The 57,671-nt window shown below is 30.7% G+C and carries 54 protein-coding genes and 1 CRISPR repeat array (2 of these 55 only partly in view); of the genes, 11 read left to right on the forward strand and 43 right to left on the reverse strand.

The genetic code is table 11. From position 1 onward, the window contains the following. The 13 genes from Q3V94_RS05580 to Q3V94_RS13670 all read right to left on the reverse strand — a co-directional run. On the reverse strand, nt 1-666 hold the 5' portion of the coding sequence (locus Q3V94_RS05580; RefSeq protein ID WP_303525844.1) for a type II secretion system F family protein. It extends 435 nt beyond the left edge of the window; 666 of the gene's 1,101 nt are visible here — the first part of the coding sequence; its start codon is at nt 664-666; its stop codon lies off the left edge, out of view. A gap of 13 nt (nt 667-679) precedes the next feature. Then, nucleotides 680-1,738, reverse strand: a complete 1,059-nt coding sequence (locus tag Q3V94_RS05585; RefSeq protein ID WP_303525847.1) for a type IV pilus twitching motility protein PilT — start codon at nt 1,736-1,738, stop codon at nt 680-682. A gap of 13 nt (nt 1,739-1,751) precedes the next feature. Continuing rightward, complete coding sequence (locus Q3V94_RS05590; protein WP_303525849.1) at nt 1,752-3,143, reverse strand: GspE/PulE family protein; 1,392 nt, start codon at nt 3,141-3,143, stop codon at nt 1,752-1,754. 44 nt (nt 3,144-3,187) lie between these two features. Beyond that, nucleotides 3,188-4,003: a shikimate dehydrogenase gene (gene aroE / locus Q3V94_RS05595; protein ID WP_303525851.1), complete on the reverse strand. Its 816-nt coding sequence runs from the start codon at nt 4,001-4,003 to the stop codon at nt 3,188-3,190. Continuing rightward, nucleotides 3,996-4,514 (reverse strand): YqeG family HAD IIIA-type phosphatase, encoded by a 519-nt coding sequence (locus Q3V94_RS05600; RefSeq protein ID WP_303525852.1) that lies wholly within the window; start codon nt 4,512-4,514, stop codon nt 3,996-3,998. The genes aroE and Q3V94_RS05600 overlap by 8 nt, the downstream gene beginning before the upstream one ends. A 114-nt stretch (nt 4,515-4,628) precedes the next feature. Continuing rightward, nucleotides 4,629-5,315: an RNA polymerase sporulation sigma factor SigK gene (gene sigK / locus Q3V94_RS05605; protein ID WP_303525853.1), complete on the reverse strand. Its 687-nt coding sequence runs from the start codon at nt 5,313-5,315 to the stop codon at nt 4,629-4,631. Between the two features lie 57 nt (nt 5,316-5,372). Beyond that, entirely contained in the window at nt 5,373-5,996 is a 624-nt protein-coding gene (udk, locus tag Q3V94_RS05610; protein ID WP_303525854.1) for a uridine kinase, read from the reverse strand. Further along, nucleotides 5,989-7,221, reverse strand: coding sequence for a U32 family peptidase (locus tag Q3V94_RS05615; protein WP_303525855.1), 1,233 nt, complete (start codon nt 7,219-7,221; stop codon nt 5,989-5,991). Before Q3V94_RS05615 ends, udk begins: the two co-directional genes overlap by 8 nt. Beyond that, nucleotides 7,221-7,871, reverse strand: coding sequence for an O-methyltransferase (locus Q3V94_RS05620; protein ID WP_303525856.1), 651 nt, complete (start codon nt 7,869-7,871; stop codon nt 7,221-7,223). Before Q3V94_RS05620 ends, Q3V94_RS05615 begins: the two co-directional genes overlap by 1 nt. Before the next feature lie 203 nt (nt 7,872-8,074). Further along, a complete protein-coding gene (locus tag Q3V94_RS05625) occupies nt 8,075-9,328 on the reverse strand; it encodes a transposase (protein WP_303525858.1) in 1,254 nt (417 codons plus the stop codon). A 419-nt stretch (nt 9,329-9,747) separates the two neighbouring features. Continuing rightward, nucleotides 9,748-10,356 carry a transposase gene (locus tag Q3V94_RS05630; RefSeq protein WP_303525859.1) on the reverse strand — a complete coding sequence of 203 codons (609 nt, stop codon included), beginning with the start codon at nt 10,354-10,356 and terminating at the stop codon, nt 9,748-9,750. A 38-nt stretch (nt 10,357-10,394) separates the two neighbouring features. Beyond that, the gene (locus tag Q3V94_RS05635) at nt 10,395-11,330 is read right to left on the reverse strand and encodes an ISL3 family transposase (protein ID WP_303525861.1); all 936 of its coding nucleotides are present in this window, start codon (nt 11,328-11,330) and stop codon (nt 10,395-10,397) included. Nucleotides 11,331-11,394: 64 nt separating this feature from the next. Beyond that, nucleotides 11,395-11,727 carry a transposase gene (locus Q3V94_RS13670; protein WP_368506508.1) on the reverse strand — a complete coding sequence of 111 codons (333 nt, stop codon included), beginning with the start codon at nt 11,725-11,727 and terminating at the stop codon, nt 11,395-11,397. 48 nt (nt 11,728-11,775) lie between these two features. Here Q3V94_RS13670 and istA point away from each other — a divergent pair, with 48 nt between their 5' ends. The 3 genes from istA (at nt 11,776) to Q3V94_RS05655 (ending at nt 15,354) form a co-directional block, all read left to right on the forward strand. After that, complete coding sequence (istA, locus tag Q3V94_RS05645; protein WP_303525862.1) at nt 11,776-13,341, forward strand: IS21 family transposase; 1,566 nt, start codon at nt 11,776-11,778, stop codon at nt 13,339-13,341. Continuing rightward, on the forward strand, nt 13,329-14,078 hold the full coding sequence (gene istB / locus Q3V94_RS05650; RefSeq protein ID WP_303525863.1) for an IS21-like element helper ATPase IstB: 750 nt from the start codon (nt 13,329-13,331) through the stop codon (nt 14,076-14,078). The genes istA and istB overlap by 13 nt, the downstream gene beginning before the upstream one ends. A gap of 121 nt (nt 14,079-14,199) precedes the next feature. Then, nucleotides 14,200-15,354: a hypothetical protein gene (locus Q3V94_RS05655; protein ID WP_008910005.1), complete on the forward strand. Its 1,155-nt coding sequence runs from the start codon at nt 14,200-14,202 to the stop codon at nt 15,352-15,354. A gap of 13 nt (nt 15,355-15,367) precedes the next feature. On the opposite strand, the gene Q3V94_RS05660 is transcribed toward Q3V94_RS05655, so the two are convergent. From Q3V94_RS05660 to Q3V94_RS05765, 22 genes are all read right to left on the reverse strand, one after another. Continuing rightward, complete coding sequence (locus Q3V94_RS05660) at nt 15,368-16,393, reverse strand: WYL domain-containing protein (RefSeq protein WP_008910004.1); 1,026 nt, start codon at nt 16,391-16,393, stop codon at nt 15,368-15,370. Next, complete coding sequence (locus Q3V94_RS05665) at nt 16,386-17,576, reverse strand: YafY family protein (RefSeq protein WP_008910003.1); 1,191 nt, start codon at nt 17,574-17,576, stop codon at nt 16,386-16,388. Before Q3V94_RS05665 ends, Q3V94_RS05660 begins: the two co-directional genes overlap by 8 nt. A 35-nt stretch (nt 17,577-17,611) precedes the next feature. Continuing rightward, on the reverse strand, nt 17,612-18,748 hold the full coding sequence (csm5, locus tag Q3V94_RS05670; RefSeq protein ID WP_008910002.1) for a type III-A CRISPR-associated RAMP protein Csm5: 1,137 nt from the start codon (nt 18,746-18,748) through the stop codon (nt 17,612-17,614). 1 nt (nt 18,749) lies between these two features. After that, a complete protein-coding gene (csm4, locus tag Q3V94_RS05675) occupies nt 18,750-19,676 on the reverse strand; it encodes a type III-A CRISPR-associated RAMP protein Csm4 (protein ID WP_008910001.1) in 927 nt (308 codons plus the stop codon). Nucleotides 19,677-19,692: 16 nt separating this feature from the next. Continuing rightward, complete coding sequence (csm3, locus tag Q3V94_RS05680; protein ID WP_303525864.1) at nt 19,693-20,505, reverse strand: type III-A CRISPR-associated RAMP protein Csm3; 813 nt, start codon at nt 20,503-20,505, stop codon at nt 19,693-19,695. 17 nt (nt 20,506-20,522) lie between these two features. Next, on the reverse strand, nt 20,523-20,897 hold the full coding sequence (gene csm2, locus Q3V94_RS05685) for a type III-A CRISPR-associated protein Csm2 (RefSeq protein WP_008909999.1): 375 nt from the start codon (nt 20,895-20,897) through the stop codon (nt 20,523-20,525). Between the two features lie 11 nt (nt 20,898-20,908). After that, nucleotides 20,909-23,173 (reverse strand): type III-A CRISPR-associated protein Cas10/Csm1, encoded by a 2,265-nt coding sequence (cas10, locus tag Q3V94_RS05690; RefSeq protein ID WP_303525866.1) that lies wholly within the window; start codon nt 23,171-23,173, stop codon nt 20,909-20,911. Beyond that, nucleotides 23,166-24,092: a CRISPR system precrRNA processing endoribonuclease RAMP protein Cas6 gene (cas6, locus tag Q3V94_RS05695; protein ID WP_303525868.1), complete on the reverse strand. Its 927-nt coding sequence runs from the start codon at nt 24,090-24,092 to the stop codon at nt 23,166-23,168. The genes cas10 and cas6 (Q3V94_RS05695) overlap by 8 nt, the downstream gene beginning before the upstream one ends. A 5-nt stretch (nt 24,093-24,097) precedes the next feature. Beyond that, a complete protein-coding gene (gene csx20 / locus Q3V94_RS05700) occupies nt 24,098-24,481 on the reverse strand; it encodes a CRISPR-associated protein Csx20 (protein WP_303525963.1) in 384 nt (127 codons plus the stop codon). 48 nt (nt 24,482-24,529) lie between these two features. Then, the gene (gene cas2 / locus Q3V94_RS05705; RefSeq protein WP_040306816.1) at nt 24,530-24,793 is read right to left on the reverse strand and encodes a CRISPR-associated endonuclease Cas2; all 264 of its coding nucleotides are present in this window, start codon (nt 24,791-24,793) and stop codon (nt 24,530-24,532) included. 1 nt (nt 24,794) lies between these two features. Beyond that, nucleotides 24,795-25,787: a type I-B CRISPR-associated endonuclease Cas1b gene (gene cas1b / locus Q3V94_RS05710; protein ID WP_008909994.1), complete on the reverse strand. Its 993-nt coding sequence runs from the start codon at nt 25,785-25,787 to the stop codon at nt 24,795-24,797. A 9-nt stretch (nt 25,788-25,796) separates the two neighbouring features. Continuing rightward, nucleotides 25,797-26,288: a CRISPR-associated protein Cas4 gene (gene cas4, locus Q3V94_RS05715; RefSeq protein WP_008909993.1), complete on the reverse strand. Its 492-nt coding sequence runs from the start codon at nt 26,286-26,288 to the stop codon at nt 25,797-25,799. 107 nt (nt 26,289-26,395) lie between these two features. Next, a CRISPR array of direct repeats spans nt 26,396-27,559; the repeat unit is 30 nt; unit sequence GTTTCAATCCCTCATAGGTAGGCTAAGAAC. 152 nt (nt 27,560-27,711) lie between these two features. Further along, entirely contained in the window at nt 27,712-30,021 is a 2,310-nt protein-coding gene (cas3, locus tag Q3V94_RS05720; RefSeq protein ID WP_303525872.1) for a CRISPR-associated helicase Cas3', read from the reverse strand. Nucleotides 30,022-30,056: 35 nt separating this feature from the next. Further along, nucleotides 30,057-30,773 (reverse strand): type I-B CRISPR-associated protein Cas5b, encoded by a 717-nt coding sequence (cas5b, locus tag Q3V94_RS05725; RefSeq protein WP_303525874.1) that lies wholly within the window; start codon nt 30,771-30,773, stop codon nt 30,057-30,059. 4 nt (nt 30,774-30,777) lie between these two features. Next, a complete protein-coding gene (gene cas7b, locus Q3V94_RS05730; protein WP_303525876.1) occupies nt 30,778-31,653 on the reverse strand; it encodes a type I-B CRISPR-associated protein Cas7/Csh2 in 876 nt (291 codons plus the stop codon). Then, nucleotides 31,643-33,556 carry a TIGR02556 family CRISPR-associated protein gene (locus tag Q3V94_RS05735; RefSeq protein WP_303525878.1) on the reverse strand — a complete coding sequence of 638 codons (1,914 nt, stop codon included), beginning with the start codon at nt 33,554-33,556 and terminating at the stop codon, nt 31,643-31,645. The genes cas7b and Q3V94_RS05735 overlap by 11 nt, the downstream gene beginning before the upstream one ends. 12 nt (nt 33,557-33,568) lie before the next feature. Beyond that, nucleotides 33,569-34,300, reverse strand: coding sequence for a CRISPR-associated endoribonuclease Cas6 (gene cas6 / locus Q3V94_RS05740; RefSeq protein WP_008908203.1), 732 nt, complete (start codon nt 34,298-34,300; stop codon nt 33,569-33,571). A 182-nt stretch (nt 34,301-34,482) separates the two neighbouring features. Further along, nucleotides 34,483-35,427 (reverse strand): TDT family transporter, encoded by a 945-nt coding sequence (locus Q3V94_RS05745; RefSeq protein ID WP_008908204.1) that lies wholly within the window; start codon nt 35,425-35,427, stop codon nt 34,483-34,485. Beyond that, the gene (locus Q3V94_RS05750) at nt 35,415-35,906 is read right to left on the reverse strand and encodes a C-GCAxxG-C-C family protein (RefSeq protein WP_008908205.1); all 492 of its coding nucleotides are present in this window, start codon (nt 35,904-35,906) and stop codon (nt 35,415-35,417) included. The genes Q3V94_RS05745 and Q3V94_RS05750 overlap by 13 nt, the downstream gene beginning before the upstream one ends. Before the next feature lie 17 nt (nt 35,907-35,923). Beyond that, complete coding sequence (locus Q3V94_RS05755; protein ID WP_008908206.1) at nt 35,924-36,676, reverse strand: acyl-CoA dehydratase activase; 753 nt, start codon at nt 36,674-36,676, stop codon at nt 35,924-35,926. A 13-nt stretch (nt 36,677-36,689) separates the two neighbouring features. After that, entirely contained in the window at nt 36,690-36,905 is a 216-nt protein-coding gene (locus tag Q3V94_RS05760; protein WP_008908207.1) for a DUF3343 domain-containing protein, read from the reverse strand. 9 nt (nt 36,906-36,914) lie between these two features. Then, entirely contained in the window at nt 36,915-38,174 is a 1,260-nt protein-coding gene (locus Q3V94_RS05765) for a double-cubane-cluster-containing anaerobic reductase (protein ID WP_008908208.1), read from the reverse strand. A gap of 227 nt (nt 38,175-38,401) precedes the next feature. Between Q3V94_RS05765 and Q3V94_RS05770 the strand changes: the two genes are divergently transcribed. Then, nucleotides 38,402-39,310: a prenyltransferase gene (locus tag Q3V94_RS05770; protein WP_303525885.1), complete on the forward strand. Its 909-nt coding sequence runs from the start codon at nt 38,402-38,404 to the stop codon at nt 39,308-39,310. A gap of 55 nt (nt 39,311-39,365) precedes the next feature. Here Q3V94_RS05770 and Q3V94_RS05775 read toward each other — a convergent pair whose 3' ends face one another. Continuing rightward, a complete protein-coding gene (locus tag Q3V94_RS05775; RefSeq protein ID WP_303525888.1) occupies nt 39,366-40,517 on the reverse strand; it encodes an iron-containing alcohol dehydrogenase in 1,152 nt (383 codons plus the stop codon). Between the two features lie 111 nt (nt 40,518-40,628). Between Q3V94_RS05775 and Q3V94_RS05780 the strand changes: the two genes are divergently transcribed. The 6 genes from Q3V94_RS05780 (at nt 40,629) to Q3V94_RS05805 (ending at nt 45,731) form a co-directional block, all read left to right on the forward strand. Further along, nucleotides 40,629-41,450, forward strand: coding sequence for a helix-turn-helix transcriptional regulator (locus tag Q3V94_RS05780; RefSeq protein ID WP_008908211.1), 822 nt, complete (start codon nt 40,629-40,631; stop codon nt 41,448-41,450). A 545-nt stretch (nt 41,451-41,995) separates the two neighbouring features. Then, nucleotides 41,996-42,445: a hypothetical protein gene (locus Q3V94_RS05785; protein ID WP_303525891.1), complete on the forward strand. Its 450-nt coding sequence runs from the start codon at nt 41,996-41,998 to the stop codon at nt 42,443-42,445. Nucleotides 42,446-42,494: 49 nt separating this feature from the next. Beyond that, nucleotides 42,495-43,247 carry a hypothetical protein gene (locus tag Q3V94_RS05790; RefSeq protein WP_303525894.1) on the forward strand — a complete coding sequence of 251 codons (753 nt, stop codon included), beginning with the start codon at nt 42,495-42,497 and terminating at the stop codon, nt 43,245-43,247. 84 nt (nt 43,248-43,331) lie between these two features. Further along, nucleotides 43,332-44,267 carry an ABC transporter ATP-binding protein gene (locus Q3V94_RS05795; RefSeq protein WP_303525897.1) on the forward strand — a complete coding sequence of 312 codons (936 nt, stop codon included), beginning with the start codon at nt 43,332-43,334 and terminating at the stop codon, nt 44,265-44,267. Further along, nucleotides 44,264-44,980, forward strand: coding sequence for a hypothetical protein (locus Q3V94_RS05800; protein ID WP_303525900.1), 717 nt, complete (start codon nt 44,264-44,266; stop codon nt 44,978-44,980). Before Q3V94_RS05795 ends, Q3V94_RS05800 begins: the two co-directional genes overlap by 4 nt. Further along, a complete protein-coding gene (locus Q3V94_RS05805) occupies nt 44,973-45,731 on the forward strand; it encodes an ABC transporter permease (RefSeq protein ID WP_303525903.1) in 759 nt (252 codons plus the stop codon). Before Q3V94_RS05800 ends, Q3V94_RS05805 begins: the two co-directional genes overlap by 8 nt. A 471-nt stretch (nt 45,732-46,202) precedes the next feature. On the opposite strand, the gene Q3V94_RS05810 is transcribed toward Q3V94_RS05805, so the two are convergent. The 5 genes from Q3V94_RS05810 to Q3V94_RS05830 form a co-directional block, all read right to left on the reverse strand. Next, nucleotides 46,203-47,774 (reverse strand): response regulator, encoded by a 1,572-nt coding sequence (locus Q3V94_RS05810; RefSeq protein WP_303525906.1) that lies wholly within the window; start codon nt 47,772-47,774, stop codon nt 46,203-46,205. Continuing rightward, nucleotides 47,749-49,671 (reverse strand): sensor histidine kinase, encoded by a 1,923-nt coding sequence (locus tag Q3V94_RS05815; protein ID WP_303525909.1) that lies wholly within the window; start codon nt 49,669-49,671, stop codon nt 47,749-47,751. Before Q3V94_RS05815 ends, Q3V94_RS05810 begins: the two co-directional genes overlap by 26 nt. Nucleotides 49,672-49,793: 122 nt before the next feature. After that, entirely contained in the window at nt 49,794-51,443 is a 1,650-nt protein-coding gene (locus tag Q3V94_RS05820) for an extracellular solute-binding protein (protein WP_008909025.1), read from the reverse strand. Nucleotides 51,444-51,503: 60 nt separating this feature from the next. Further along, nucleotides 51,504-52,400 (reverse strand): carbohydrate ABC transporter permease, encoded by an 897-nt coding sequence (locus Q3V94_RS05825; RefSeq protein ID WP_008909024.1) that lies wholly within the window; start codon nt 52,398-52,400, stop codon nt 51,504-51,506. A 10-nt stretch (nt 52,401-52,410) separates the two neighbouring features. Continuing rightward, on the reverse strand, nt 52,411-53,247 hold the full coding sequence (locus Q3V94_RS05830; protein WP_303525914.1) for a sugar ABC transporter permease: 837 nt from the start codon (nt 53,245-53,247) through the stop codon (nt 52,411-52,413). Nucleotides 53,248-53,596: 349 nt separating this feature from the next. Here Q3V94_RS05830 and Q3V94_RS05835 point away from each other — a divergent pair, with 349 nt between their 5' ends. Beyond that, on the forward strand, nt 53,597-56,341 hold the full coding sequence (locus Q3V94_RS05835) for a carbohydrate binding domain-containing protein (protein WP_303525917.1): 2,745 nt from the start codon (nt 53,597-53,599) through the stop codon (nt 56,339-56,341). Between the two features lie 52 nt (nt 56,342-56,393). Here the strand turns inward: Q3V94_RS05835 and Q3V94_RS05840 are convergent, their stop codons facing one another. Both Q3V94_RS05840 and Q3V94_RS05845 read right to left on the reverse strand, forming a co-directional pair. Beyond that, complete coding sequence (locus Q3V94_RS05840) at nt 56,394-57,641, reverse strand: Nramp family divalent metal transporter (protein WP_008908712.1); 1,248 nt, start codon at nt 57,639-57,641, stop codon at nt 56,394-56,396. Nucleotides 57,642-57,650: 9 nt separating this feature from the next. Beyond that, a protein-coding gene (locus Q3V94_RS05845) for a magnesium transporter (protein WP_303525920.1) crosses the window boundary here: on the reverse strand, nt 57,651-57,671 show its end. Its footprint extends 1,242 nt past the window's final position; the window shows 21 of its 1,263 coding nt (coding positions 1,243-1,263); its start codon lies beyond the right edge, outside the window — the gene reads right to left on this strand; the stop codon is at nt 57,651-57,653.

Raw genomic sequence — 57,671 nt, forward strand, 5'->3', positions numbered from 1 at the left:
ATATAAAGGGACACTTAACATAATCCTGTGATAAAACATTTTTATCCTTTTGTTCCTTACAATGGACAAAACAAAAAATGCCAAAATCATAAAAATAAAACCTAAAATAAAATAATAAAAAATTTTGTTAAAATAAATTGCATATTTTGTTATTTGGGGCAACTCTTTAATATTAAGTTCCCGGAATAAAACAAAAAATTTAGGAATTACTTGTTTGGAAATAATTAAAAAGGCAACAAATGATGTCGATAGTAAAAATATAGGATAATAAATGGCTTCCTTAAGTTTTGCTTCAAAATTGTATTCTTCTTCATAATAGCTAGAAAGTTCTAAAAAAATTTCCTCAAGTTTTCCTGTATTTTCACCAATTTTTATTAATTCAATTACAAAGTCAGGGAAGCATCCAGTAAGTTTCATTGACTCGCTCAAACTATTTCCAATAGCTATATATTGAAAAATATTATTAAGAATATTATTGTATTTTCTATTCCTCAAAAAACCTTTTAATATATTGATACCTTTAACTAAATTAATTCCTGAAGATATAACAAAATAAAAGCATCTAAATAAATTTGACAAATCACGTTTTGAAAAGCAAAAAGTTTTTATATTAACAGAACCCCCCTTAGGGATTTTATTTTTTAATTCAATCCTAAGGGGTAGCATAAAAAACACCTCTTTATAGTCTCATTAATCTTTCCATAATATCCCTATCTACAGCATGGGTTAAAGCGTCTTCTTGTGATATCAATCCTTTTTTGTAAAGTTCAACCAAAGATGAATCCATAGTCTTCATTCCATATTTTCCACCGGTTTGAACTACAGAATCTATTTGATGCGTTTTCCCTTCTCTAATTAGATTTCTCACTGCAGGAGTTGCGACCATTATTTCCATAGCACAAACTCTTCCAGAAGCATCAGCTCTTGTTATAAGCTGTTGAGAAATAACACCCTCTAATACAGCTGCAAGTTGCACCTTTATTTGCTGTTGTTGATGGGGTGGAAAAACATCAACTATTCTATCTATAGTTTTTGAAGCTCCAATGGTATGGAGTGTTGATAATACCAAATGTCCAGTTTCTGCAGCGGTAATTGCTATTGATATAGTTTCAAGATCCCTCATCTCGCCAACCAAAATAACATCAGGGTCTTCCCTTAGGGCAGCCCTTAGTGCACTTGCATAGGATTTTGTATCATAGCCAATTTCCCTTTGATTAACAATGCTTTTTTTATGTTTATGTAAATATTCTATAGGATCTTCCAATGTAATGATATGGCAATTACGGGTATTGTTAATTTCGTTTATCATTGCTGCTAATGTTGTAGATTTTCCACTTCCTGTTGGTCCTGTGACCAATATCAATCCTCTTGTTTTTGTGCAAAGTTCTTTTAAGACTGGAGGCATTCCTAATTTTTCAAGGGTTGGAATCTGAAGAGCAACTATTCTAATCGCCAGTGCATCGCTCCCTCTTTGTTTAAAAACGTTTATTCTAAATCTTCCAACACCTTGAATAGAGTAGGATAAATCTATTTCACCATTTTTTATATAATATTCATACTGATTTTCATTTAAAATGTGTTTAACAAATTGTTCCGTATCCTTAGGAGTTAACTTTTCTTCACCTATATGTTGTAGAACACCATTAATTCTAAAGGTTGGTGGAATACCAACAGTTATATGAATATCTGATGCTTCAAGTTCAACAGCCTTTTTTAGCAATTCATCTACACTAAGCAATGTCCATTCCCCCTTAATCATATAAATAAGCTATTTTTAAATATTCATCAAAGGTTGTAATCCCTTGGACAACAAGCGTTTTGCAATACTCTATTAAATTTTTATAATCTGAGCATGTTTCTTTTATTTTTGTCTCATTAAAATTGTTTGCAATAACCTCCCTTTGTTTTTCTTTAATCTGCAAAAGTTCAAAAATACCAATTCGGCCCTTATAACCAGTAAAATTACATTCTCTACATCCTTTAGCCTTATAAATATTTTGGTCCCACCCCAAAGTCTTCATTTCAAAATTTGAAGGCTTATATTCTTCTTTACAATTAGGGCAAATTTTTTTTACAAGTCGTTGTGAAATTATAAGATTAATTGCTGAAGCTAATAAATATGGCTCTATTTTCATTTCTAGTAATCTAGTTATAGTTGTAAAAACATCATTCGTGTGAAACGTAGAAAGAACTAAATGTCCTGTAACTGCTGCTCTAACTGCAATCTCTGCAGTTTCCTTATCTCTTATCTCACCTATCATTATAACATCCGGATCCTGCCTTAAAATAGCCCTAAGTCCCGTTGCAAAATTGAGCCCTGCCTTTGGATTAACATTTATTTGATTAATACCATCAACAGAATATTCAACTGGATCTTCAATCGTCATAACATTAAGGCTTTCCTTATTTAATAACTTTAAAATAGAATATAAGGTCGAGGATTTACCGCTACCTGTTGGACCCGTAACTAAAATAATACCATTACCTTTGCTTAATGCACCAAGTAAAATTTTTTTATGTTCTTCTGCCATACCTATTTGATTTAAATCTAATATTTTAGATTCCCTATATAAAATCCTTATCACAATTTTTTCAGAATAACAAGTAGGGATTGTTGAAACCCTTAAATCATAATTTATTTCATTTAATTTAACAGAAAATTTTCCATCCAATGGAATCCTCTTTTCTGCAATATCCATGTTTGCAAGGAACTTAATCCTGTTAGTAATTAAATTATAAGCTTCATAGGATATTCTTAAAATCTCGTTAAGTTCTCCATCAATCCTTATTCTTACTCGTGCATATTTTTCAAAGGGCTCAATATGAACATCGCTAGCATTCTTAAAAACTGCATACTCTATTATCCAATCAAGTAAATTAGAGGCGGATGTTAAGTCATAATATCGGTTTTTGGATAAAAAATTGGTAGTAGATTTTATTTTTAGTTTTAATATCTCCTTTTGAGAAAAATTTTCTAAATCTTTAATCACTATTTCACTTGAATTTTCATTCACACCTAAAACCATTCTATTTTCATTTACATATAATGGAATAATATTGTTATTTTTTAATATAAAATGTTCTCTTTGAAGAATATCATCTAAATAAAACAAATCTAAACTTATTCCATCAAGAACTTCCATTTTATCACCTGTAAAAATTTTCTTATTATAATTTTTACAAGTTTTTACATTTTTAAAACATCTTTATTAAGAATTTCTATTATTTTATCTGCTAATTTAATATCTAAATTTGTTCCATTCCAAACTTCCTGAGCCTTTATCGCCTGGTAAACCAGCATTGCCATTCCATTATAGGAAGGAATATTAAATTGTTTTGCCCATTTCATTAGGATTGTTTCCTTTGGATTATAAATTAAATCATAAACAATACTAAAATTAGCAATGATGTCTCTTTCTATAGGTAAAATATCCAAATCCGGATTCATACCTAATGGAGTGCAATTGATTAAAATATCCCCTTTTCCTTTCTTTGATAGCTCATAATAATCAATAAGTTCCACATCCAGATCCTTTTTATTTTTTTTGTTCCTTGTTACAGCAATTATTTTCTTTGAATTTAAATCCTTTAGGGCTTGAATAACAGCCCTTGATGCTCCACCTGTTCCTAAAACATAAACTATCTTATTTTTAACATCGATGTTATATTTTGACAATGAACTAATAAAGCCAAAATAATCTGTATTATAACCTATAGAATATCCTTCCATAAACTTTATCGTATTAATTGAGCCTATATTTTTAGCTTCCAACGATAATTCATCAACCAATTCCATAGTTTTTATTTTATATGGAATAGTTACATTGATACCCTTTATTTTTAATATTTTAAATCCTTCAAAGGCTAAATTTAATTTATCCTCTTCAACTTCAAATAAACAATATAATCCATTGATATTTAATTCTTTTAAAATAATGTTATGTATTATTGGCGAAAAGCTATAACCAAGCTTTTTACCTAATAACCCATAAATTTCATTCATCTTTCATTATCTCCTTTGAATAGTTTAGGCTATTCCTTATTTTCCCTTCAACCTTTCTTATTATTTTTGTCGTAATAAATTCTTTTTTTTCTGTAGGATCTACTAAAATAGTTATAATCCCGCACCTTTTGGCACCTAAAACATCAGTATAAATCTGATCTCCTATACAACAGGTCTCATTAGGTTTTGAATTTAATATCTTTAATGCCCCTTCAAACATTTTTTTCATAGGTTTAATTCCAAAAGCTGAATAATATTCTATATCAATATCTCCTTTAAACCTTGTTATTCTCCTTTTAGAGCTATTAGATAAAAGGCATACTTTAAAACCTTCATTCACAAGATAATTTAAAAGTTCCTTTGCTCTTTCATCTGGATTCTTTGCTCCCCAATACATTAATGTATTATCTATATCAACAATTAACGATTTTATTCCTATTTTTTTTAGTTTAGAAAAATCAATTGAATAAATACTTGGAACATAAAAATCCGGTCTTATATCCCTTAACATACAGCACCCCATAATATAGTATTCACATATATTATACATGTAGTGAATATTAATATAAAGTTTTTTTTAGAAAATTTTACATAAAAAGAGCATTCCAGATTTTCTGAAATGCCCTTAAACCTTCATAGCCTTTGCAAGTTTTTTAAGAGCCCTTTTTTCTATTCTTGAAACATACGACCTTGATATCCCAAGCATTTTAGCAATTTCCCTTTGTGTTAAAGGCTCTCCTGATATTCCATATCTCAATTCGATTATTATTTTTTCTTTTTCATCTAAAATTTTATTTATAAGGGTCTTTAGTTTTTTTGTTGAAATCTTATTGTCTACTTCATCTACTATTTTTTCACTATCTGTTCCTAATATATCAATAAGGCATATCTCATTGCCTTCCTTGTCAACTCCGATTGGATCTTGAAGGTAGACTTCAGATTTTGATTTTTTAGTGCTCCTTACATGCATTAAAATCTCGTTTTCTATACACCTTGCTGCATAGGTTGCAAATCTGCTTCCCTTTGCCTTATCAAAAGTCTCAATCGCTTTTATAAGACCAACTGTTCCTATGGATATCAAATCATCAGAATCCTTTGGATTAGGGTTAAACTTTTTAATGACGTGGGCAACTAATCTTAAATTGCGAGTTATAAGTTCGTTTTTTGCCTTCTGATCACCCTTTTTATAAGCTAAAAATAATTCCCTTTCCTCCTCCTCTGTAAGGGGCTGTGGAAAAGACTTGCCATTCGTTAGATATCCAATAAAATTTTCTGTAGTTTCAATAATTAGAAGAATAATTTGCAGCAACAAAGTTTCACCCCCCAGGTGGCTATGTATTATAATATGCCAACTGGAGGGTATTTGTTACTAATTTTTCGCTAAAATTTGTTTTATTTTTGCTATTAATATATCTATTGCTACCTTATTATATCCACCCTCTGGTATTATAATATCCGCATATCGTTTTGTTGGCTCAACGAATTGCATATGCATTGGGCGAACAACATTCATATATTGATCTATTACCGAATCTATTGTTCTTCCTCTTTCCTTAATATCCCTTTGAATTCTTCTAATGATTCTCACATCGGCATCGGTATCCACAAATATTTTAATATCTAATAAATTTCTAATTTCTGGTTCTGCCAATATAAGTATCCCTTCCAATATAATTATATCCTTTGGTTCAACCCTTATAGTTTCTTTCTTGCGATTATGGACCTCAAAATCATACATTGGCTTTTCTATTGCTTCCCCATTAAGAAGCATTTTAAGGTGTTTTACTAAAAGTTCTGTATCAAAGGCATCGGGATGGTCATAGTTGGTCTTCTTTCTCTCTTCTAATGTTAGGTGACTTTGATCCTTGTAGTAAGAATCTTGTTCAATTACTGCTATACTTTCTCCTGGCAGACTATAAAATATTTCATTTGCAACAGTGCTTTTTCCTGAACCAGTTCCACCTGCAATTCCAATTAATATAGGTCTACTCATCTTTATCCCCTTTCTCTTTAACCAACATATCATATGGTTTTAATTTTTTATCCGTTTTTATTTTATATATCATCTGTGGATGGGGAGTAGAATCTATTTCTTCTCCATCAACATTCCACATATGCTCCAATGTTAAGGTAAAATTGTCACCCTTTGGAGTTAAAATTTCAACCATATCACCCTTGAATATTTTATTTCTTTGTTCTATTGTAGCTACTTTGCTATTTTCATCGTAATCAACAACAATTCCAACAACATCATGGGTTCTTATATATGAAGATGTTGAATAAATTTGCCTTTGGGGTTTGCCAAAATAAAAACCAGTAGAAAATTCCCTATGGCTTGCCTTTGAAACCTCTTCAAGCCACTTAGGATTAAATTTATAATTATCCTTATCCTCAAGATAAGCATCAATTGCTTGTCTATAAGCTTTAACAACCGTTGCTACATAATAGGAACTTTTCATTCTACCTTCTATTTTAAAGCTTGTTATTCCACTTTCAACTAGTTCAGGGATGTGTTCTATCATGCACAAATCATTAGAATTTAATATATATGTCCCACGTTCATCTTCAAATACTGGGAAATACTGCCCGGGTCTTTTTTCTTCAACTAAATAATATTTATACCTACAGGGGTGAGCGCAAGCTCCTCTGTTGGCATCTCTGTAGGTCATATAATTTGATAAAAGGCATCTTCCTGAATAGGATATACACATCGCCCCATGAACAAATGCTTCTAGTTCTAAGTCCTTTGGAGCCATTTTTCTTATTTCCTTTATTTCCTTTAAAGATAACTCCCTTGCAAGAACTATCCTTTTTGCTCCTAGCTTATACCAAAACTCACAGGTTTTATAGTTTGTATTGTTTGCCTGAGTGCTTATATGAACCTCCATATCAGGTGCAACTTCCTTTACTATTGAAAAAACACCTGGATCTGAAACTATTATAGCATCTACGCCTATATCATTTAAAGTCTTTATATATGTAGGCATACCCTTTAAATCATCATTATGAGCAAAAATATTAACTGTAACATAAACCTTTGCACCATGTTCATGGGCAAATTTTAGTCCTTCCTTCATATCCTCAATATCAAAATTATCCGCCATAGCCCTAAGGCTATAGGCTTCACCGCCTATATAAACCGCATCTGCTCCATATAAAACCGCAACCTTGAGCTTTTCAAGATTTCCAGCTGGTGCTAAAAGTTCTATCTTCAACATTACACCTCCTTAATCTTAAGGCTTATTGCAAGCCCATCTCCTATAGGAAGAACTACGGTTTCTAAATTAGGATGATTCGATATTGCATCAAGATATCTTCTAAGTCTTTTAACTATTGTAATTTTTCTTCTTTTTACAAGTTCATTTGTTGCTATCATTCCCCTAAATAAAACATTGTCAGATATTAGCATCCCGCCATCTTTTAAAAGCCTTAGACAATCAGGTAAAAAATGAATATAATGTCCCTTTGCAGCATCTAAGAAAATAAGGTCGAACTCGCCTTCAAGCTTTGGCAAAACCTCACCTGCTTCACCAAAAATTATTTTTATTCTATTATTAAGGTTTGCTTTGTTTATATTTTCCATTGCTTTATTTAGCATAGTTTCGTCTCTTTCTATGGAAGTGATTTTGCAATCTTCAGATGCCTTTGCCATTAGAATGGCAGAATAACCTATTGCAGTTCCAACCTCTAAAATATTCTTAACATCATTTCCTTTTATTAATATCTTCAAGAGCTGTCCAACTTCCTTATGGATTATTGGAACACTATTTTTTGCTGCATAATCTTCTAATTCAAGTAGTATTTCATCCTTTTGTTGTATTAACCCTCTAATATAATCTTCGACATAGTCATGAACTATACTACTCATTTTTCCCTCCATGCAATATAAATACTTATATATCAGAGATTTCGCAGTAAAATTCCAGTAGAATTTTTATTTTTACTGAAATTATATTTTATTACATCTTATTGAAGAAATGGTATTCCGCCATCCCTGTAGATTGTAAAAATAGTTATAACTCCCCCTACCCCAAGAAATTTAAATAATTAATTTCCAATTTTATTGTTGCATTAAGTTTTTTCAAATACTGGATTATTCCAGGTATCTTCTATTGTAAATCTCTCATCTCTTATATCCTCAATAATATTTATTTGAAGCATTCTTTTCTTTCTAAAACCTCTAATACATCTAAATAAATATAACTGCATAAGATTAAATGCTATAATTATAAACATTAGCACTGTTTCTACGCCCGTAGGACTATGAAGAAAGCAATGGCCTAAATGCCATTCTGTTTTAAGTTGATGAAAAGCATTGTTTTCAATATCCCATCTCTTGTGCATTATTTCCCATAAAGTTTGTGATGAAGTAAATTTGTCTGTTGTTATAATCCAAGCTTCTTTAATTTCTATTTTATCTCCAGTATGCATTTCTTCGACAAACCTTATAAATCTAACTTTAACAGTTTCATCAGCCATTTCAAAATTATCTTCATCCCAAGCTTTAATTTTGGTATATTTTTTATTCCCTTGTTTTACAATCCATTCTTTATTAGCCTCACGGCACTTAAATAATGCTAATGCGTCCTTTACAATATGAAGTCTTTCATCCTTAACCCTTACTACGGCATTCATTCCTATAGATAGAACTTCTTTTATCCATGTAGATTTACAAAATAAGGCGTCAGCTACTATTATATCTGCAAAATGATGATATTTCTTGTATAAATTGTTAATTAGTCTTTTTGCTCCTGTAATTTCACCTTCATCTTTATCTGAGCTATCACTTTTAGGCTCAAGCATTTCTGCACCTAATATAATATGTGGATCAGAACCTACTGTTGAACAAATTACAGCTCTATGAAAATAATGTGTAATACCATCCCTATGTTTTCGTGAAGGGCATTTTTCACAACATTTTTTAGTACTTTCAAACAACTCTACACCATCTATAGCAACTACTTTTAATCCATCTATAGTTCCATTTCGAAATACTTTATTTTTAATGGCAGTTTTTATTATATCTCTATGAATATTTTTTAAACCTTCCAAATCAAAATCACTCAAACAACGCCTAACGGCGTCAATTCGAGGCACTTTAGTGTTTTTAGGTAGTATCTTTTTAAATTTACCTTTTTTAAGCCAATGTTCTAATTTATTAAAACTCCTTATTTGAAGCATAAATGCAAATAAAACTATAAAAGTAATCGTCGAGATTTCAAATGGAGATTTAAATCTTTTTTTATTTAAGGTATTGATTTTTTCTCCAAGATGATATACTTTAGAAAAGTAAGTGAGCATTTGTTTTAAATAACTTTTGTTCATTTCATCAGCATCCTTTTTATGTTTGTTTGTGGCAAAACTATTATAAAAAGGATGCTTTCTTTATGCAAATTTTTTCTCTATATTTTCCAGTAAAAATCGGAAAATACCTAATTTCTGCTTACTATTTCTTAACCCTTATAAATCAACGGGTTTACCGCCCTAAAAATTTTCAAGTGCGAAATCTCTGCTTATATATATTTTAACACAACTTAATTGCAAATATTTTGTTGAAATTTGTTGATATTAACTTTTTAAATTATAGCACTTAATTTTATTTAACTCAAGCAACAAAAGGGTAATAAAATAACTCTTATAATAAATATTAAGACATTGTAATCGGCAAGTACTTTTGGGTTCTCCCGTAAATTTGGTGAAAAAATAAAGAAAAATACTTTTTATTTGCCTGTTAATTTTAACCATTAAATTTGATACAACACTTTCTTCCTAAGTAACTCAAATCCTGCACGCCCAAACATTTGTCTTTTTATAGTTTTAAGTCTATTCACATCTCCTTCTAATAAAGCATTGCTAAAATCAGTTTTTAGAATATTTAAGGTTGCTTCATAATCATTATAAATTCCTTTAACAAATACACTGAGTTCCTTAAATTCTGATTCTTCAGCTTCTTTCAACCAATTTATGAATTTATCTACTTCCCTTTTTTCTATTATTATTTTAAAGTTTTGTATTAGATTATAGAGCCTGCTTAAATCACTTTTATTTTTTAATACAGTTTCAAGTTTGGCCTTATCACTATATTTTAAATGTTCAACGTCTTTCCACAAAAGTTCTATTAACTTTTCTAAAGTTATCTTTTGTTCCCTTTCTTTTTTCTGCCCTTCTGAATCTATCTCAATTTTCAATTTGCTTACATGGTATCTGACAGTTCTTTCGCTTCCTGTATATCCTTTTTCTCTTATTAATTTATAAATTTCTGAAGCAAATACTCCATCTTGATATTTTTCTTTAATAAAATCTAAATATTCATCAATAATACTTGATTTTTTAATTGTCTTTAAATCAGGCATTTCTTCAATTTGAAGATATTTAGTAACTGTTTTATAATCTAAACCTGTCTTCTTGAAATTTCAGATTTACTTAAGTGTAATGATTTAAGATATTTAACTTCCTGAATCTTTTCATGCTTTTTAAATAACCTCTCTTGTTGTTTTTGTTGAATCTTGGTTAGCTTTTTATTTTCTTGTTTTTCTGTGTTGCATATAAATGCTTCGTTTATTTTAATTCGTATCCCCGATGAATATTTTCTAATAAGTATATTTTTTAATACATTGAAGGCATTATTAAGTAAATGCCATTTATCTACTATTTGTTTGGCTTCAGGTATGACATTACTTATTGCTTTATAATATGTTAAAGATCTATCTCGCGTAATGATTTTAACATTGTTATGCTCTTTAAGCCACCCTTCAATTGTTTGAAGGTTTCTGTCCTTAAGAATATCTATAGGTTTCCTTGTTTTTAAATCACATATTAATGTTCCATAATTTGTGCCTTTTTTAAAAGCCCAATCATCAATTCCTATTTCTGTGTAATCTGAATTTATTTTTATTTCAGTATTTTTAATAATTCTTATTGCGGTATCAGCACTAAGTGGAGTAAATAATTGGCTAATAATTTTAGATGCTAACTCTGCACTTAATACAAAAACTATTTTTTCAATTTGTTTATTAAGTCTTTGGGTTCTTCTTTGATATCTTTGAACAAAGTCAGTATGTCTTTCTGTAAAAATCTTTAAATCGCATTCTGAATTAGTGCAAAAGAATTTTCTTGAAATAATATATAGTGTTGTTTTAAATGCTGATATTGGTAAATCTGCTACTTTTCTAATATATGTGCTATGAATTTTAAAACTTGGAGTATTACATTTGGGGCATAAGCATTGTTTTGAATTTGAAATAATTGTGATTTCAATCATATTATCATGAATTTTTGTTTCTTTTACAGAGTAATTTGGTTGGAATATTGTTGTTAATATTTTCAAAATAACACCTTTCTAATTTAAAATAATTTATCTTTATTATACCATTTAGAAAGGCAAATTCCTTTCACCAAATTTGCGGGAGAACCCATTTTATTTTACCACTTACAGACATGTAAGTGGTAAAATAATTTGCATTTTTTAATTGATTATTTGATGAAATAATGTGCTGTTTAACAATAAAGATAGAGGGATAATTTTTTTCTAAAGACCTTGATTGCCATTCTTTAAATTCAGTGATTACTCTATCTGTTATTATGCTTACCATTTCAGCTGAGACTTCAATACCATATAAATCTTTTATTTGTTCATGTATATCTCTGTAAGTGGTAAAATAAAATGGAGAGATTTCGGAAGTTAAAAATCCCGAAAATTTACCAGTAATATATACAGCAACTATCTTCTCCTGTTAAAATTTAATTAGTTTAAGATAACAGGGGGAGATATTGTGGGAATCATAAATGGTAAAAAGAAGGGATGGAGATTGTTTTCTGAAATCAAAAACCTAAAGGGAAATGGCTTGAAAAAGTCTCAAATTGCAAGATATCTGGGGGTGGATTACAAAACGGTTAGTAAATACTTCAACATGACACCTGATGAATTTGCAGATTTAAACAGAAAGAGAAAAAAGAAAAAGCTTGATATCTACAAGGATCATATACTTGAATGGCTTAGCACTTATCCTGATTTATCATCGGCTCAGATAACTGACTGGATTAAAGAAAGATATGGCAATGTTCCGTGTTCTGAAAGATCAGTAAGGGCATATATAAGTTCCTTGAGAAGTGAATACAAAATACCAAAGCAGGGACACAAAAGACAATATGAAGCAGTAGAAGAATTAGAAATGGGATTCCAATCACAGGTGGATTTTGGTCAGATTTGGGTTGATACTATAGATGGCTCAAGAATAAAGTTGTATTGTTTTGCCATGGTTCTATCACATTCAAGAATGAAGTTTGCCTACTGGCAGGCCAAGCCCTTTACCACCACAGATTTTGTTGAAGCACACGATAAAGCATTTGAATTCTTTGGTGGAAGAACTAAAGAGATTGTTTATGATCAAGATAGGCTTCTTGCAGTTGATGAAAACTTTGGTGATGTAATATATACTGAAGAATTTCAAAAATATATGGACTTTATGAAATTTAAAATTAGATTATGTAGACCATATGACCCAGAAAGTAAGGGAAAAATAGAAGCGGTAGTAAAATATGTTAAGAATAATTTTGCAAAACATAGAGTTTTTGAAGATATAGATTCATTTAATAAATCCTGCTTAGAATGGCTCGATAGAACAGGTAATGCAAACGTTCATGGGACAATAAAAAGAATACCGAAAGAAGTGTTTGCACTCGAAAAACAACACTTAATTCCGGTATCCCCAAAACAAAATTCACCTAAGAACATTTTAACCTATGTCGTTAGAAAAGACAATACCCTATTGTATAAGCAAAATAGGTATCAATTACCCAAAGGAACTTATGAACCTGGTAAAAAGGTTAATGTTGTTATCGAAGGTGAATTTATCAAAGTTTTGGATATTGAAAAAAATAATTTAATAGTTAAGCATAGGATATCCAATGAAAGGGGGAAGTTGATAAAACTTTCGCATCCTGAAAGAGATAGAAATACTGAACTTGATAAGCTTTATGATGATGTTTTTAGATTGCTTGGCTTTTCAGAAGAAGCTAAAATCCTGTTAGATGAAATCAGAAAAGAAAAAGCAAGATATTTTAGGGATCAATTAAGTCTTTTAAAAAAAGCAGTAGAAGGCATTGATGCTGATGTAATTAATAAAGCTTTAATGTATTGCTTGGAAAGAAGGATGTATTCAGCTACGCTTTTTAAAGAAGCGGTTGAATATTTCAATCTTAAAGAAAAAGAAAAAATAGGCACAGAAAAACAGAAAACAAATCCTATCCCTGAAAAATACAAGAATGTAAAACCTGACATAAGAAGCATTGAAGAATATTGTAAGATAATTGGAGGGATAGGGCAATGGATAAGATAAAGATAATCAAAGATTATGCGAGGAATCTTAAGCTTGGGTATATACGGGATAACGTCCAGAAGATTATTGATGATGCAGATAATAAAGATTTATCATACCATGATTTGATAATAGAGCTATTAAAGGGTGAGATAGAGCAAAGAAATAGAAAGGCACAGGAAAGAAGGCTAAAACAGGCTGGATTTCCTGTGATAAAAACAATAGAAAGCTTTGACACAGAGTTTCAAAGATCAATAACTAAAAAGCAGATAAACAGGCTTTTAGAGATGGACTGGATAGATAATATATATAACCTAATATTTTTAGGGCCACCTGGAGTAGGTAAAACGCATCTTGCAATAGCACTTGGATACAAAGCTGTTGAAATGGGATACAAGGTAAGTTTCACAACGATGGACAGGCTAATGTATCATTTAAAAACACAGGATATATCAAGGAAAAGCAAAAGTAAAATAAATAGGATATACTCTTCAGACCTTGTCATAATTGATGAAATTGGATATTTACCGATTTCACATGAAGAAGCAAATATGTTTTTTCAATTAATATCAAATCTACATGAACAAACGTCAATAATTATCACATCTAATAAAGGGTTTGAAGAGTGGAGTGAGCTTTTGCAGGATGTAGCATTAACCACAGCTATATTGGACAGGCTAACCTACCGATGTGAGATTTTTAATATGACAGGCAAAAGCTACAGGTTGGAAAACAGGAAGTCGCTATTTAATGATTAGATGGAAAAATTTCGGGATAAAAAATTTCCGAAATTTCTCCAAAAGTACTTGCCGATTACAATATATTTACTTGTTATGGTAATATATTATTTAAAATTACATTAATAAAAAGGTGATTAGCATGAAAATAAAATATAAAAATATAATTATGACAGGTGGAATCTCATTATTTAATAAAAATAACATAATACACGAGTTGTATCCAGAATTAACAAAAAAACATATACTTGAAAAGATAAATATAAATAATATTATAAAGGGAATTGAAAATAACCCTAACAAAGTAAGTGCTGAATTTTCAATCTTGTATGCACTTCAAAAGCAAAACGAATTACAAGATAAGCCAAATATAACAATATTACATACTGACACTATAAGCGGTAAAAAAGCAGCTGAAATCAACAAGAAAATTTTTGAAAAGCTTTATGATGCAAATGTTAAACTAATAAAAATCGATTATGTAGATGTAAATGATAAAATTAAACTAAATAGAGCATTAGGTAACTTTATGCAAGAAATATCATCCGAATTATTAAAATACAACACAATAGACACTTTTTTTGCTCCTATAGGAGGATATAAGCTCATTACATATCTTGGATATGCTGCTGGATCTTTTTTTGGTTATTCTACAGGATACATATATGAAGATGCTATCGTCCTAATGAAAATACCTCCTATTCCAATAAAAATAGACATCGAAGCACTGCTTACTCATTTAGAATTAATAAAAAAAATTAATAATAATTTACAGGTTGACATAAATGAACTAAATAACAAAGAAAAAGATTTTATTGAAAACAACTCGTTTTTCTTTGAAAAAGTAGATATAAATAACACCACATATGTAGCATTAAATGCTTTTGGCATATTTCTTCTTGAAGATTATTTACAAACAAAAAAATTTGTAACTAAAGAAGTGCAAAATCTTATCTCTCAAAATCCTGAAGCAAAACATTTTATTTATTCTCAAATATTAGAAATGGTAAAAAAAATAAATTCATATAGTAAAGGCAAAGACAATAGCTCCGCTTTAATTGGTGTGTTATTTCACAATAATAATTATGGATTTAATTACCCTAATTTATATAAGGGTTCGTCGAATGGCAAATATTGTTTCAGAGCTCTTTGGGACAATGATATTGATGGAATAAAAATATTTAAAATATGGCTTGACCATAATAAATATCAGTTGGAGTGCAATCAAATAAAAAACAATCCCTGCTTACGTGAAAAGTATAAGTCTAGTTTTTTATTTGAACTTAATGATTATTAAGAAAAGAGGGGGATTAATTTTCCCCTTCTTCATAAATTCTTCTCCAGCAATATAAACTATCAATGATTTGTTTTCTTAGCCATCCTGGTTCAAGTAAAACTACTGATGGCCCCATCTCCCTTAACCAACGTTTAAACACAGCAATATCTGAAACCTTTGCCTTAATTTCTATATAATCATCAAAGCTTTTTTGTTCTATTATGTTTTTTCTTAATAAAAACCTTATTGCCCTCTCCTTTGCGTTTTTTTCGTTATAAACCCTAAGTTTAACATAAGTTATTCTTTTGCCGATTCCAAAGCTTGTATAAATTTCATCCATTGTTTGTTTTTTTATACATTTTTCATTATATATTTTTACGATGTTGTCTAAATCGATTATAAAGCATCTTCCCTTTCTTACAGCCTCAAGATACCACCTTCCAGCATCATCTTCGTATAAAATCCTCTGCGGAATTATGCTCATTTTTTTACCAGATTTTAATTCTAAAATTATTCTATTTTTATTATCCATAGCTTTATAAAGTTCTACAATTATTCCTTTATCAAAGGCATTTAAGCTTATATACTGTTTTATAATCCTTCTTTCTGACAGTTTATTTAGTTTATCATAATATTCTTTTTGAGATGCAAAAATCTTTTCTTTTATGCTATTTAATCTTTCTGAATTAGATAAACTTAAAATTTCAAAAAGCAAAAACCTTTCCTTTTCGCTTAATTGCCCTATTGGTTCATAGGATGCTACGTCGTTAAATATTAGGACCTCAACGTCATCCTTTAAAAATTCCATATAATATTCTGTATCTGGAAATACATCATCATCTTCTAAAAATGAATCGGCAAAATAAATATTGTTGCCATCCTCATCATAAAGCTCTATATTCCAAAAGTTTAAAAGGTTTCCTCCGTTTTTTAAATCCATTGCAAAGAACCTTTTCAAATTATTCTTTTCAATTCCTGTTATTTCGCTTAATTCTTTAATTGTCTTTGAGCCATCCTCAAGGGCATTAATTATCTTTATAAGATAATACGCCTCATCCATCTATATCACCATACCTTTTTATCATAAGATCTAAATCTTTGATTACATCTTCCCTAAGCCTTCTTGGTTCTATTATATAGGCGCTTTTTCCAAATCCCCTTATCCATCTTTTTATTTCTAAAACCCCTCTTACCTTATCCTTTAAAATATAGCTATCTTCTGTCTCAATTATTTCTGCGCTTTTATGCACTGCTTTGTATTTTATAAGTTTTTTATATATAAATTGTTCTTTATCAAATCTGATTATTATATCCTCTAGCTCCTCTGGAGATACTCCAAAGCTTTCTTCAAACAAGTCTTTATTAAATCCGCTTAAACTGCCTTCTACAATCTCTACTTGAATTATTTTATCTAATCTATATAGGCTAGTCCTATTATTTTGCACAACCAAATACCACATATCCTTATAGTCTAAATATATTAATCCAGAAGGATTTACTGTTAAATCGATAATATCCCCTCTATTGCTTTTATATTTTATCTTCAATGCCTTTTCTTCCAAAATCGCCTCTTCTATTATTTTTAAAATCATCTCATCGAATATGATAACTCTTCGATTGTTTACAGAATATATCCTTTTACCGTTAAAATAAATCCCCTGTTTCTTTGCCTGAAGTTTTATTTTATTATAAATTCCCTCTACCGTCTTGGGTTTAGAGGATATAAATCTTGCAACATCTAAAAATATTAAAAGGTCCAATATTTCATCATCATTAAGATTATCTGTTATATTATTTAAAGGTTTTATTAAATTAGAACTTTTATCATAATAAATCAAACCTTCTTCAGCCAAAAAGTTTATTATGTTATGATAAGTAGTATTACCCCAAATTATACCCTTTTCCCTTGATACGATATCATACAAAAGCCTTCTGTTTATTCCGTTTTCATACTTTTTAACTTCATGCAATACGGCAAGCTTTTGCATGTTTTGATAAAGCAAAAGCTTATTAAAGGAATCATAAACTTCCGGAACTTTTTCTACACAGATTTTACCCTTCCTCACTATAATTTCAAATCCATTTTGATTGTATTCCGATATAAAATCCTGTATTCTTCTTTTTTTAAATCCAAACATTTTAGTCAAATCATCAATCGTATATTCTCCAGAATGATTGATTAAAAAATATAATATTTTTTGTCTGTAAAAGGCAAGCTCCTGGCTACTTGATTTAAAAGCCATATAATCACCCCAAAAATTATGTCGCCCTATGGCGACTATGATTCGATTAGCCTAATCTTTACCCAACCAAGGGGTTTGTAAATTTTACCATTTTTGATTATAATTTTTCTTGTTTTAGGAAATAAGTCGTTATATATCCTTCCCCTATATATTTGCTGTAGTTTTATTATAAAACGAGAATCTATATTTCTAACTACTGTTTTTGGTAAATACCCAGTTGAAAAACCGATTTGTATTATAAATTCATTCGGTCTAAGTTGCTGTTGCATACTTTTTAATTTTCTATAGAAACTTACTAGCTCATCTACATGATAATTTGAATAAAATTCAATTTCTTTATCAATATATAAGTCAATATCATTTCGTATCTTATTAACTATACCTTCAACAGTATCAATGGATTCTATTTCTCTCTTCGCTATGTTTATGTTTTTAAAAGTTTCAAAAAATCCTTGTGATAACTGTCCCTTTAAAATAGTGCCTTCCTTAAAAGCTTCCACATAAATAGATGTTGCCCCCTCAATATTGTCCACGTTTCCACTCCTTGTATACCACTTTACCCTGTTATTACATATATTCATAACCTTAACATCATAAAGCTCTAAATCTGAATAATCCTTTGTTTCAGTATCCGATATTCTTAATAATCTAAATGGAGAATTATTGGGACTGCCAAAAATTCTTTCTTCTGCTTTATTATCTGCTTGTTTTTCTGGGTTTCTAATTTCATTACTTCTTCTAGCAGTTTCATCAAGAGAGATCTTATAATCATTCTCCCTATTTAACACCCTTGTTAAACTTGAGCGTATAGCACCTTTAATAGTAGAACCTGGAATGTATGGTTTCCCTGAAGTTTTTGTTATTTCCTTTATTGAATTAGGTTTAAAACTCGTTCCATTTAATGATAATTCATATTTTACATAATTCAAGTAATTATTTATGCCAATTTCTTTTAATTTATTTTCTAAACGAAAATCCCTACTATTATAATCAAAGGTAAAAAACGCATCAATATATCTTCTGCTATTCTTAATTAGTTTCATGATATTCATTACATAGACTTTGTCATTTCGTCTATCATATATTAATTCAAAGCCATTTATATTGTTTCCCGATGTCACAACCGTAGGACTTATTATTTCCATCTCATACCTAAATTTTTTGATTTTCATTTTAACCCTCCAATCCCAGAGGAATAACAAAGGCTTTACCGTATTTTATAACCTTATGGGCATTAAACCCTTCTGGCGTATCGTCAATTATATTACCTAAAAACTTACTTTTTAGAATGCTTCCTTCTTTGATAACTTTGTAAAGCATATGTCTTTTTGATGTTATATAAGGTGAATATATATATCCTGTTCTTTCAGTTATTTGATAGGATATTAAGTCATTTAGATTATCTTTATTATTTGGAATACATAATGATAATAATAAATAATTCTTTCCTTCTTTATTATTAATATTTATCTTTTCAAAGGATGCCTCAAATTGTCCGCAGCCATATGTTCTTTCACCGCCAATTCCTTCATCTCCAAGAAGCTTTACTGCTGCAAATATTTCTTCTTTAAATTCTTCATTTACATCTAAATAAAACCAAAGTCCACATCCTTCATTAAATCTACAACAGCTGTTGTAATAAATATTGGTTCCATTGGTAATCCTATCAATTACAACCCTTGGTCTTTCTTCTATTTTATATATATCCTTATCTATATCCTTTGAGAGCAATAGTTCTCCTTTGATGAATACGTTGTTGCTTTTTCCAAATAAAACTTTTTCAGATATAAATTTTATTTTCTTTTCCTTTTTAAAATCCTTTACATAGTCTAATAAGCTTATGCTCATTGGCCTTGGTAAAAGGTATTCATCATCGATATAGTAAAATGAGGATGAAACCAAAAACGGTTCTTCACCATTTATAAATTTACTTACTAAATCATTTGTTTTCGCTATGCCAAATAAATTATGATAACAATTTATTATCCCAGAAAATATGGTATCAGAATGAATAGTAGTCTCAGTAAGATTAAATACACCTTCCCTATATCCTATATGAATAGGTGAAGTAAAATTTAATTTTACCCTATATCTCTCCATAATCATCATCCTAATCCTATAAGTTTATTTTGTCTAAAGAATCCGCATTAGCAACCAATTTTTCTTCTTTGCTTTGGCCTTTATAATATTCAATATCTCTGAAGGATATCTTTATATTCTTAATTGCAACCTGACCATAACCACGGCTTCCTTGTCCTCCTAAATAGTCATCCTGTAAAAGTTTTAAAGCAGTTATCAATTCTTTAACATATTTATTTCCATCTTCATCATATACATTAACAACCATAGAAGCATTAAATCTTGCTCCTGCTGGGACTCTTTCTGTTTGCCTTGGGTTTGCAGCTGAAGTTATTCTATCCAAGTTGTTTTCAAACTTAACTTCTGTAAATTCAAGGTCCATATTTTCCTTCATTTCGTCAGTTATGCTCTTTTCATCAAGCAAAGCATCTCTTACGATGAGTCTAGTTGGCATTACAACTTCTGAAAAATCTACTTTTCTAGAATTTCCTTCATCATTAACAATTACATCATGTTCGCCATGATTTCTGCCAAATAAATTACAAACCGGACAATCTTCTTCCCCACACATATGCATAACTATTGAATCTCTTCTTTGTTCTTTTTTAACGGAATAAACTAAATTATTTATATTAATTTTATCATGATAAAATTCCATTAAACTTCTTAATTTGCCTTTTAAGCTGCTACCTGGAATATATGGTCTTCCAAAAGCGTCCTTTATAACCGGATTATCAACACCACCAATATCTAAAGTATTTCCAGCTGTCCCAATATGTAATCCTGTTTTAAGTTCTATATCAAAATTAACAATATACTTACCTTTAAAAGTAACTTCCTTAAAACTCATAATATCCCTCCTTAAAATTACTTGCCGCCAAAGGCTCTAAAATATGCAATAGTTGCTTCAAAAAAGTCTTTAAATCGTTTAAGTTCAGCTTCCCCACCGCTTAAAGTCTTATCTATCAAATTATAAAAGCTCTCTTTAAAGTAACTAAATTCTCTAAATCTTCCAGATGTATATCCTATTTGCGCCTTTAAAAGTCTAAGTTTGTATTGGTAGTTCTTCTGAGCATCATATTCTATCTTCTTTATTTCAGAAAACAACTTTCTTATCTGAGACATGGAAACTTTTTTGTCAACAAGTTCTCTACCAATTTCCTCTGCTTTTCTAAAAAGCATTTCTCCACCTGCATCTCTTGGATTTAAAATGCTTTGCGCATCGTTAACATTTATAGGCATTTTCGTCCCTCCTAACTTCTTGTTTGTAAATCAGCCCAAATTGTTGCCGATTCAAGATTTTTATAAAGCCTATTTTGTTTATTTAAAATAAGATTTAAAAGTCTCTTTAAATCATCCTTTGATTTTCCATATCTTTCTTCAAGCCTTGCCATATAATACACAAGCCTCCACGCTTTAAATATCTCTTCTTTTTCTTCCGCTTTTCTGCTTTGATATGAAATTGAATGGAAAATGTTTAATATATTCCTTGTAACTTTGTTTACTAAAACTTTTACGATTAAATCTTTTATTTCCTTATGACTATTAAATTCTTCCCATCCAATGGCTTCTCCAAATAGAAAAATAGCATCCTTTGCTTTACCATTTCTTTCATATTCCTTTGCTTTGTCTAAGCTTTCTCCAGTCGCTATACCTACCCTGTATATAGGGAATTTTTTATCAGGGGTTATTTCTATTGCCATTGAAACAGCAATATTTTCATTGCCACCCGAATATTCTTTTAATTTTTCTTTAATCAAATATGCTACATCAGGTAATTCACTCCAAGGACCAACTAAGAAAAAGTCATCCCCACCGGAATAAACAACACTACACTTTTTATATTCTTTTTCTATAAATTCTTCCAAAAATTTTCCAAAAAAGATTTCAAGTTCACTAGATAAGGTTGCAACCCTTGAAATAGACTTATTTTCTCCTAAACCATCGTGGAATATCTTGCCTAGATTATCCACATCCCCCCTCAATATTCCCCATTTTTTAACTCCTTCAGATTCATCTGCAACATTTTCGAGCGTTGCTACGCCATTTTTATTTTTATATACATAATTTGCTGTTTTAATATAAAACATTGAATTTTTAAAATCCGCTCTATCTTTATTTATTGCATAGCTTTTCTTGCTACCTTGATTTTCGAACTGCATATCTATGCCAAAGCATTTGAAAATATCAAAAACATTATTTATGTTTCCTATTTTAGCTTCTATATTTTCCATACGAATATATGAATATTTAGAGAGCTTATCGCCTAATTCATTGAAAGAATTACAAAAACTACACTCATCATTTTTAATTCCTCGTCTACAATACGGACATATATCATCTAAAAGCTTTGTTGGCTTGAAAAATTCGTCATTTAAAATGCTATTAAATTTTCTGTTTTTTTCCTTATATAACCTTTTGCCAACACCATCGAAAACTTCTGAGAAATTTGCTGTAGCTAGCTTAGAAACGCTGAATTTTTCTGCAGCAAGTAGAACTGATACTTCTAGATTGTGAGCTTTATAAAAGACTTCATCTATGTATTTTTGATATTGCTTAATTCTATCCATAGACTTTGCAGGAAGTAATATATAGAAATGTCCGCCGCCTGAATATAGTATATTGCTTAAACTAAGTCCTTCGTTTTTAATAATATATCTAGCAATGATATCTAAAATATATGCAACATAGAAGGATCTTCCTCTTAAGGACTTTAAAGCACCCTCCATATCAATATTAAATATAAAATCTTGTATTCCTGAAATATCACCTTTAAGTAGGCAGAAGACCTCATCGTTTATGATTTGTTTATTTCTTAGTCTAGTGAGCAATGAATCTATTGCCCTTGAATCTCCGTTTATTATTTCATCTTCATACTGCCTATAAATACAACTTGCAATAGCTGCTGTTGTGCTAAGATGAGAAAACAAACTAATATCTGGTCTTGAATAATAATATGCAGATGGAATGTTTTGTGTAAATTCTTTTAATATATAATAAATCCTTTCATGATCTTTTTCATCCTTTATTATTTCTTTAAACTCCTTCCATAACTTTTCATATTCCTTTTCAACACTTTTTTGTTCATCATCAATTAATTCATGATAATCAGATGCTTTTTTTAATTGTTTATACTTTGATTTTGTTGGTTTCCCAATATTTACAAGAGTTAATACGGATATCAAATTTTTTACATTTTCATCTTTATCATCTATTCCTTCCCTTTCACCCGCCGACAGCATATCTGCTATTCTAACTATTTTTTCAATTATATTTGAAGGATTATGGTGATTTCTAACTGTTTGAACAATTTTACTGTTTAAATTTAAATTTTCACAAAAATAAGCTCCCCATTCCTGGTGCCTTGGTCCATAGGCATTTTCTGCTTTAAAAATGCTTTCATAGGCCTTATAAATTATTTTCTTGTCCTCTTCAAGCTCAGTTCTTTGATAAAATTTACCAATGTCATGTAAAAGGGCTGAAAGATATAAGTCTTCAAAATTAAAATTACTATTCAATAATATCACTCCCCTCCTCAATCACATATTTACCAAGGCCAAAGGATGTGTTCTTACCTATATGGGTAAGCTCTCCAGCAATAACAAGCTCTTTAAAGTTATTGATATCACTTGAAAAGCTTATTCTACCCTTTATGCCTCCAAGCTTCATAGCACTTTTTTGTCTTGAAGAATACCTTTTAAACTCCGTCCAATAGATATTTTTTTCAACAATTTCACCTAAATCATCTGTTTCAAAATTGTTTATCATCCTTCCTTCTAAGGCATTTAAAATACTTATGCGCCGTTGAAGGGAGATTATAAAATCCTTAAATTCTATATCATCAACAAGCTTGTTGTTTTTCATAAATCTAAAAGGAGTAATAAATTGGACAATTTTAATATTATTTATCTGTTTTTGTCTTTCTAAAATATAATCACTTAGTTTTAATATCATTAGGTTTTCCTTAAAAAACACACCATCTTTAAATATTAGCTTATCCTCTTTGTTATATATACCATCTAATCTATATTTAGCTCTATTTTTTCCAAAACCTTTTTCCCCTAATTTATCAAAGGCAAATATAAACTGGGGAATATAATTTAAAGTTTTTGCGAAAATAAGAAGGTCAAATTGGATTATATCCCCTTTTTTATATTCATTTTTATAATCCATGCACTCTATAACAAAACCCGGTGAACTTGTATTAGCATTTTTTGTAAAGGGAAGTTCTACTTCTAACTTGGGATTCATTATATTTTGAACAACGCAATTTTCTCCCATTAAGCATTCTTTACATTGCCCTTTGTTTATACAAAAATAAGAAATTAATACTGCTCCCATACCACCCCTTAGGGCCGAATTTTTCTGGGTTGGAAGATAGGAGTCCTCTAAAAGTTCTATTTTGAATCTAAGCCTTGTCCATCTTACATCAAACAAAAATATCACTCCACTTTATATAATCTAAAATTTACATGTTTAAAATAATGAATATTTTTTATGCTTCCGTCCTCTCCTTTATAATTCTCATATTTTCTAACAGTTGTTGCATAAACAGGGATAAAGCCCTTTTTAAAGGCCCAATTAACCATGTAAACTGTTGCTCCAAAGTCGCCTTGAATTAAAACAAAGTCCCCTTTTCTTAAATTATCTTCTATAAATTTTTTAAAATCATCAAAATAAATCTCGGTAAATTCACCTTCCGGTGGAACATTTGACCACTTTTGCTGCAATTTTTCAGGAAGTTTTATAAATTCCTCTATATTAAACCTTTCATTCGCCTCTTTAATTTGCTCTTGTGTTAAATCATGAGAAAAAAGCAAAACCATCCTCTTCAAACTAAACCCTCCAAGATTATTTTACAATATTTTTCATTTCTAAACAATAATATCCAAATAATTTTTATTTATTCCCATAACTTGTCTATTTGAATACTTTGTATTTTGAAAAGTATAGATTATTATCGAATCTTCATTAGGTTTAATCATCCTATTGAGCTCCATTTTTAACTTTTTTAAGTTCCCTTCGGTAATCTCACCTTCGAAAACCGAATTTTGCACCCAGGTTAGGTATTGTCTACATTTTTTTAATATTTTATTTACCCTCTTTTCACCTACATCATAAACAAGTATCACAAACAAATTACCACCTCACAACAAAGGGTTGGTATTCCTCATCCTCCGTTATATGCTTTTGGATTTTATAAAGTTCAAGACGGACTAATCTTTTATAGCTGACAGATGCATTTAATTTTTGATGTTTGAAAACCGTTTCAAGCTTTTCGTTATATTCTTCTATGAATTTTTTCTTTCCGTTTTGATTTAGTATTATTCCATTTAATTGATTTTCAAAATCCTTTGAGGATAAAACATTTTTGTTTATAAGGGAAAATATAACCCTATCAACTATAGAAGGCTTAAAAATTTCTGCAACGTCTAGGTTTAATGTGAATTTTCGGGTATTGGTGGAGTGAAGATAACCTATTCTTGGATCAAGCTGAGTTTGGTATATTTCACCTAATACAGAGGTGTATAATAAAGAGTTGCCAAAGCTAATAAGAGCATTTAATTTGTTTAATGGAGGCCTTTTACTTCGCTTTTCAAAGACAAATTCATCCTTTTTTATTATTTTATCAAAACATTTATAATAAACATCCCTAATATTCCCTTCATTAGCCATTAGTGATTCTATATCTTTAGCCTTATTAATACCCTCCTTGTTTTGCCTTATATCCTCAATCTCCAATTCAACATCACAGCCTCTATTTTTATAATACCTAAGCACCACCAAAATATTTTCAACGGCACCTTCAACAAATTTTTTTGCAAGTTTCAATCTTTTTTCCTGGTCTAAATAATGTTCAGCTTGTTTTAAAGTAACAAATCCAGAGTTTAAATGTTCCCTAGGATAAAACGTCCCAACGTAATAGCCGTAAAAATTAAAAAAGTGAATTAATATCTCCTTTTCCGAAGCAAACTCTAAAAATCTTTTGTTTATGTCAACTTCTCCAAAAATCCATATATTGTTTATATTTTCAACAGGAAGATATTTTTTGCCTTCATTTCCTTCAAAATAAAGGGTATTATCCTTTCTTTTTAGCTCTCCATTGTTAAAAATATAAATATCCTTTTTCATGGCTCCTCCTTAGGAAAAACAATATTCTTTATAAGCACAATTCTTGCAAAAATTAGTCTTAACTATTTTAGGCGGATGCGGTTTGATTACAATATCCTCTATTTCCTTTAAAATTTTTGCAAGTTCCCTTTCCGCATCATCGCAAAGTTCAACTTCTATACTTTTTCTCTCTTCGGGGAAATTTAGTATGCCTTTTGCTTTGATATTAGCTTCCTTTAAAATCTTTAAGTAAAACATGAGCTGCCACTTTGAAGCATCTTCAAATTTCGAAGACTTTTTTGTTTCACCAATTATAAGTTCATTTCCCCTTTCATACAAAAGGTCAAACACAACATTGCCAAATCTTATTTCCTTTTTGTCCCTCTTGTAATAGTTCTCATGTATAAATCTTCCTATATCTATATTTTCATCATGTTGATCCGGAACTATTCCGTGGGACATCAACCAGACTTGTCTTTTGCATATTTTATAATACCAAATTAAAGTTCCATTTACCTCCAATGTATCACCTCGTAAAAAATTATACTTTAAATGCCATTCACATTTTTTTGCACTAATATTAGATAGGTTATAATGTATCATCGTTAGTGCCTTAGAGAAAGTAAATTGCTTCAATCCCTCATAGGTAGGCTAAGAACCAACGAAGATTGGGTAGTGATATTGGACGAATGCCAGTTTCAATACCTCATAGGTAGGCTAAAAACCTTGCTGCCGTTACAGGACAACCTTACGAGAAAATTGTGTGTCAATCCCTTATAGGTAGGCTAAAAACCGACATTACTAAAGGAAATTATAGTATTGAGATACGTGTCAATCCCTTATAGGTAGGCTAAAAACCGACATTACTAAAGGAAATTATAGTATTGAGATACGTGTCAATCCCTTATAGGTAGGCTAAAAACTTGCATTTACAAATCATGGAAGCTAATGTAGTATATAGTGTCAATCCCTTATAGGTAGGCTAAGAACGTAAATTTATGAGGCATTGTATTTGCTAAATGAGCATGTTTCAATCCCTCATAGGTAGGCTAAGAACGCAAGTTACCACAAAGCACTATTAATGTTGATTATGAGAGTTTCAATCCCTCATAGGTAGGCTAAGAACCATTTTTTATGAGCAAACTTTGGCTTGCAGAGCTAAGTTTCAATCCCTCATAGGTAGGCTAAGAACTCTTCAATATTTGTTTTTATATATGTTGAATATATAGTTTCAATCCCTCATAGGTAGGCTAAGAACGAGTGAAGGATATAGCTTCGAAAATTCAATTGAGAAAGGGTTTCAATCCCTCATAGGTAGGCTAAGAACTCCTAAATTTAATGATTTAACTTATGATGATTACGGTTTCAATCCCTCATAGGTAGGCTAAGAACAGAGAAATTCTAAAACAAAAAATCCAGCGTGGTGAAGGTTTCAATCCCTCATAGGTAGGCTAAGAACCAAATAGTGAAACAACAGTATATACTGTTCCTGCAAAGTTTCAATCCCTCATAGGTAGGCTAAGAACCAAAATGCAAACGGGGATGTTGAAAAAGCAGAAAAAGTTTCAATCCCTCATAGGTAGGCTAAGAACGTAAACCTAAACTCTTATTTCTTTTTTTATAAGACTCAGTTTCAATCCCTCATAGGTAGGCTAAGAACTATCTTCAATTCTACCTTGAGTCTCACATAAAATCTCGTTTCAATCCCTCATAGGTAGGCTAAGAACTAAGAAATTAGTTTATGGCTTATGTGAGCGTTGTGGGTTTCAATCCCTCATAGGTAGGCTAAGAACCCGTTCAATGCTTATTATAACTGGGTTTGAAGATTTTGTCAATTTTGAATTTTTTGTTAACAAAATCTTCAAACCCTTGAAAATACTCATTTTCTTTTGTCGTCGATCCCCAGCACTTTTTGCAGGATTGGAGGTCGACGACAAAAATAAAATTAAAAGATATCGTAGGATTTTTCTTGCCTTATAAACCCTATTTCCTCGTTATAGCAATCGACTACCCTTTCCCTTGGTAAAATATAAAGTCCAAATTGCTCATCAAACAACGAATGGTATTTTATAGGCAAAGATACGGTATAATCCCTTATTATATTTTTTATCTCTAGGTATTCCCTTCTTCTATCATAATAATCCGTTAATTTTAACATATCACAATATCTTTTAAAGGTCGACTGTGCTAAATCATCATATATTACAAATGCATCCATAAATCCCGGATTATCTTCTATTAAAGAAAATTTATATAGTGGAAGGGCATCTTTAGTCTCTTGAGAAAAATTCAATGTTTTTATTGAATTAATAAACTTTTTAGACTTTTCCTTTGACCTATCCTGCTGAATTAATTTAAAATAATCGGAAACTATATCAAAATATTCCCCCTCGCTGTATTGGAGCTCTTTTAATATTTTCTTTGTTATTTCAAGGGTTGGAATCCCGTATACATACTTACCAAAACCAAAATTTAAAACATCATTATCTTCTGGAACCAAGGAATAAACATAAACTAATCCATTATCCTTTAAACCGTTTCTATTACATCTTCCGGCACATTGAATAATTGAATCCAAAGGACCTATATCCCTTATTACAACATCAAAATCAACATCAACCCCTGCTTCCACAACCTGAGTTGAAACTAATATTATCTTTTCACCTTTATCTAAAAGCTTTTTTATATTCTTTATCCTTTCCCTTCTATGAATAGGTATTAGATTAGTGGACAAATAAAATACAGGTCGGTTTAGTCCCTTTAGGTTATTATATACATCCAAAGAAGAACTTATAGTGTTGCAGACTATTAAGTAGGATTTATCCTCTATTCTTTCTTTAAACTCATCTAAAAAAGTGCTAAGCTTTTTGTTATTTAGCTCAGGCAAAAGAGTTGTTCTGTTAAACATAGAAAAATATTTTTGGTTATCCTCTAAAAGCTCTATTGAATTTTTTAATATGTATGGCTTAGTTGCCGTCATCATTATTATCCTTAAATCATATATTTCACATGCCCTTTCTAAAACAAATTCAACAAGAGGGAGCAGTGATATATCTATGGCCTGTATCTCGTCTAAAATTATAATTGAACCTTTTAAATTTATTAGCTTTTTTAACATCCTGTTTCTTGTTCCTATTAGCGTTTCAAATAGCTGAACAAAAGTAGTTACGACGATTCCGCTTGACCAATTTTCAATTAAAAGCTCAGATTGTAAATTATCAAAGTCATACTCATCGCTTTCATATTTTATATTTGCAAGGCTATGATGTTTTAACAAATATCGTCCTGATTCCTTCTCAAATCCTTCTATATTTTTATGAAGCCTATAAAGAACATCATAGTTTTGCTCTATAATTGAAGTAAATGGAAGGGAATAAATAATCCTTCTATTGTCCCCTAAAAGCTCCCTTAACTTCACTGCTGCGAAAAATCCAGCAAAGGTTTTTCCTGTTCCTGTTGGTGATGTTATTGTAAACATCTTAGAATTTTTATAGTTTTTTTCTGTATTTTTTTGTATTTTTTCAAATATCTCACTTCGAATTTTATTTATATCCATATCTTTGTTTTTTAAACCCTTTTCCCTTTCCCTGTTTAAAACCTCAAACCCAGCAAACATTTCATTTGGTATTTCTATTTTTGCTGCACTTAGTTTATCCGCCGAAATCAAGGCAGAATAAAGCATTTGGTGGATAAAATATAGATTTTCTTTTTTAGCCATTTCCATTTTAATTTGAAGTTTTTTTAGACTTTTTAAAACATCCACTATATCACAGCTTAAAAACTCTAAAAAGTAATCCTCAAAATTTAAAAGACTATATTCTTCTTTAATTAAATCCTTGTTTTTAACTATATCATTAATTTGCTCTTTGGCAATCTCTATTTTTTCTGCTAATCTAAAATCGCTATCTAATATCACCCTCATCGTAGAGGGTAAATCTTCAGATATATTTTCTAAATCACCATGATGATGCAAAACTACGCTATAGGATATTAAGGGTAGGAAACTATCCTCTCTAAAACTTTTTAAACTGCAAAAGGCAGCAAACAATGCTGATAAAAAGCCATGGTCTGTAAATTTTCCCCTCTTTTTCGTATTAAGATACCTTTGAAAATATGACGTAAACTTTCCAAAGTCATGGCAATAGGATATTATTTTAAAACAGGGTTTAAATTCTTCATCTATTTTATCTTGGTTTATCTGATACACTTCTTTTAAATGTTCAATCAACCTTTTACCCGGATGAGAACAAAACATATTTTTCACCTCTTAAAAAAGGTGCCATAAGGCACCTACATTAAAACTATTTTTTCATCGTTTATTTCATAATAGTATGAGTTTAGCTTCACCCTAAGGGGTCCCCCATTTTCTTCAAAAATATAATCTTCAATCTCCTTAATTATCCTATCCTTTAAAAAGTCCCTTGGCATTTTTTCTTTAACTATAATGCCCTCTATATTTACATCAAGTCCACCTTCTTTTATGAGGCTCTTTCTTATTATAGAGGATATTTCTACAAAATCTTCATCAAATTTAAGCTTACCTTGAAACCTTCCTTTAAACTCTAAGGACAAATTAAAGGATGCAACACCTAAGTAGGGAACATAGTAAAACCTGTTGTTCTTTAGTCTATCTTCTAAATCCTCCATTATTCTTTCATCAATATGATTTACATAAACCCTATATCCTAAATTACCTTCAGAAGTTACAATTTCAAAGGGAACCTGAGTGTGTTCCTTTGGCTTTATAACATGACTTATCGACGTTGCCTTTATATAGTTAAGGCTCTGGACTATCTTCCTTGTAGGTGTAAGTTTTTTAAGTCCAATGTTTAATTTTTGGCTGTCTAATATTTCGTAATAGCTATCCCTTTCATAGCCTAATATTGCTGCGATAAGACCCTCTATTGTAGTCCTTGGAGGCACGGAATAGGAAAGGGATGATGAATTTGTGTAAAACTTTCTAAAATGTGCAAACTTACCCTTTAAATCAAACACCAAAAAGTCCATAACTTCACCTTATTTCAATCAAATTGAAATCCTTAAGTGCCTCCGACAATACAATAACCCCTTCATTAATCTTAAGTTCAAGGTTTTCATCTGCAAAATAATATATATTCTTTATTTTATCCTTATTTTCCCTTAAAGTATCTACAAGCTTTGAAATATCTAAGGAGCATTCCTTAATATCCCTTATGCTCTCAACCTTTTCCTTTAGTATTATTAAATCCCTAAAATCTCCTAAGATCGTTTCTGAATCGATATATTCAACCCTTATATACAGCCTTGGATATTGGCCTATTTTGCTTCTTGTGGCTTGATTTTGAATGGAATGTCTCATCGCCTCGTCTAAAAGTTTTAAATCATCATCCGTAAGCTTTGTCTTTGCTGCCCTTTTGCCGCTTACAACACCTGAAAAGGCAATCAATGAATATTTTACTCTAAAATCCCTTCCCATAGTTCCCTGCTGTGCCTTTTCATTTGTTGAAAAATGAGAAGTAATGCCAGCCTCAAGAAGTTCAACTTTATTTAAGGAATATCCCCAGTTAAATTGAACAGGTCCTATATAAGCCTTGTTATCACCCTTTATTGGCATTGTTGCACCAAACATTCTAACGTCTATAAGCTTATTTAAAATTTCATCTTCAGTTAAATTTTTAAACTCCTCCATTCTTTTTTCTGCCGTAACAGCTTTGTCCTCCACCTTTCTTACGAATATGTCATATCCCTTATCAAGTAAATAATCCCTTATATATCTTTTGAGCCTTAAGTCAGAAACTAAATTTATATCCCTTTCGCTGTCCATACGTGGTCTGTTTTCTTCATCTGGATCTCCATTAGGATTAGCAAATTTAGCATCATAAAGGAATAAAATTTCACTATTGTTCATTCTCATCTTCCTCCTTCATCATAACTTTTGTTGTGGCATAGGAATAGCCTGAAAGAATATAGAATAGGTTTTCGTTTTTGTTGAGTTTCCAATTGTCCAAGTTAGAATCTAAAAGCTTCTTAAAATCAGCATAAACAACCTCGTTGTAGTTTCTTATCTTTTCTTGTTCTAACTTTGCATAAACCTCATTTGAAAGTTTAATAAGTTTAGATTTATCTATTCCGTTAAAGTTTAACTTGTTTAAAATAGGCTTCTTACCATCGAACCTATGGTATTGGCTGTTTCCAATCTCTCCAATTAAAATTCCTAAAAGGAACATAGCTGTTTGCTGTTCATCATATCCCATGTTAGAGATATATTCCTTTATGCTTTCTTTAACATTAAGTTTAGCAACATCCAATCCCTTTCCCTCCTTTAGACATCCAAGCTTTTCTAAAAATTTTATGAGCATGTTGGAATTTAAAATGTAAAATTCAATTTCACCGTTATCTATGTTATATCCTTCCTTTTTAAGCATAATCACTTTAGCAGCTTCGATGAATTTGTCTATAAGTTTTTCTTTATTTATTGGTCTTGATGTGAAAATATTCTCATAAAAATTGAGGATATATCTATATTCCGTCGCCTCGCCTCCGCTTACTTTAACGGGGATTAAATAATATATGTTTTGTAGGTTTAAATATGTCTTATAACTAAATCCTAATGATTTTTCAATTAGGTCGTGGGAATACTTTGATGCCTTCGCTATTTTTTCGAAGATGTATGGTGGAACGTCCTTTATGAAGCGTTGGATTTTAGTGGATTGATTGGATTTTCTAAAGAACATGAAGTTGACTAAAAAATAGCTTTTTTCATCCCTTAAGTTAAGAATGTCCTTTTCTAGATTTTCTATGTCTTTTAAATTTTTTGCTGTGTTATATGAGTTGTTAAGCCTTTTAACTGCAAAGTCAAGTTTTTCCTTATTTAGTGGCTCACCATATATAAAGTGAGGAATTATATAAAGGTTGAGATCGCCTATTTGGGTTTTTAAATTGTTTTCGATGTAAACCTCTGCTGCAATTACAGAGTTTAAGCAGTTCTCACAAAGGAGCATGTTTTTATAAAACTTTTTTGAATCGAGTTCGCTGGCAAAGGTTATTTTGTCGATTATATAGTATTTTATTTTCATCTTCTTTAAATCGTAGGTTACATTTTCATCCGAGCCACAAAGGCTGCAGCACAAATTACTATCTTTTTTCCCCTTGTCCTCATTATCTTCTTTGCTACCTGCACTTTTATACTCTAAAACCTTATTTTTATATTCTTCATACTCAGTTAAAGGAATGTCATCAATGCAAATTACAAAAAAGCCAAATTCATTAAATTTTACACCATATTTTTTCTTTAAAATATCTTCAAACTCCTTCTCAAGAACCTTTAAGAACCCTTTATCCTCCTTGCCTTGCATTGAATAATCATTATACAAATTCACAACGTTAACATCATTATCTAAATATGCTAAATTCAAAGCATATCTATATTTATTGCTTTTGGCATTTGGGTTTACCTCCACATAAAATTTTTCAAAAACATATTTTAGCTTTTGATTTAAAAAATCACCAAAATCAATATTTGTTAAGTTAAAAATCGTTTCTGATAAAAAGTAAGTTATACTCTTATTAGAGGCAAACCATTGGGGAGACGTAGGACCATTTGCTGTTCCAACGTATAAATATTTCTTCACCGTATCGCTGTCCATCTCCTCTGAGATATCAAGCTCTAAATTATCCTTCTTAAAGTTTAGCTTAAGAACTAAATAAGGCCTTCCCTTTTTATCGTTAATTGGAAGCTCTTTAATGAGATTATCAAGAAGATTTCCTTCTTCAAGAAGGGCCCTTCCGATCTGCACTATTCCCTCTAACAAAATTTCACCTCCTTATATAAATTCAAAACAGCCAAACCCTTGGGAATTTTTAGCCCCTAAACCTACATCATAGGCAAGCTTTAATATTTCTGGTGAGCCGTTAACTTCAAAGATTCCATTCCAACCCTTTATAACCGTTCCTTTATAGATGACTATACTCTCTTTTAGATTTTCTATTGGAGTAATTTTAAAATATTTATCCTTCGGCTCTTTGCCAAAGTAAGCCATATATTTTTTTATTAGGTTTTTTCTTAAAATTTCCTCAAACTCTTTTTCTTTTGGGTTATAATAATAGGTCTTTTTTCTTCCTTCTATTTCAAAGGTGCTATAGACAACTATCGGAGATTTTGTTGTAATCCTTCCTCCGCCTTCTTCAACGTCCATATGCTTAAGTTCAACCTTTTCTACCTGAATATGATTTCCTATAAGCTTTATTCCCTCGTTTAAAAGAACGTTGTTTATAATATATTTCATAAATTCCTCTTCAATAGTTGAAATCTGTAAGCTTGCACCATCAAAATAGGTTATCGTTTTATTTCCCTTATCGATTAAAAAATTCCCCTCAAGCCTTGAAAAGGTAAACATTTTAAAATGCCTTTTTTCATATTTAAAGCCTTGATCGTGAATAAATCTTGAATAATTTTCATCACTAAGAAGTTTTAATATTGCTGCCTGAATTATATGGTTATAATGGATTGGAAGGACAAGCGGTTTTTCAAATTTAAGCTTTAAATTTGCCCTCAAAATATCACCTCATAAGCTTATTTTATATATGTTGCCATTCACATTTTTTTGCACAATTATTACCTTATCTTAAAAATTCTACATAAATATTTAAACTCCTGCTTTTTTATGGAAAAATGTAGAAATGTCAAAAAGTCAAAATGTCAAGTGGCAGGCACAAAAAAGACTACCTTGCGGTAGCCTTAAGCTGTTATTTTCTTTTCTTGTTTTTCCCTTTCTCCAAATAAAAATGATATATAGTTTATGAAAACATACAATACCATTACGCTTGCAAGTATCTCTAAAAAGCTAACATAATATTTGAAAAAGCTTATATTTACTCCCGATTTTCCAAAAAACACGTTTGTTCCTTTCATTGCAATTGCTGTAATTACAAACGGGAAGGTAAGGGATGAAAAGCTTGGGTAAAATTTAAGTTTTAAAATGCTTGGAAGATAAATTAAAATAGCAACAAACATTATTACTGATAACATAAGCAAGAGGTAAATTATAAGTTTATTCTTTTCATCAAATGCACTTAAATATCCTGCAAGACAAAGATTTGCAGGTGCTGTTAATATTGCCGTCGTAGGAATTGCAGGCTCAGGTATGTTCTTTATTTTAAGTAGTCTATAAAAAATTAAAGGTAGTAAAATAATATAACTTACAAAGCCAAACCAAAATATTACTTGTCCTATGCTTTTCATTCCATATAAAGGTGAGGGTATCGAAGCTGCAACTATTCCAACATAAACTACAAAATAACTTACAAATACTTTTTTAAAATCAAAGTTTAATATGAATTTTTTTGTAAAATATACAATATACGCCGCATGCATAATTAATCCTATAACCCAAACTCCAAAGGCTATACTTTGATTGAAATTCTTTACATAAGTAGATAATATCATCATCCCCATGAAAAACGTAGGAGCAACACTTGCTACAACAGGATTTTCTAAGTCCTTTAATATATCTTTATAATATAAAGTTAATTTAATAACTAACAATAAAAATAATATAAAAGAAATTCCACCCAAAATTCCTCTTAAAACATCACTATAACCCGCTAACAAATTTCCAAGTGATGCAAGGGCTAGCATAAGCCCAGCCATTGGAATAGGAACTTTTTTTATTATTCCTTGCATGATGCCACCTCTTCCAATGTTTTTATTTTATTTGCTATTTCTTCATCCTCTAAAAGCTTTTGTGCTATAAATGCAGCAACTTCACCGGTAATTCTTACACAATGGGCCTTTCTTTCTGGACTTGCAAATTCATAATCCTTTACAAGGACTCTGCAGCATGTGCTCTTGTAAAGCTCCTTTATATGGTCATGAAGGGCTGCAGCAACAGGAAACATTTTTTCCTTCATAGGTTCCCCATGGACTCTTCCATAAACCATACCAAGGGCCATAACCCCACCACTTACAGCACCACAAAGACATCCTGATTTTCCTACGCCAATTGGGAAACCCGAAGCCATCCTAACTATTTCAGCAGGATATGGCCAGCCTAATAATTCGTTAATAGTGTGAACCACAGCTTCCGAACAGAAGAACTCTCCCCTTTGGAAATACCCTTCTGCCTTTTTTCTTACATCCTCTATTAATCTTTGCTTATCCATAAAAATTCCTCCTTATATTATATATTTTTTGCAAATAATGCAGCTCCGATGGAGCCGGCAAATCTTGCAAGTTTATCAGTTTTAACGTTTTTGCCTAACTTTTTGCTTAACCTTTCAACTATGTAGTCGTTTTCACATAAACCCCCAGTTAAGAAAAAATCGCCACTTGAGCTTGTTTTTTGAACCATACTGTATACTCTATTTATAACTGAGTCTATAACTCCAGAGCATATATTTTCCCTTTTTTCACCATTGCCAATTAGACTTATAACCTCTGACTCTGCAAAGACCGTGCACATCGAGGAAATTTGAACCGACTCTCCTTTTCTTGCAAGGTCTGTCATTTCCTCGAGGGTTAATCCTAATATATTTGCCATAAGTTCCAAAAAACGTCCGGTGCCAGCCGCACATTTATCATTCATAAGAAAGGATGCAACTTGTCCGTTTTTTAGCTCTATTACCTTCGTATCCTGACCGCCTATATCTATAACTGTAAAATCTTTTTTTGTTAAGTGATAAACTCCTCGTGCATGACAGCTTATTTCTGTTACGGTCTTATGGGCATAAGGAACAGAGACCCTTCCATATCCCGTTGCAACGATCTTTGCTTCCTCAAAAAAACCTTCCTTCTTTAATATCTCTTCTACGCTTTTAGCCGTTTCTTTGCTATTCCATCCTGTTGGTAAAGCTATGTTTTTTATTATATTATCCTCGTTTAATACGCTAACTTTGGTTGCCGTTGAGCCTATGTCTATACCTATATAAAACATAATTATCCCTCTTTTATACAGTATAAAACCCTATAACGCCTATTTTATAATCCTCAACTATCTTTTTTATTTTATCTTCATCTTCATCTTTATAAATTATAGACATGCCACAGCAGGTTGAAAGCTGCCGTGGCGTAGGAGCTATTGTATGTTTTATACCTTCTTCATTAAGAAGGCTAGATAATCTCAAGCCTTCGTTATACGAAGGAAAAAGAATATAATTTTTCATGCTATCACCTTAAATCATTTCAAGGAAAGCTTCAATTCTTGTTTTTATTTGTCCTACATCTTCTGTTGAATAATCCGTTTCGATTAAAATAAGAGGAATGTTTTTGTCCTTTAATGCCTTTTCAACCCTTTTATATTCAACTGAATATGGCTGGCAGAAGGATAGATTGTAGTAAACCACACCATCAACCTTATATTCCTCAGCAAGCCTTATTATGTCCTCTACCCTTCCTTCGTTTGGAGTAAAACAAGCACAATTTATCTTCATATATCTTTCTGCTATATTTCTAATCAAGTCATCGATAGTTTCTCCATCTTCAGAAACTTCATTTTCAAAATATCTCGTTCCTGTGCAGGTTTCTTCAACTACTATCTGGGCATCTAAGTTTTCAATAATATGATGGAGTTTCCAATTTGGAATAGCCATAGGAGTTCCTGTAACCATTAATCTTTTCTTTCTGTTTGCTTTTAATATGCTAATCTTTTTTTCAAGTTCATCGCAGAGCTTTTCAACATTTTCAGTAAATCTTTCTATATCATCATAAAATGCAATCTGTGAAACTAAAAGGGCATCAAGGCCTGATATTGGAGATGGAGTATTTTTCCTAAGTTCGTATAACCTTTTTAATGCACGTCTTTTTTTATTAATAAGCTTTATAGAATTTTTTAGGTTTTCATATGTTAATTTATTCCCTGTTAAGTTTTCAATTTCATTTATAAAGCGTTTTATTTCTGCCTCCCAATCCTTTATGTCCTTTTCCCTTTTCATCTGTGGAAGTTCCATAACATAGGTTGGTGCATATTCTGCTAATATTTCATAAGCCTTCTTTTTACCATCGCAAGTAGTTTCTCCAACTAAAAGATCACAGGATTGGAAATAAGGGCATGTAGCGCTTATCTTAGCTCCTACAAAGGCCTTTATTAAAGGGCATAAATTCCTTGGAAGAACTTTTTCTCCATCCTCTATCCAAAATTGTGAACCACCACAAAGGCCAACACCTATAACTCCAAGGGCATTTAAAATTTCATCCGGCACATAAACACAAAAAGTTCCAACAACCTTGCCACCCTTTTGACGATGATTATTAAGCTCTTCTATCCTAAGGCCATGAACTTCTGATATAACAAAGTTAAAATAATTCATGGCTTCAGCTCTATCCTTCTGAGATAGATAAACAGAGCCGTAAAGTTCAGGCAAAACTGCACACAAAGCATCATGCTTTTCAAGATCCATCTGTAAACTTTCCCAAAGCTTTCTATAATCTCCCATAAGCATCCCCCTGTGTATATTTTTACAATTCAATTATATCAACTAAAAAATTAAAAATGTTTCCAAAATTTCTATAGCTTATCTATTTATTATAGCTAAAACCTATAAATACTACTGTTTATTTCTGGAAATGTCAAAAAGTCAAAATGTCAAGTGGCAGGCACTCAATTATTTTGATATAATGATATTGTGAAATTATTAACTTAAATGGAAAGGTTGGGGATGGTATGAGTAGGTTCTGGAAAGGTTTTTGGCAACTTGCTGATCCAAAGATTTGGATTGCTTCCACTATCCCAATGTTAGTTGGAGCAACATTTGCTTATGTTAATGAAAAGAGCTTTAATTTCCTTTGGTTTTTATTAGCATTAATTGGTGTTTATTTAATCGAAATAGGCAAGAATGCAGTAAATGAAGTTGTAGATTATATAACTGGTGCAGATAGGTTTGTTACTCAAGACAAAAGAACTCCTTTTAGTGGCGGCAAGAAAACGATAGTTGATGGTGTCCTTACGCTTGAAGAGGCCAAATGGATTGGCATTGTTACCATTTTTTTAGCTTGTGTGATAGGAATTATCATTGCTCTTTATTGGGAAATAAAGGTTTTGTCCATAGGAGTATTAGGAGTCTTCTTTGCAGTATTTTATATTCTTCCACCTTTGAAGCTTGCATATAGGGGGCTTGGAGAGTTCGCCGTTGGTTTTACCTTCGGTATTCTTGTAACCCTTGGAATGTATGTAACAATGACGCATAATATAAATTGGAATGTTGTTTTAATTTCTCTCCCACTTTCATTTTTGATTACAAATGTTCTTTGGATAAACCAGTTTCCTGACTATGAAGCAGATATGAAGGCAAACAAAAGAAACTGGGTTGTAAGACTTGGAAAAGAAAAATCCGTAGGTGTTTATGCTATGCTATTCGCATTTTCATATATTTCATTTATATTAATAAGCATTATCCTAAAAAATTACTTTTTCCTGCTTGGATTTATTACTCTTCCATTAACTATTAGTGCTGTAAAGAACGCAAAAAAACACTACAACGATATCCAAAGGCTAATTTTATCAAACGCCAAAACAGTTCAAATATATATTCTAACAGGGATTTCTATGATAATTGCAATAATATTACAATAAACAAAATAATCTCCATGGCAGCAGTAATAGCTGCCATGGAGATTATTTTATTTTCTTAAAATGCTGCCTTAAATATGCTCATTATATCTTCAAGATTTGCCCTTTGTGGATTTGTTAACCCACAAGCATCCTTTAAGGCATTTTCAGCTAATACTTTTATATCCTCTTCCTTGGCGCCAAGCTCCTTAAGACCTTTTGGAATTCCAATTTCTCTTGAAAGCTTCTTTATGCTTTCAATAACTTCCTCTGCTATCTTTTCCTCAGATAAACCTTCTATTGTAATTCCTATAACCCTTGCTATATCTACAAATCTCTTTGCTGCCACCTTCATATTAAAGGATTGAACATGTGGTAAAAGAACTGCATTGCATACTCCATGTGGAAGATCATAAAATCCTCCAAGCTGATGGGCCATGGCATGAACATACCCAAGCCCTGCGTTGTTGAAGGCAACTCCTGCAAGATATTCTGCATAGGCCATTTTATCCCTTGCTTCTATGTCATTTCCGTTTTCAACTGCTCTTTTGAGGTATTTAAATATGAGTTCAATTGCCATAAGGGCTGCAGCATCCGTTGCAGGTGTTGCATCAGTTGAAACATAGGCCTCAATTGCATGAGTCAATGCATCCATTCCAGTCGCAGCTGTTAAGGATTTTGGCATATTTATCATAAGTTCAGGGTCATTTACAGCAAGGATAGGAGTCACATGCCAATCTACAATGGCCATCTTCACCTGCCTATCTTCATCTGTGATTATTGAGAATCTCGTCATTTCGCTTGCTGTGCCTGCTGTTGTATTTATTGCAACAAGAGGAAGCATAGGCTTTTTAGATTTATTAACACCTTCATAATCCTTTATAGAACCTCCATTGGTTGCAACAAGGCCTATCGCCTTTGCACAATCATGGGGTGAACCTCCCCCAAAGGATATTAAAAAGTCGCAATTGTTTTCCTTTAACATTTTAAGTCCATCTTCTACATTTTTAACGGTTGGATTAGGCTTAGTTTCATCAAATAACACATATTCTATGGCTTCTTCATCCAATATAGTTGTTAATCTTTTTAATAATCCGATTTCTACCAAAACCTTATCTGTAACTATAAGGGCTTTTTTGTAGCCTAAAGATTTTATTTCAGTTCCTACATCCTTTAAACATCCTATCCCCATTAAGCTAACAGGTGGCATAAAAAATCTATAAGTTTTCATTATTTATCCCTCCAAATTTATTTTTTAGTGTGTTATAATTTTAACACAGCATTTTTTCCCCTTCTAATTCGTTTTTGCAAAATATATTCTATTTTTGCAGGAGGGCATAACATGGCAACAGATTTATCACCTACATCTACACTTGAGGCAGAACACATTAGGATACTATACTATGAATTTGAAAGGCAACTTAAAACCAACTACTCATCTAAAAACTATATAAGATTTTGCAGCATATTAGAGGGAAGTAAGTTTGTAAGCATTAACAAAGAGAAAAAATTCCACTATGATCAAAATAGCTTTATAATCCTCTCTCCCTTTTCGGAGGTTGAATTAGAAATTAATGAAAAAACAAAGGCATTTGTTATGGAAATCGATGATTATTTTATAAGACAAATAATATCAAAACTCCAAGTGGAACTTGAGGAAGAGGAAATTAAATATATCGAAAACGAATTTTTCATAGCTCATTTTAATCCTGATTTATGTGAAGTGCATAAAAAAATAGTAAATATATTTAACCAAAATAGGCTAAATAAGGAATTCCTATTAGACTTATATTCCCGGGAGCTTGTCTATAACATATTAAAATATAAGGGCTCTGAGAAGATAATAAACAATAAAAAGTCTAAAATTTCTGCCATAATAGAGTTCATAGAAAGCAACTATTTAGGCGATTTAAAAATATCGGATATAGCCAACTATTTTGGTATGAGGGAATATGAATTTTCAAGATACTTTAAAAAATTTACAGGAAAATCTCCAAAGGAATATATAAAGGACTTAAAATTAAAAAAGGCAAAGGAATTATTAGCCTTTCAAAATGTTACTGAAGTATCCTTTGATGTCGGATATGAAAATATTTCTTATTTTATCAAAGAATTTAGAGAAAAATATGGTATAACTCCAAAGGAGTATAAAAAAATAATATAACCCTACAATTTTAAAATGGAGACTGTAAAAAATTATGTGTAAATAGATTAATAACCTCTTTCTTGGTTTGTATTTTAATTCTTACCAAGGAAGAGGTTTTTATAATTAATCAGTTATATTATTATAAGTAAACAAAAATTGTATTAAAATGAAATGGTAATAATTGTTTGACATGTTTGTTAAAAATTATATATAATAACAAAAAAAGTAATATATTTACGATAATTTTAACAAAAATGGTTGTTAGCTTCTAAAAGCTTGCAGACTCTTTCTTTTTAATCTTAGGGTTTTGCAATAGATTAATTAAAAGGAGGGGATGAATCAAGAAAGTTTAAAGATGTAGTTTAAGCTTATTTGCCCTGGTATATATGATGTCTTCTATCTCAATATTAACGTTCAATGTTAGCGACAATAATATTGCTAAATAAGTTTTATGCTGATGAACAACTATCAAGAGTTCAGTCTACTAAGAAGCGGATACGATTAAAACTCAAATACCGTAAATTATCTTAAATTCAAAGAATAGAAATGTGTAGGTGATAATTGTGGTTAAAAAAAGCCCAGCATTATTATTTCTTATATTTATATTAATTATTGCAGGAGCAGTAGTATTGGTATTTACTAACTATAATACTAAAGAACTACCTAAATTAACAATAACATATAATGGCAAAGAAATTAAATCTATAAAAGGTTCGTATTTATGGAAAAGAGGATTTAAAAATGAGGTTCATGTTGTAGATAGTTATGCAAAAATTATAAATCAATTAAGACCCGGAGAACAAGTTATGCCTGATGGAGAATTGGAAATAAATTTTGATTATCAACCAAAAACTATAATTTTAACTTCTAGTTATAATAGTGAAAGAAAAATATTAGAAAATAATTACATTAAGTTACCAACTAATATAAAAGGACTTATGGTATATTTTTTAGACTGTTATTGGAAGGAAGGTGTTATTACGTATGTTGTAGTAGTTGAACTTAAATCATAATTCAACTTAAAAGTATACTATATCAAATCATAAATGAAGGTGCTTTTTTATGAAATGTTTCTCAAAATGCTTTATTATAATCCTATTAATTAGTTTTTGTTTATCTAATTTGGTTTATGCGGAATCTAACAATAAGTATGTAAAAAATCAAGACAATTCAATTTTAATTTGTAATGCTGAAAATCTAAAAATGATTGCCCCTGAAGAATATTTTAAAATAATCGCTAATGCAAGAAATATATCTGTTACTGAGGCTGAAAAAATTACAAAAGAAATAATTAAAGAACATCAGAAGTATTTAATTAAATATAACAAAATAATCAAAAATAAAGATAAAGATGAAAAATTTGAAGATATATTAAAAGATCCAGGTATAACAATTCAATCAATTGATTGGGGTCCATATTGGACAGATAATAATGGAGGAAAATATTTTATGGTTACTGTATATAAACAACAAGATGTAGGTGGCGGTATATTAATTGAAGTGGGAGTTCCAGGTATAATTTATGTTTATGGAACATATGCAAGGCAATTTGTATCAATTGACAGTAGTGCTTGTTATGCACAGCCTGTAAGCAGTGGTTATTATATTTACAATGTATTTGTAAAATCAGCGAGCTTGTCGAGTGACAAAACAAAGGTTTATTTATATACAAGAGGAAACGTTGAAATTACGGTCCAAAAATCAGAACAGTTAGGAATAACAATTGAAGAATTAATTCAATATGGTTTTTCATATGTAGCTAATTACACTTATAGAAAAACAGTATCTATAAGTCATACGGAATCATTATATTAGAATTATTAGTAGATATAAGATGTAAATCAAAAATATGTTAAGTAATAATAATGAATATTTTGACCCAATTGGAGGTGCTATAGAGTGAATATTGTTAATGTTAGAAATTGTAGTAAAAAATATGAAAAAAATAATTTCTTTAGTTTGGAAAATATCAATTTACAAATTAAAAATGGAGAAATAGTGGGACTTGTTGGTCCTAATGGAGCTGGCAAAACAACGTTAATAAAAATTTTAAGTGGTCTTTTAAAACCTACGGAATATGAAGAAGTAAAAGTTTTGGGTGAGGATATCTATAAAGGAAAAGGGAAAATTCCTAAAGTTGGTCTTATTTTAAATTCAAACCAATTATATGATGATTTAACGGTTATGGAAAATTTATATTTTTTCTTGAGGATGCATAAAATTAAAAAAAATAAAGAGAACATCTTAAGTTTGTTAAAAAAATTTGATTTGGAAGGCAGAGAAAATACACTAGTTAAAAGTTTATCTACAGGAATGAAACAGAAACTTAATATAATAAGGGTTATTTTATTGGAAGTTCAATTTTTAATATTAGATGAGCCTACTAGTGGATTGGATCCTATATCTAAAGCCGATGTTCATAATTTATTGGACACACTTGCTAAAGAAATGAATATAACTATTTTAATAAGTTCACACATTATGAATGAAGTTCAAAGGCTTTGCACTAGAGTTATTTTTCTAAATAAAGGACGCATCATAAAGGATAGTTATATGGATACTATTTTTAAAGAATTCTATAAAGAAGTTGTAGAAATTAGATTATCCAAAGAAGATACTTATAAAATGCATAAAAAGCTCAGGGATTATGGGATAAAAAAATATATTGTTTTTGAGCAGAATGATAATAGCACAGGTTTAATAATGGAGAGGATAGAAAGCATAGAAGATTTTATCTCAAAGTTTCAAATAAAGTCATTTACTGAAAGACCTATACAATTAGAAGATATTTTTTTCTATGAATTGTATAAGGATGGATTGGGGGACACTAAATGATTATATATCTTATGTTTAAAAGTCTTCTACGAAACAAGTGGAACATAATTAAATTATTATTAATTGCACCTATAAATTCGATTCTTCCAGTGATTTTATTAAACAGTGTAATAGCTCAAAATATAGATAAAAATATAATTTTAAAGATGTGTTTGTGGTCATGCTTTTATTTTACAATATTTGAGATAATTTCAAGGAGAATGGAGTTCTTTGGCAGTGAAAAAATACATGATGTATTACTTTCTAAAATTAGCTTACATAGATATAATTTTTACCAAACAGTAGCAGTAAATATTTTATATATTCCATCCTTACTCATAACACTGTATTGTTATGATGTTATATTCCACTTAAATATAGATTTTTTATTTGCTATAATTTGTGCTATATTTGTTTTTATCAACAATGTTATAGTAAGCAATATAATGCTTGCTGTTCACTTAAAAACAAAAAATTATTTTCACAGCTTTAACTTTGGAATGGATATAGTTTATATAATAAGTGGCGTTTTATATCCTATAAGCGTATTTCCAAAATTTTTAAGAAGTATTTCGCAGCTAATACCAATAACTTATGTTATTAGCTTTTCAGAAGGAAATATTATTAACATTGAACTATCAATTTTAATATTTGTAAGTATGATGGCATTTGCAATATGGAATACAGAAAAAAGTATAAAAAAATATATTGTGGCTGGGGGATTTTATGATTAGCATTCTAATGAAAAATATATTTTTTTATAAAAGAAATTGGAAGGAATTATTATTAAACACTTTAAGAATTTATCTAAGTGTAGTTCCATTTTATTATTTTGCATTGGCTCAATCAAATGACATAGAAAATCTAAGGTTTACCCTTTTAACTATAATTATTGCAGGAATAATAAGTAACACCGTTATTGCTGCAAACTATGAACTTTATCAAGAAATTATAAGTGGCAAAATGTCAAATTTTAGAATAGCTAATGTTCAGATATTTGAGTATATTTTAGCTCAAACGGTTTTTTATTTTTTCATCTATTTAATTCAGTATGTTTTTGTATTAATTTTAATGAATGTTTATGGAATAATTTATATAAAAATTTCTTCATATGCCCTATTAAATGCAGCAATCTTTATCGTAATAATAATTGCTATATCATCGATTATTAGTGGGCTTTTAGCGGCCTTTACTCTTAAAACAAAAAGATTTGCTTACAGTTCACTTCTGATTAGTATTCTATTGATATTTTCTGCATGCTATATGCCTTATAGATTACTCAAATCAGGATTTAAAATAGTGGCCCTTTTATTACCATTTACATATATAATAAATATATTTAAAAGTGCTTTTAGCGCGGATTATTTGATATTTCCAATTGAAATTATGTATTTAATATTGATGGTTCAGATTTTGGTTTTGAGATTTATATTAGTTAAAATTTTGAGTAGGTTCTTTAATGAACTTATAAACTCGACTATATAATATAAAATAAATGCAAAAAATTTAGCACATTAGTTTCAGCCCTATGTCTATAGTTGGGGTGGGCAAATTACTCAAATGCCCACCTATATTAATTGGCTCTTTGTCAATAATTGAGGAAGGTAAATCTTTCAGATGAGTGTTTTTGCTAACTTCCAAGGAGTTATATATAATTGAAATTAAGTTGAGTAACAGCTTTAAAAAGGTTGGTTTTTGCAAGAGCCCAGCGGATTATTAGGATTTTCTTCTTAAATTTTTGCATAATGAACAGAAAGAAGATGAAACTTTAGAGAACTTGTAAAATCATTATTCTAAAAAGTGTCTTCTTTTAACTCATCATTGTAGAGGAGCAGGATGTCAAGTTTTTTAAATTCTTTGTTTAAGAAATCATATTTAGCTAGAAGAATGTTAAAGTTTATTTACTAGCCCTTAAAATGTAGGGTTATATTATTTCTATATCCTTTGGATACTTTATTATCTCATTATTAATCTGTTTCTATATTCAATTGGTGAAATACCTTCCATCTCTCTAAAGGTTTTAGCAAATTGCTTTGAATTTTTATATCCCACCATTTCACCCACTTCATAAATTTTATAATCAAAGTTTTCAAGTAGTTCCTTTGCCTTTTCTATTCGTATCTTCTTCAAATAATCTACAAAATTATACCCAGTATACTCCTTAAAAGCTTGGCTAAAATAAGAATAATTTAATGAAACATAATTTGATACCATGGCCATATTAATATCTCTATTAAAATTTTCGTGTATGTATTGAACTGCCCTTTTCATTTCCGGGTTATCCGCATAAATAGACATTATCTGTTTTGTATAATCGTTTAGGCATATAATTAACTCCTCTACAGCATGAAAATATTCAATAAAATTTTCATAATTAAAAATATCACCTATTTTATTTATACCCCTTACTTTGTTTAAAGTATCGCCATCTAATTTCTTAATAGCACTGCTAAATATAAATTCATTTATTGCTTTATTAATTCCTTCTAAATAAGAAATATCATACTTTGTAATTTCTTTAATATCTAAGACCTCTTTTAAAATTCCTCTAATCTCATTTTCCCTGTCCGTTCCAATCATATTGCTAATTTTTTTAATTTTATCAATGGGAAGCTCATAATTTTTAAGTTTATCCTTTATACTTGAAAAGCTTAAAAGATGATGATTATTATATAAAAATGTATATTTTAATGCTTCTATAGCCTGTAAATATCCTTCCCTTATCTTATTTATATTAAACTGCTTTTCGCTTAATCCTATTGCATAAACCATATGGTTTTTTGTAGATATTTTCGATTCTAAACATTTAAAAACTTCAAATTCCTCTCCTATTATTACAATATTTCCAATACCATCTGTTAAAATAATTATTTTCTCGTTAACTGTTTTTTCATATTCTTTTATAGTATCCTTGATTATTCCAAATAATTCCTTACCATTTATGCGTTTGGAATATCTTTTGTTATTTATAACACCAACATAGTAGCCTTTATCAAAAATATCCATTTTAATTTTGCTGCATATCTTTTCTATGTCCTCTTCATTTATATGTGAATTTAAAAATATATAATTTAACTGTGCAGCTCTAAATTCTTCAAATTCTTCTGAAGAACTTTGATTTTCAATATATTCATTTTGTTTAATGTTTTCTTCAATTTTGTCAATAGTTTTATATAATTCCTCTCTATTTATAGGCTTCAACAAATAATCTTTCGCCCCATATCTTAAAGATTCAACAGCATAATTAAAATCATCATATCCACTTAAAACAATTATGTTTGTTTTAATGTTTCTTTCCTTAAGCTTTTTCATAAAAGCAATTCCGTCTTCATCAGGCATACGAATATCAGTAATTACTATATCTATTTTATTATTATCAAAATAAATAAGTGCCTCCTTGACAGTTGACGCTAAATATAAATTATAATAGGTTAAATATTTTCGTTCAATCATGGCCTTTAAACCTAATCTTATGTTTTTTTCATCATCGAGAATGAGAATATTACGCATACTTACTAATACCTCCATTAACGATCAAATAAGGCAGCTTTAAAATGACCTTTGTATATTCTCCTTTTTTGCTTGATATTTGGAGGCCATAATCATCTCCATAATAAAGTTTTATTCTTTGATTTACAATCCTAAGGCCAATTCCATTTCCTCTTTTAACTGTTTCTTGACCTTCATATTTATTTAGGAGATTTTTATTGAATTCTTCATCTTCAAGGTTTATTTTGTAATTCAACTTTTCAACTTCTTCAGGACTCATTCCCTTTCCATTATCAGTAATTTCTATAATCATCGTATTTCCATCAATTGATGCTTTAATTTCAATAATTCCTAATTCTTTGTCAAGTTTATCCTTTATTCCATGGCTTATCGAGTTCTCTATTATAGGCTGAATAGATAATTTCAAAACTTCCTGCTCAAGAAGATATGAATCTATATTTATGATTAATTTTATTTTATTATCAAATCTTATGTTCATAAGGGATGTATAGTTTTTAATATGGTCTATTTCTTCCCTTAATGTAACATATTCACTTGCCCATTTCATGTTATATCTCATCATTTTCCCTAAGGAAGTTAATGCATCGGATATTTCAAATTGTCCTTCTATTTCTGCAAGCATCTTAATATTTTCCAACGTATTATATAAAAAATGAGAATCGATTTGCGTCCTTAGGGCTCTAAGTTCTGCTTCCTTCGATACTATTTTTTTATTTACAGCATCAGTTATAAGTTCATTAATCTTTACTAGCAGTCTTCTTATATGATGTGCTAGTTCTCCTATTTCATCGTCACCTCTAACACTAACATCAATGTTAAAATCCCCTTGTCTAATCTTTTTCATAGAATATATCAGCATATTTAATTTTTTTAGTATAATGGTATTTATTAGGTTTGTTATTATCGATAGTATTATAATCAAGAATATGATAGTCAATATAATAATATTTCTTGTCCTTGAGATATTTGTAAAAATATCCTGTAGGGAAATTAGCGAAATAACATATGAATCTATAGCTTCTATATATGTATATATAGCCAAGATATTATTATTTTGATTTTCAAGGAAAAAGCTACCTCTATCATTGTTTTTATATTTATAAAACTGTTCCTTTATATTTTCCAAACTAAGTTTATTCCTTTTTAAAAAATCATTGTTTATGTTGGTATAAAGGTTTCCTTTACTATCAATAAAAAACATCTGCGAACGTTGATTAGATAATTCTGCATACATTTTGGGTAAGAAGTTTTTAAGTAGCATATCCACCTCAATTATTCCGAGGTGTTCTCCCTCTGGATAACTTATTTCCCTCAAAAGCATTATCTTTGCTGAATTTTCATATATATACTTATATTGCCTATCTACTATATCCTGATCGATTTCTTCAAATTTCCATAATACCATTCCCTTTAGTCTTTTAACTTCATTATACCAAGGTTTATTCTTAATTCTATTTTCGCTAAAAACAACAGGCCATATTTCATTGATATTGTTATTATCAACATAAAACCTAATATGTTCAATATTAGGATTATTGTTTTGTATTTTAACTATATTCATTATGCTATTATAATTAAAATCCAAAAGCTCTTCTGTTGTGTATTCATTTCTATCTTTAATAAAATTAATAAATTTTTTATCAGATACGACCATTTGAGCTGCATTTTCCATAGAATATATGTTTTTAGATATAGTGATTTTTTCCATCTCAAGCAGATATTCATTTTCCTTTATCATATTTTTTATAGCGCTGTCCTTAAATTGTTTAAATATATATAGAGAAAAAGTTATAATTGGTATCAAAATTATTAGTATATAAGATAAGACTAATTTTTTTTGAAGGGACATATTTTCTATCCTTAATAGGGCTTTTTTTATTTTTTGATTTCCTAATAATTTTTTGATTTTTTTCAAAATCCCACCACTTCCAGCACTTTTTATTATATATTATAAGTCATAATAAAAATAAAAGAAATCCCTATTATAAATATGGATAAAAACCCAGAAATTCTGGGTTTTTATCCATATTTTTATATTTAATTAGCGCCTTCTAATTTTTTCTTATTTTCCTCATACTTCTTTTGCTGATACTGTAATACCTTATCATAGCCATATTCTTTTCTCTTTTTCAGGAATTCATTAAATATCTTATCAAATTCCTCATCCGATTTTGCTAATAAAAGTCTTGGAAGCGTTTTTCCCCATTCTTGTGCAATTCTATTAGCCGCAATACCTTCTTCCGAATCACCCGTTGGATTAATCCCATCAAAGGCGGCAAAGCTTACTGTTTTTCCTTTAGTCCAATCTTCCATCTGCTTAAAAGGTTCTGCAGTTGGTGGCTGCCACTTAAGCATCATGTTAGTATCCATGAGCATCCAGAAGGTATAGGATGCACCATACTTTTTATCAAATGCTGCTCTATCTTTGTTAAGAAGGTCTAATACTTCTGGCTTGAATTGTTCTTTTCCATCTATAATATCATAGGTCACACCCTGTTCGCCAAGATATAAATCCTTCTGTCCCTCTTCGCTAATTAGATAACTTAAAAATCTTATCGCCCTTGCTTTATCCTTAACATCCTTTGAAATTAAAGTAATTGTCCAACCTGCAATTCCATCACCTGCTAATGTTGGTGGATCAAGATTTGAGTTTGCCGGTCCATCTACTGCTATATAAATCGAATTCTTATCCTTTGCATAAAGGGCCTGCTGCTGTGCTGCCATATCGCTTCTCTGGTAAAGCATAGCAAAATATCTGCCTTGGGCTATCTTTTCTTCCATTTGTGCCCTTTTATCTACAAATATATCTTTAGCAAGAAGTCCCATTTCATTTGCCTTTCTTAATGTTTTTAGCCATCTTATATATTCCGGATCAGTTAGCCTATCATATAATTTCCCGTCTTTTTCCATAGGTATTGCAAGGAAATTTTGGAGGTATGACTCTAGTGAATAATTTCCTGTATCGGTAAATTCGTGTAAACCAAATGGGATTAGAGGCTGTCCATTAACAGTTGGGAATTTTTCCTTCGCAGCCTTTAATGCATTAAGAAAACCTTCAGGGGTTCTCATATCTGGTTTGCCTAGCGCCTCATATATATCTTTTCTTACAAGGAATGTCTGATTTGATGGTTTCAACTCCTTATATCTCTCAAAATCCTTTGGTGATGATGATGCATTAGGATATCCATAAACATGTCCATCTTCCTTTGTATACCATGCAAGCTTCATAGGATCTGCAACTTTAAAGAAATATGGGTCATATTGTTTTGCTAGTTCATCAAGCGGTAGAACAAGCCCACCATCTATCATTTTTTGGACAGCATCCTCCCACCATCCAAGGGTTATAAAGTCTGGGAGTTTACCCGAAGCTATCATTGCATTAAGCTTTTCGTTTTCATTTCCAGCTGGAACTATAAAATTTATGTTTACTCCTGTCTTTTTAGTTACATATTGCGAAGTAAGATCAACCCCCCATTTATTCGGGAACCAGGAAAAGTTTATATACCAATCAAATGTAATCGGTTTATCTACGTCCTTTTTCCATCCTGGTTCATCTTCGCTTACTGTCGAAACTTTTTCATTATCGGTTGAATTAGATGTTTTTTTACTGCACCCTGCAAAGCTAGATACAGTCATTACCATAAGTAGTAAAAGTGCAGTCAGTTTTGATAAAATTTTTTTATTCATGACCATCCCCCTCTATAATTTTATTTTATAATCTTCGGTCAGGCGAAGATTATATTCTTCTTAACCTTTTATGGATCCTATCAACATTCCCTTTACAAAATATTTTTGTAAAAATGGATAAACGCAAACTATTGGAAAGGTTGTAACTACCATAGTTGCAAGCTTTATAGATTGACTTGTAACTGTCCTTGTTATTATACCTCCCGGTGCTGCCTGCATAGCTGTATTAGAACCTACCTGGGCAACAATCCTATAAAGGTAAGTTTGAATGGGTTGAAGATCGGGATCATTTATAAATATCATACCTGTAAAGTAATCATTCCATTGATAAACTCCATGATAAAGAGCTATTGTAGCTATAACAGGCAGCGAAACCGGTAATATAACTTTTAAAAATATTAAAAAGTCATTTGCCCCATCTATTTTAGCTGCTTCTTCAAGGCTTGAAGGAATTTCTCTAAAAAAAGCTATAAATATTATTGCATCGTAAAAACTGAACATCGCAGGAATTATGTAAACTATAAACTTATCAAGAAATCCTAAGTTTCTTAATAGTAAATAATATGGAATTAGTCCTCCGCTAAAAAACAATGTTATAATTCCTAAAGTCATATAAAACTTTCTTCCTAATAACTCCTTCTTTGACAATGCATAGGCAACCATAGCTGTAAAAAAAACATGTAGGAAAGTTCCAATTACAGTTTTAGCAACAGTAATCCCCAGAGCTTTTAATATGCCTGGACTTGAAAAAACGGCTTTATAACTGTCAAGACTAAATTTTCTGGGCCACCAATATATTCCTCCCCTCATAGCATCCATGCCATCGTTGAAAGAATTTACTAAAACATACCAAATAGGATATAGGGTTATAAAGCAAATTATAAGCATTATAATAACATTTACAGTATCAAATATTTTTTCTCCCAATGTCCTTCGTTTTAATATGCTGATTTTCATTGAATCACCTCTAAAATAGCGAAGTATTATTTAGTTTCTTTGATACAAAATTAGCAGATAATAAGAGTAGCAATGCTATTATTGACTTGACTAATCCAACTGCCGTTGCATATGAATATCTTCCAAGGTGTAGACCCATTCTATATACAAATATATCTATAACATCACTGGCACTGGCATTAAGAGGATTTCTAAGAACTAGTATTTGGTCAAAGTTTGAATTTAAAATTCCGCTTACAGTTAATATAAATAATATAGTTACTGTAGGTTTGATTGCCGGGAGGGTTATAAACCACATCTTTTGTAACCTTCCTGCACCATCTATCGTTGCTGCCTCATACATTTCCGGATCAACGCTTGCTATTGCGGCTAAATAGATAATTGCTGACCAACCAAGTTCCTTCCATATATCTGAAATTATAACTATCATCCAGAAATATTTAGGTTCCGCTAAAAAATTAATAGGTTGATCAATTAATTTTAGTTTAACTAGAATTTCGTTTATAATCCCAACATCAGAAAGCCAAGTAGTTAATATTCCACCAAGAACAACCCAAGATAAAAAATGTGGTAAATATGAAACTGTTTGAACAAACTTTTTAAATTTTAATGATGTCAGCTCATTCAAAAACAAAGCAAATATAATAGGAAGTGGAAATCCTATCAATATCTTTAAAGTGCTAATTCCCAATGTGTTTTTTACTGCATTAAAAAATTCAGGGTCAGTTAAAAATTCCTTGAAATATTGCAACCCTACCCATGGTGCAGCAGATATTGGCTTTATAATGTTGTATTTTTTAAAGGCAATGATAATTCCATACATGGGTAGGAAATTAAAAACAATCATCCATATGACACCTAAAATAACCATTATTTGCAAATATCTTTGCGCCAATAATACTCGAAATATTTTTTTGTAATTTTCGTTTTTCTTCAAAATTCTGTTAGGACTTAAAAATAGATTCATAACTTCACTGTCCCCCATGTATCAATTTGAAAATTTTCCATAATTTATATTATTATTTTACAAAAAGCCTGTCCATTTTTATAAGGTATTAATTTTTGTTCTTGGTGTTTTATTTTTAGGTATGATTGATTCTAAAATAATGCTACCATTTCCTAAATGTAAAATCTATGAATTAAAAGGTCAAAGGTTATAATTAATATTAAGTAAAACAATAGAGGGGGGAATATTAGTGAAAAAAATACTTATAACCTCATCTGCAGTTCTTCTTTGCATGATTTTTTTAATTTACTCTATAAGAGTGAATGCATCAAAAAACTCTACATCAAGCAAAAATATCAATGCTAATTGGAAGCTGGTATGGAGCGATGAGTTTGATGGTGATAGCATTGATAAAAGTAAATGGAATTTTGTTGAGGGGGGAGGAGGTTTTGGTAATAACGAACTACAATACTACACGTCAAGACCAGAAAATGCAAGGGTTGAAAACGGAACATTGATAATTACAGCAAGACGTGAGGACTATGGTGGAAATAAATATACATCTGCTAAATTAACAACCCACGGCAAAGGTGAATGGACCTACGGGAAGTTCGAAATAAGAGCTAAACTTCCAGAAGGTCAAGGATTATGGCCTGCAATTTGGATGATGCCTTCTGATATGGATATATATGGTGGGTGGCCTTCATGTGGCGAAATAGATATTATGGAAAACATAGGAAGTGAACCAAACAAAGTCTTTGGAACTCTTCACTACGGCAATCCTTGGAAATATACAGGTAAAGACTACTACCTACCTGATGGCAAAAAATTTTCAGATGACTTCCACACCTTTGAGCTTGAATGGTTACCAGGAGAATTCCGATGGTATGTCGATGGTAATCTATATCAAGTTCAAAGACATTGGTATAGTAGAAATCTTAATGAGGCTGATTCATATACTTATCCAGCACCTTTTGATAGGGATTTTTATCTTCAAATCAATTTAGCTGTTGGCGGTAACCTTCCTGGTAACCCCAAAGATGATAGCATTTTCCCCAAAAGCTTTGTTATAGACTATGTTCGAGTATATGAATACAAAGGTGAATACCCCCAGATTAACTACGATTATAATACTGTAAGACCTACCCTTGAAGATGGAAATTATATTTACAATGGAACATTTGATAAAGATGTTGAGGGCGTAGATAGAATTGATGGAGTTGATGGAAGTTCATACTGGCGCTTTAACACTTTACTCGGCGGAGAAGCTATTCCTTCTATCGAAGACGGTATTTTTAAAGCTGAAATCCTTAATCCTGGATCAGAAACCTATTCGGTTCAGCTTACCCAAGAACCAATATTTATAGAAAAAGGTGCTAAATATAGGGTATCCTTTGACGCAAAGGCATCAAAACCAAGAAGTATAATAAGTAAAGTTACTATGGTGGGTGGCTCTTGGATTAGCTACTCTGGTGACACTGTGATTAATTTAACTACAGAAATGAAAAACTATTCGTATGAATTCACAATGAAAAATGAGGCTGACCCCTTTGCAAGACTTGATTTTAATATTGGGAAAGACGATGGAATTGTATATTTGGATAACGTAAAATTAATAAAAATCTCTGATAATATAAACAGCGACCCTAACCAAAATAGGGAACCTCTTAAGTCAGGAAACTATATATACAACGGAACCTTTGATCAAGGTAAAGAAAGATTGGGATTCTGGAAATTTGAAGTGTCTAATAGGGCTAAGGCTATAATTTCAACTGATAATCGTGAGGTTTATGTAAATATTAAAAATAATGGCAAATCACCTGATGATATAAGACTTTATCAGGAAGGAATAAAATTACCCTCAAATGAAACTTATATCCTATCCTTTAACGCAAGGAGCAGCCAACCAAGGCCATTAATTGTAAGCATTAAATCTAACGATAAATATATTACAAAATCATTAACATTAACTAGAGAAATGGAAAAATACAGTTTTGAATTTTCAACAGAAGATAGCTCTGATAATCCTTATGTTCTTCAATTCCTATTTGGAAACGACCCAAAGGATGTCTATTTAGATAATATATTCTTAAAGAAAAAAGCTAAACCAGTGGTTATAGATGATACTAAGGAGGCGATCATCGAGGCCGAAAACTATCATCAGATGTTCGGAGTTTTGGTTGGACCTTGTTCAGACATTGGTGGGGGAGAGACTGTTGGATATATAGACGATGGGGATTGGATGGATTACATTATAAACGTTAAAAAGTCAGGAATATATACAGTATTTTTTAGGGTTTCAGGAGGTTTTTCAGATAAAATAGGTAAAATAGATATAATATCAAATGGCAGAATACTTTCCTCAACAGACCTAAAATATACAGGCAGTTGGGATACTTATACTACTGTAAAAACTACTGTTGAACTACAAGAGGGGGAACAAATTTTAAGGATATATGCTAATAAGGGCGGATTTAATCTTAATTACTTCAAATTTATATATGGAATTGTTTCAGAAAACGACGATACTTCTTCAAATCTAATTAAAAACGGCAATTTTGACCTTGGCAGTGAATATTGGATACATTTTAAGGCAGATTGGGATGGTGCTTATTCAGTTGCTGCAGTGGAAAATGGAGAAATGAAAGTAACTATCTATTATGAAGGGCCACAATTCTGGTCAACCCAAATTGCACAATCTAATTTGAGCATACTAAAAGGCGAAACCTACGAACTTTCCTTTGATGCAAGGTCGTCAGTTATAAGAGATATTCAGGTCATGATAGAAAGAAATGGTGGAGATTATGCAAAATATTTCGGACCACAAACAATTACTTTAACCCCTGAAATGCGACGTTTTAACTTTGTTTTTACCATGAACTCTGAGACCGATGAGGTTGCCCACATTGTGTTTGCCCTTGGCAAAATCGGTGACGCAAATATTATAGGTAATCACGAAGTGTATCTGGATAATATAACTCTTATAAAAAAATAAATAAACCTCGAAGAAAAATCATATAACCCCACAAGGTAGATCCTTCGTGGGGTTATATGATTTTTTCAATTATTGGTGATAGGAAAATTATTATTGAAAGGACTATTATAAATACCACCGTAAGCCAAATTATTATATTTTGGACCCTGCTGTTGGTATATTTCCCCATTACAGCCTTTTTATTTGTTAAAAGCACCATAAATATAAGGATTATTGGGGATAATATACCCGCAAGCTGCTGGGTTGCAAGCATTATTGAAACTAAGGACAACTTAGGCATTAAAACTATTAGAGCGCTTAATATAATCATACCTGCAAATATTCCATAAAAGATCGGTGCTTCTTTAAAGTCGTTGTCAAGTCCCCTCTCAAATCCAAAGGCTTCACATATAGCATAGGTAGTCGATAGGGGGATTATTGCAATTGCAAGGGCCGAGGCACCAAACAGACCTAGTCCAAACAAAGCTGAAGCATATTGCCCTGCTAAAGGCTTTAAGGCAAGGGCCGCCTCATTTGCACTTTCTATTCTTATTCCATTTTTGTATAAAGTCACTGCTGTCGTTACTATTATAAAAAATGAAACCAAATCCCCCCAAAAGGCTGAAAGGTAAACGTCAAGCTTTTCATATTTGTAATCCTCAACGCTAAGGCCTTTATCTACGATTGAAGATTGAAGATAAAACTGCATATAGGGAGTTATTGTCGTTCCTATCATTCCAATGAAGGTTAAGATAAATTCCTTGTTAAACTCTATCTGGGGAGTTATCATCTGTTTAAATACATAATTCCAATCCGGTTTTACGATAAATGCAGTTATGATATACGAAAAGAAAACAAAGGTAAAGGCTAAAAACACCTTTTCAATCTTAGAATAGGAACCCCTTGTAATGATGAATAAAGTAAGGGCTGCAACTAATGGAACGGATATAAATTTACTTACCCCAAACAGCTCCATGCTGGCTGCAATTCCTGCAAAATCTCCAACGCATACTCCAAAGTTTGCAATGAAAAGGGTTAGCATTGCAAAAAAGGCAAGCTTTACACCAAACTGCTCCCTTATAAGGTCAGCTAATCCCTTTCCTGTTACAACAGCCATTCTTGCATTCATCTCTTGAATTACCGCAAGGCTGAAGGTAATAAGCAATAATCCCCACAGCATTTTATAGCCAAAATGAGCTCCTACCGCTGCATAGGTTGCAATTCCTCCGGCATCATTTCCTGCATTAACTGTGATAAGGCCAGGTCCTATAACGCTTAAAATGAAAATTATATTTTTTAATCTTTTGCTCTTTATCCTCATGATGTCCTCCTATGCTGACCTTCTTAATAT

The organism is Caloramator sp. CAR-1 (genome assembly GCF_030546345.1).
In the GTDB taxonomy this organism is placed as follows: Bacteria; Bacillota; Clostridia; order Clostridiales; family Caloramatoraceae; genus Caloramator; species Caloramator australicus.

Coding starts and splice junctions, on each gene's coding strand:
- Q3V94_RS05590 (WP_303525849.1), bottom strand. CDS start 3,143: ATGGAAGTTCTTGATGGAATAAGTTTAGATTTGTTTTATTTAGATGAT.
- aroE (WP_303525851.1), bottom strand. CDS start 4,003: ATGAATGAAATTTATGGGTTATTAGGTAAAAAGCTTGGTTATAGCTTT.
- Q3V94_RS05600 (WP_303525852.1), bottom strand. CDS start 4,514: ATGTTAAGGGATATAAGACCGGATTTTTATGTTCCAAGTATTTATTCA.
- udk (WP_303525854.1), bottom strand. CDS start 5,996: ATGAGTAGACCTATATTAATTGGAATTGCAGGTGGAACTGGTTCAGGA.
- Q3V94_RS05615 (WP_303525855.1), bottom strand. CDS start 7,221: ATGTTGAAGATAGAACTTTTAGCACCAGCTGGAAATCTTGAAAAGCTC.
- Q3V94_RS05620 (WP_303525856.1), bottom strand. CDS start 7,871: ATGAGTAGTATAGTTCATGACTATGTCGAAGATTATATTAGAGGGTTA.
- Q3V94_RS05625 (WP_303525858.1), bottom strand. CDS start 9,328: ATGAACAAAAGTTATTTAAAACAAATGCTCACTTACTTTTCTAAAGTA.
- Q3V94_RS05630 (WP_303525859.1), bottom strand. CDS start 10,356: ATGCCTGATTTAAAGACAATTAAAAAATCAAGTATTATTGATGAATAT.
- istB (WP_303525863.1), top strand. CDS start 13,329: ATGGATAAGATAAAGATAATCAAAGATTATGCGAGGAATCTTAAGCTT.
- Q3V94_RS05655 (WP_008910005.1), top strand. CDS start 14,200: ATGAAAATAAAATATAAAAATATAATTATGACAGGTGGAATCTCATTA.
- Q3V94_RS05660 (WP_008910004.1), bottom strand. CDS start 16,393: ATGGATGAGGCGTATTATCTTATAAAGATAATTAATGCCCTTGAGGAT.
- Q3V94_RS05665 (WP_008910003.1), bottom strand. CDS start 17,576: ATGGCTTTTAAATCAAGTAGCCAGGAGCTTGCCTTTTACAGACAAAAA.
- csm5 (WP_008910002.1), bottom strand. CDS start 18,748: ATGAAAATCAAAAAATTTAGGTATGAGATGGAAATAATAAGTCCTACG.
- csm4 (WP_008910001.1), bottom strand. CDS start 19,676: ATGGAGAGATATAGGGTAAAATTAAATTTTACTTCACCTATTCATATA.
- csm3 (WP_303525864.1), bottom strand. CDS start 20,505: ATGAGTTTTAAGGAAGTTACTTTTAAAGGTAAGTATATTGTTAATTTT.
- csm2 (WP_008909999.1), bottom strand. CDS start 20,897: ATGCCTATAAATGTTAACGATGCGCAAAGCATTTTAAATCCAAGAGAT.
- csx20 (WP_303525963.1), bottom strand. CDS start 24,481: ATGGTTTTGCTTTTTTCTCATGATTTAACACAAGAGCAAATTAAAGAG.
- cas1b (WP_008909994.1), bottom strand. CDS start 25,787: ATGAAAAAGGATATTTATATTTTTAACAATGGAGAGCTAAAAAGAAAG.
- cas3 (WP_303525872.1), bottom strand. CDS start 30,021: ATGTTTTGTTCTCATCCGGGTAAAAGGTTGATTGAACATTTAAAAGAA.
- cas5b (WP_303525874.1), bottom strand. CDS start 30,773: ATGGACTTTTTGGTGTTTGATTTAAAGGGTAAGTTTGCACATTTTAGA.
- cas7b (WP_303525876.1), bottom strand. CDS start 31,653: ATGAACAATAGTGAAATTTTATTCCTTTATGATGCTAAATTTGCTAAT.
- Q3V94_RS05745 (WP_008908204.1), bottom strand. CDS start 35,427: ATGCAAGGAATAATAAAAAAAGTTCCTATTCCAATGGCTGGGCTTATG.
- Q3V94_RS05750 (WP_008908205.1), bottom strand. CDS start 35,906: ATGGATAAGCAAAGATTAATAGAGGATGTAAGAAAAAAGGCAGAAGGG.
- Q3V94_RS05755 (WP_008908206.1), bottom strand. CDS start 36,676: ATGTTTTATATAGGTATAGACATAGGCTCAACGGCAACCAAAGTTAGC.
- Q3V94_RS05760 (WP_008908207.1), bottom strand. CDS start 36,905: ATGAAAAATTATATTCTTTTTCCTTCGTATAACGAAGGCTTGAGATTA.
- Q3V94_RS05765 (WP_008908208.1), bottom strand. CDS start 38,174: ATGGGAGATTATAGAAAGCTTTGGGAAAGTTTACAGATGGATCTTGAA.
- Q3V94_RS05770 (WP_303525885.1), top strand. CDS start 38,402: ATGAGTAGGTTCTGGAAAGGTTTTTGGCAACTTGCTGATCCAAAGATT.
- Q3V94_RS05775 (WP_303525888.1), bottom strand. CDS start 40,517: ATGAAAACTTATAGATTTTTTATGCCACCTGTTAGCTTAATGGGGATA.
- Q3V94_RS05780 (WP_008908211.1), top strand. CDS start 40,629: ATGGCAACAGATTTATCACCTACATCTACACTTGAGGCAGAACACATT.
- Q3V94_RS05790 (WP_303525894.1), top strand. CDS start 42,495: ATGAAATGTTTCTCAAAATGCTTTATTATAATCCTATTAATTAGTTTT.
- Q3V94_RS05800 (WP_303525900.1), top strand. CDS start 44,264: ATGATTATATATCTTATGTTTAAAAGTCTTCTACGAAACAAGTGGAAC.
- Q3V94_RS05805 (WP_303525903.1), top strand. CDS start 44,973: ATGATTAGCATTCTAATGAAAAATATATTTTTTTATAAAAGAAATTGG.
- Q3V94_RS05810 (WP_303525906.1), bottom strand. CDS start 47,774: ATGGAGGTATTAGTAAGTATGCGTAATATTCTCATTCTCGATGATGAA.
- Q3V94_RS05820 (WP_008909025.1), bottom strand. CDS start 51,443: ATGAATAAAAAAATTTTATCAAAACTGACTGCACTTTTACTACTTATG.
- Q3V94_RS05825 (WP_008909024.1), bottom strand. CDS start 52,400: ATGAAAATCAGCATATTAAAACGAAGGACATTGGGAGAAAAAATATTT.
- Q3V94_RS05830 (WP_303525914.1), bottom strand. CDS start 53,247: ATGATTGTTTTTAATTTCCTACCCATGTATGGAATTATCATTGCCTTT.
- Q3V94_RS05840 (WP_008908712.1), bottom strand. CDS start 57,641: ATGAGGATAAAGAGCAAAAGATTAAAAAATATAATTTTCATTTTAAGC.